The organism is Nonomuraea sp. KM90 (assembly GCF_052246675.1).
GTDB lineage: Bacteria > Actinomycetota > Actinomycetes > Streptosporangiales > Streptosporangiaceae > Nonomuraea.
On sequence record NZ_JBQQCB010000089.1, the window covers coordinates 1 to 45517 of the forward strand.

Here is a 45517-nt window from a genome sequence, read left to right on the forward strand (position 1 = left end):
GAGCGCAGCAGATCTTCGAGCACGGCGCCCGGCGGCCGGGCCCCGAGGGAGGCGTACAGGCGGCCGTCGGGGCGTTCGAGCGCGGTGGCGGCGTGCACGGCGAGGGCGGACTTCCCGCAGCCCGGCGGGCCGTGCAGGACCAGGTGTACGGGCGCGGAGGCGCGCTCACCGGCCATCCCGGCGATCCAGTCGAGCACCGGCCGCCGCCCGGCAAAGTCGGAAATGTCGGGCGGCAGCTCGTCAACCGGCGAAACCCGCCCGCCCGTCCCGTCCAACACCCGCTGGTGGGCGGCCGCCAGCTCGGCCCCCGGCTCCAGCCCGAGCTCCTCGACCAGCGTCCGCCGCGCCTCCTGATAGGCCCCGAGCGCCTCCGACCTGCGCCCGGCCTGGTGCAGGGCCTCGATGAGGCGTACCCAGGCACGTTCGCGCAGCGGGTGCGCCCCGACCAGCGCCCGCAGCTCGCCGACCACCTCCGCGCCCCGGCCCAGCTGCAGGTCGAGCTCCACCCGCTCCTCCTGCGCGGTCAGGCGCAGCTCCTCCAGCGGTACGCCGTGCGCCCGGAGCAGCGCCGACGACTCGACGTCGGCCAGCGCCCGCCCCCGCCACAACCCCAGCGCCGCCCTGAACCCGTCGGCCGCCTCCGCCACCCGGCCCGCCGCCCGCGCCCGCCGCGCCTCGGCGACCAGCCGCTCGAACCGGTGGCAGTCCACGTCTTCCCGCTCCACGTCGAGCAGGTAACCGCCGGGCACGGTACGGATCCCGTCCACGACCTTGCGCAACGCGCTGACGTACACCCTGAGCACCGACTCCGCCGACGCCGGCGGCCGGTCGTCCCACACCACGGACAGCAGCCGGTCGACCGGCACCTGCTCGCGGGCGGACAGCAGCAGCGCGGCCAGCAACGTACGGTGCTTGGCCGGGCCGGGTGCCTGCCCGCCGTCGATCCGCAGCGGTCCGAGGACGCCGAATCGCACGTTCACCGGCTCGCCGGCCTCACGCGCCGGTCGCCGGTCTGACGGCGAAGGACTCGAAGCGGACGCGGATGGGCTCACCCGTGCCCGAGGCCGCGTGCACCCCCGCCCGATCGGGTCCGTAGGGGGCGTCGGTGTCGGACACCTCGGCGACCAGGCGTTCGTTCAGCCACATGCGTAGGCGCACCCCCTGACCGCTCTGGCCGCACTCCGCGACGATGCGGTTGGCGGCCGTCCTCGGCGCGTCCGCCGGGCCGTACAGGGCCTTGCCCCCGGTGCCCGTACGGCGCTTGACGATCGAGACCTGGCCCGCGCCGCTCACCCCGAACTCGTAACGATCTCCGGAGCTCGCCGAGCCGTGGCACCACACACCGTACTCCCCGGCGCCCTCCTCCAGGGTGGCCTTCGCGCTGACGATCACGCCCTCCTCCGGCTCCCGCACCGGGGCCGACTTCCACAGCCGCCAGCCCTGCTTGACGGTGAGCTCGTAGCCGGAGCCGTCCAGGCGCGCGTCACCGCCGCCGGACGCGCCGACGGACCAGGAGTCGCCGAAACCCGCCTCGTACGGCCAGGTCTCCTGCGAGAGCACCGGCACCGTGACGGCCGCGACCACGGCGACCACCAGCACGGCACCCCCTACCACCCACGGCCACCGCCGCCCACGCCGCACCGCACCGGCTCCCGCCCCGGCCTCCTGCACACCCACACCCGGCGGTCCGTCCCCGGCCTCGCCAGGATGCCGGCTCGGAGCAGCGGCACCGGGCCGACCGGGACGCGGGTTCGAGGGGATGGCCCCGGGCTCGCCGGGACGCGGTTCCGGGGCGGCGCCGCCGGGACGCAGGTCGGCTGTGATGGTGCCCGTCCACGTGCGTTCCACCACCTCGGTGGCCGCCGCCAGGCGGGTGCCGCCCACCAGCTCCCCCAGCAGCTCGTGGGCCGTCGGCCGCGCCCGGGGATCCTTGGCCAGCGCCCGTTCCACCACTCCCCGGATCCCCTCGTCCAGCCCGTCCAGCCAGGGCGCCTCCTGCGCGATCCGGTACAGCACCTCGCCCGGCGCCCCGCCGCCGAAAGGCAGCCGCCCCGTCCCCGCGAAGGCGATCACGCCGCCCCACGCGAACACGTCGGCGGCGGGCGTGAGCGGCTCCCCGCGCACCTGCTCGGGCGCCATGAACGCGGGCGTCCCCAGGATCGCCTGGCTGGCCAGGCTGTCGTGGTCCACGAGCTGCGCGATGCCGAAGTCGATCACCCGGGGCCCGAGCGGCGAGAGCAGCACGTTGGAGGGTTTCAGGTCGCGGTGGATCACGCCGGCGCCGTGGATGGCGCTCAGCGCGGTCGCGATGCCCACCGCCAGCGCCTCCAGGTTCCCGCCCGACAGGGGCCCCTGCTCGCGTACGGCCTGGGCCAGGTCGGGCCCCTTGACGTACTCGGTGACCAGGTAGGCGACACCCCCGTCGATCCCGGCGTCGAGCACCGGCGCCGTGCAGAACCTGGCCACCCGCCGGGCCGCCGCCACCTCCCGCTCGAACCGCCGCCCGAACGCCGGATCCCGGGCCAGCGCCGGGTGGATGAGCTTGACCGCGGCCAGCCCGCCGGTGCGCGTGGTCGCGAGGTGCACCTCGCCCATGCCGCCCCGGCCGAGCAGGCGCCGCAGCGCGTACCCGCCAATGACCCGGTCACCGTTCATCGCAGACACATTAGCCAGATCGCGGCATGTCCCATCAGACCAACCGGTTCACCCGGCCGCCTGCGTGAGGCGGTAACGGGAGGGCGGGATGCCGTACCGGTCGATGAACGCCTGCCGCAGCGTCTCCGCCGTGCCGAACCCGCAGCGCACCGCCACCGCCGCCATCGGTAACGAGGTGGAGGCCAGCAGGTGGGCGGCGGCCTCGGTGCGGGCCTGCCGGACGTAGCGGCCGGGCGTCTGCCCCAGGTGCTTGAGGAACAGCCGGGTCAGGTGCCGCTCGCTGACGCCCGCCTCCGTGGCCAGCGCGGAGGTGCTCAGGTCGTCGCGCAGGTGGGCGCCGATGTATTCCAGGGTGCGCTTGACCAGGCTGTTCGCCGGCGAGGGCGCGCTGACGAACATGCTCATCTGCGCCTGGTTGCCGGGCCGCTGCAGGTAGGTGACCATGTTCCGGGCCACGGCCCTGGCCAGCTCGGTGCCGTTGTCCTCCTCGACGAAGGCCAGCGTGAGGTCGAGGGCCGCGGTGATCCCCGCGGACGTGGCGACGTTGCCGTCGCGGATGAAGATCGGGTCGGGGTCCACGACGACGTCGGGGTAGCGGGCGGCCATCGTCTGCGCCAGGTTCCAGTGCGTCGTGGCGCGCCGCCCGTCGAGCAGGCCGGCGGCGGCGAGCACGTACGATCCCGTGCAGACGGACGCCACCCGCCGGCTCTCCCGGGCCAGCCGGCGCACGTGGCCGACCACCAGCGGGTTGTCGGCGGCGTCCTCGTGGCCGATGCCGCCCGACACCAGCAGCGTGTCGAGCGGCCCGGTGACCCGCTCCAGGGCGAGCTGGGCCTCCAGGATCAGCGCGGTGCCCGTGGTGATGGGGTGGCCTCCGGGGGTCGCCACGCGGTATTCGTAGTACGGTTGCGCGCCGTGCCAGTTGGCGCTCTCCAGCGTCGTGGTGACGCAGGCGATGTCGAGCAGTTCCGCCGCCTCGTACGCCACCACCACGACCCGCCGCACATCCATGCCACCGACTGTAGGGTCGAAGGACGCAGAACCCAAGTTTCCGGACCTCCTCGGCCGACTCCCTTGGCTCCCCGCGGCCCGCCCCGACACAGTCGGAGCATGACAACGACAACCACGAACACCGGTCGCCGCTGGGGCAGGTTCGCCCTCCACTACGTCGAGATGATCATCGCGATGTTCGTCGGGATGTTCGCGCTCGGCGCGCTCCAGTCCGCCGTCGGCCTCGGCGTCTCCCACGCCGAGCAGCCGGAGCTCTGGTATCTCTCGATGGCCTTCAACATGTCCGTCGGCATGGCCGCGTGGATGCGCTTCCGCGGCCACGGCTGGGCCCCGACGCTGGAGATGTGCGCGGTCATGTTCGCGCCCGTCGTGCCGCTCTTCCCCCTGCTGTGGCTGGGGGTCATCGACGGCGGCGGGCTGATGATCGTCTCCCACGTGGCCATGTTCCCGCTCATGCTGGTGGCGATGCTGCGCCGTCTCGACGAGTACGCCGGGTGCGCTCACTGAGCGCCTTGCGGTAGCCGTCGAGCACGTCCTGCCGCAGCAGGTACCCGAACCCGGCCCGCTCCAGCCGCACCCCCAGCTGGGGCACGCTGGTCCGGAGAGCGGCGGCGGTGTCCGGCAGGCTCCAGCCGTTCGCGGCCAGCTCGCTCAGCAGGTGGCCACGCCGGCTTTGTGCCTCCGACAGCCGGAACGTCTTCAGGTACGCCAGCCGCCCGTCCCCGTCAGTGATCGTCTCCCCGATGTGGTTCTCGCTCTTCCGCTCGAACGACGGCAGGAAGCGGCTCAGCGTGTACCGACCCATCCGGTAGACCTCCTCCACCCGCGCGGGGGCGCGGAGGAGCCCGGCCGCCATCACCGAGTCGTGGAACCCGGCCCACTCCCGCTCCTGGCGCTCGGCCTGGGCCCGCAGGTCGGACAGCGAGGAGACCTCCGTCTCGTCGATCACTGCGGGGAAGTCCCTGGCGGGGTAGAAGAGGGCGTACTCGTGGACCAGCTCGCCGTACAGGTCGCGGATGAGCATCGGGTGCAGCGCCCGGTAGTCCTCCGGATGCGGCACCACGAAGGCGCTGGCCAGCGTGTCACCGGTGTAGAGAAGCAGCCCGCACTGCCCCGGGTAGATCTCGAACACCTTGAGCGCGTCGTCCAGCCCGCGCACCTCGGCACCCGTGTAGGCGTCCTCGGCCCACGGGGACAGGCCGTGCGCGATCGCCCGCCGCGACCATTCCTCCCACGCGATCTCGGGCCCGCCGAAGTGCAACGCGAGGAAGCCCTCCACGGCCAGGTGCAGCGGCAGGAACCGGAGCCGGTTCCGGTCCACCCGGCGGGCCATCCGGCGCCGCGTCCTGACGCACATGTGCCGCAGCGGTTCCCCGAGCTGGGTGCCGTACGCCGCCGTGGGGGTTCCGTCGCCGGTCCACGACGCGACGAAGGCGTGCGGCACGTACGCGATGTAGTACGTGCGGTCCGGCAGGGACACCACGGACACCTCGTCGCCGTACACCTTGGCGTGCAGCCGCAGGTCCTCGACGGGCTCGCGGCGCACGAGCGGCACCAGCCGCATCGCGCCCCAGGTCTGCGCGGGCCGCGTGTCCAGCCCGGCGAGGTCGATCATCATCCCACCACCCGATCCACCCCGTCCGCCCGATCCACCCGCGCCTCCACCTGATCCGGCCGAGCCTTCCCAGCCGCCCGAGCCGCCCGAGCCGCCTGATCAGCCGGGACCGCGCGGTCCGCCAGGTAGGCCCGCAACTCCCCGAGCCCGGTCCGCCCCTCCGCGAACCTGGCCAGCTCCACCAGCGCCGGCAGGTCCTCCGCGTCGCGGATGCCGGCCGTCGGCACCATCGGCGACAGCCGCCGCACGTCGAACTGCCCGGCGTCGTAGACCGGGTTCACGTGCACGATGCCGACCTCGCCCGCGGGGTCGAGCTTGCGCCGCCAGACGCGCAGCACCTCGGCCGCCAGCCCGGGCGGCGCGTTGTCCCAGCCGTCGGAGACGATGACCAGCAGGTCGGGGCGCTCGTCGAGGGCGTCGATGATCCGGCTCCCCAGCGGCGTGGGCCCGGTCGGCCGCGCCTGGAGCGGATCCGCGCCACGCGACAACCACAGCCCGCGATAGCGGCCGGCCAGCGCCTTCAGCAGGTAGTGGCAGGCCAGCGCGACCGCGAGCGGCCGCCGGCGTTTCACCGGCGAGCCGAACGAGGAGAAGCTGTCGTCCAGCACCGCCGCCACGTTCCCCCAGGTGCCGGTCCGCGCCCCGGCCGCCCGAGCCGCCGCGGCCCGCAGCGCCGCGTCCAGTTCGGCCCGCCGAAGCGCCCGCACCCCGGCAGCCAGCGACAGCACGTACGAAGCCACCCTGACCAGCGGCAGCGCGGCCAGGTCCGCCTCGGTGCGGACACCGTCGCGCTCCGCCGAGTCCGCCAGCCGCAGCCGCTCCAGCCGGGTCAGCCTGGGCGCGATGCCCTCGAGGAAGATCTCCCGGCTGATGCCGTGCCGGGCGGCGAAGCCCTCGGCGACCGTGTACGGCAGCTCGTAAAGGGCGCGCTTGTCGTAGTGCGCCCGCCGCCACGCCTCCAGGACGGGCGTGTCGTACCGGGCCCGGCTGAACGGCGCGAACAGGAAGTCCCCCAGTTCGCCCGCCGGGCGCAGGTGCGCGTGCCGCACCGCCGACTTCACCGCCGCCCGGTACTTCACCGCGTCGAAGGCCAGGTCGGGCCGCCCGGCGAGCCAGTCGCGGATCAGCGCCCGGGTGCGCCGGTTGTTGACGCCGTCACGCCGCAGCCGCTCGAAGAGCCGGTAGGCCCGGGGCGGGCTCATCCGCCCCAGCCGCCACGCGATCAGCCGCCCGTCGTCCGTGCCGCCCTTCTGCCTGAGCAGGTTGGCGATGATCAGGGCTGCGTTGTGGTCGTTGATGTCGAGCGCCAGCGTCGCGGCGTACAGGTCGGGGTAGTTGCCGTGGATGTAGCTGTGCAGGAAACCGAGGGAGAGCCGCTGCTCGCCGGCCGCGCTGTGGAACTCGCGCTGGCCGGTCGAGGTGATCGCCGCGTTCGCGAAGAGCAGCAGGTCCTCGCACTCGATCAGGTCCGCGTAGGTCTCCATCGGCTCCCCCGGGGGTCGGGGACTGGCCGGGGAATGGGGGCACGAGCTGCGAAGCATCGCTTTCAAGGCGGTTTCCGGAAGTCGTACCGGAGTCCCGCGGCCAGTCTGGTTCCGGACCTTACCGGGGCGTTCACCCCCACGCGACAAGATTTACGCGGCGGCGCGCCCGCGGTCGTTCGCCCGCAGGAACTGCTCCAGCCCCGCCAGGTCGTCGGTGTTGATGTGGTCGACGTCCGCCGCGACCAGCTCCCGCCACAGCGCGTCCCTGGCCGGCCCGGCCACGTCGGGGGTGGCCCAGAAGCGCACCCGCTGACCGTCACGGTGCGCGGTCGCCACGATCTGCCGCAGCTTGTCCCGCTCGGCGGCCGGCATCTCGCCCGTGCCGGTCCAGGTGAAGTGGTTCGTCCAGTTGTCGCTGATCAGCGGGATCAGGCCGGGGTTGCCCTGGCCCAGGTCGGCCATGCGGCCGTCGTAGAAGGCGTAGCGCCGCTCCTGGGCCGCCATGAGGTCGCGCGGCCGGTCGCCGCTGATCACCACGGTCACCGCCCCGGGCTTGACCTTGCCCTTGTGGTAGGTGGTGAGCAGCTTGCGGTAGGTCCGCAGCACCTTGTCCAGCTCGGTGTAGGTGGCGGCGCCGTTGTTCTTGATGTCGACCAGGAGCTGGAGCTGCTGACGGCTGCCGGGGAAGACGCTCCCATGCCGTACGAGCCGGGCCAGCGGGTCGAGGTAGAGCGACTGCAGCGTACGTCCGGGCCGCAGGTCCTCGGGGTCGTGCCCGACGCGCAGCTCGCCGTCCACGAGGTAGATGTCGGCCTCGACGCTGGTGAACCCGTGGTCTAGGGCGTCCAGGAGCGGGCGCTCGTGCTCGTAGTCGTTGTGCGCGTGGGCACGGGGAAGGGGCTGGACGGCCGCCGAGGCGGGAACGGCCGTCAGGAGCAGGGCTCCGGCGGCGACCAGCACACCCATGGCGCGACGCAACATCGCATCTCCTTAAGGGGGATATTCAGGACGCGTGCCACGCTATGGGGGAAAAGTGTGACAGGAGTGACGTTCCGCTGAACAGCCGACGTGCCCGGCTCGCCCGGCGGGTCACCGTTCCGGCACCGGAGGGCGTACGGACCGGGTCCTGATCCGGCCCAGCGCGGCCCGCCGGTCGCGGATGTCGGAGATCAGCACGTGCGCGACCAGCAGCAGCCCCAGGCAGAGGACGTCGGCGGCCCACCAGGGGATCTCGGCCAGCAGCAGGTAGCCCTGGCCGTCGCTCAGGGACCTGATCACCACCGTGACCACCGCCACCACCACCGTGACCATCAGCCAGCTGCGCAGCCGCGGCAGGCTGCCCTTGTTCCACAGCCGCACCCGCCAGTTCATGAACACGGCCAGCACGCCGAGCAGCGCGCAGAAGCCGATCAGCCACCAGGGCAGGGCGAACGCGGTCTGGTCGGCGATCTGCTCCCGCGTGGCACGCAGCTCGGCCTCGGCCTGCCGCTGCGCCCGTACGGCGGCGTCCAGCCGGCGCTCCAGCTGGGCCACGCTCTTCTGCCGCTGCGCGGGTGGCGCGGCGTCCTCGGTCGGCAACATCCGCGCCACCACCGTCAGCATGATCGCCACGAAGGACAGCGCCAGCACGATGGCCATGAACAGGTCGATGAAACGCAGGTCGAGCGGTGGCGCGAACGACCTGGGGGGCCGCCTCCTCACGACTCCCTCACCAGGGTGTACTTCTGCGGCCGGCTCTCGGCGGCGCTCAGCCGATCCATCGCCGTACGCAGCGCGTCCAGACCCTTGACCAGCTCCTCCGTCCGGTCCCTCGACAGCGCCAGCTCCTGCGTGAGCCCCTGCACGTGCGCCAGCTCCCGCGTGAGCCCCTGCGCGACGGGCCCCGCCTGCCGCGCGGGAAGGCGCGCGATGTAGATCAGGAACACCTCGTCGGCGGCCACCACGGCGGCCCGCTCCGCCCGCTCGACCAGGGCCATCGCGCCGAAGGCGAGCACGCTCAGGAACAGTGCGATCATGGTGACGCCGAACGCGGAGGCCAACTCGGGCAGCACGTGCTGCTTGAGCGCGGTGATCAGCACACCGGGGTCGCCCCGGCTGTCCAGCGCGTTCGAGAACGAGCCCACCATCGCGGCCATGGTCAGCGCGGTGCCGATGAACCCGAAGACCGGCAGGGCCCAGATGAGCGCGTGGTCGAGGTGGTGCCGGTTGGCCATCTCGCTCTCGTCCAGCGCCGAGCGGGCGCTCAGCACCGACTCGCAGTCGTTCCCGGCCTCGGCGGCCTCCTTGAACAGCTTGAGCCGCCGCGCCACCAGCGTGTCCCCGTCCGGGTCGACCCCGCCGACGTTCGCCACGGCCCGCGCCGTCGCGGCGCTCTCCCGCCGGATGTCAGGTACGGCCCTGACGATCCTGAGCACGGTGGTCAGGAACACCGCGATCACGAGCGTCACCACGAGCTCCGCGGCCACGGGCGCCGTCGTCGCGCCCACGAACTCGAGCACCGCCTCCACCGCCCCGGCCAGCAGCAGCACGGCGGACACCAGCAGCGCGACCACGGGCGCGAACACCGAGTGACGCCAGTCGTACCTTGACACCCTTCAACCCCACTCCGCCACAAGAAATGTCAAAGCAATACCTAAGCACATGTATGGCGCCTACGGTCACACTCTGGGCATGAAACCTCTCGCCGCGTAACGCCGGGGGCTCCTGACACAGGAACGTTGCGATCTCAGTGACGGTTGGTCAACTGTCCCTCATCCTCTGTTATGGTCCCTACTTGTCCAAAAATCAGGACAACCTTTAACCCCCTAGGAGGATCATGAGGCGCTCACAGAGGATGGTCGCCCTCACCACGGCACTCGCCGCGGCCACCGCTCCCCTGCTGGCCATCGCCTCCCCGGCGGTCGCAGAACCCGCCAAGACCACCGCAATCCACACCACCAACCACAACCTGCCGCTGGACTGGCTCAGCCTTGACGCGCTCAGTGGCACGCAGCTGCTGCAGAAGGTCAAGCAGCTTCTCGGCAAGGGCTACGTTCCCGCCGCGCTGAGCGTGACGAACGCGGCCAACCCGCAGTACTCGTCCGTGTGGGTCAAGGACACCACCCGCAAGGTGAACGTCCTTCAGGGCCTCTCGGCCACCAACCTGCAGAAGACCGTCGCCGAGCAGCTCAAGGCCGGCTTCCGGCCCGCGATGATCACCGGCACCGGGACGGGCGCGAACGCCGTCTTCGCCGTGGTCTTCGAGCAGGTCAAGGGGCTCGCCAAGTCGGAGCTCAGCCTGACCAAGGAGACCTTCACGAAGGTCAACGCCGAGCTCACCGCCGCCGGCTACAGCCTCGCGTCCCTCGACGTGTACGGCACGGTCGAGAAGCCGCTCTACGCGGCCGTCTGGATCGTGGGAGCCGCCACGGGCACCGTACAGGTGACCCTGGGGCAGACCGTGGAGCAGCGCGGGCAGGAGCTCCTCGCGAAGGCGAAGCAGGGCCTGCACCCGGTGCTCATGGCCGTCGAGCCCGGCAAGCTCTACACCACCGTGTGGAGCAGGACGGGCACGGCCGGCAAGGAATATCTGAACCTGTCGCGCCTGGCCTACGCGGCCAAGGCCACGCAGATGAAGGTGCTGGGCTATCGTCCGGCGATCCTGGACACCGAAGGCGGCGTCTTCGCGGCGATCTGGCGCAAGGGCTAGATCGGGCCATCGGGTGCTGAGTCCGGCACAGGATCAGTGTGCCGGACTCAGCACCACGATAGTGCAGGTCAGCGGGGACCGCGCACGCGCGCCGCAACGCAAAAACGGCGGTGTCCACATGGACACCGCCGCTGTTGGTGGAGGTGGCGGGAATCGAACCCGCGTCCTTCAACCCCAAGTCAGGGCTTCTCCGGGCGCAGCCTGCTGTGTTTTTCTCAGCCCCGGCGATCACGCAGGCGAGTCGCCGACGGGCTCAGCCACTGTTTAGTTTCCCGATCTTCCCCGTGGCCGGGTCGAACGGTTGAGCCTTCTAGCGATGCCAGACCCCGGGCCGAAGGCACTCCCGGGCTGACAGTGGTTTCGCTACTTAGGCAGCGAGGGCCAGGTCAGACCTGGCCGCCACAGTGCTCTTGGAATTGGCACTTGTTGTTTGCGGTCACAGGATTAACGAGGTTATGTCCGCAGTCCTCGGCCCGCTTCACCTGAAATGCAAGGTCAAAGTCGAAGCCAGTCACCCCCTGTGCAGTTGTCAACCCCTCCCCCCGAGAGGGGAAGAGCAACATGAATGTACACGGGACAACGCCCTCAACGCCAACTTAATTCCCCGTGGCCGGACGTGGCGAAACCCCCGGGAGCGCGGCACAGCAGCACGCGCTCCCGGGGGCCGACCGGCAGGGTCGAGCCGGTCCGGACGGCAGGACTTCCCCCGAGATGAAGTCCTGATCTCATCACGGCGACTGGAACCGCAACCCCCCGAGCGGGCCCAGTCATTGAGTAAGACGCAACCGGAGGTCCGGATGGTTGCTCAGCGTCGCGACAATTTCACGATGCGTTGCCCAGGCCCGCGAAGAAGCTCCCCGCCACGGCTCCGGCGTTGTAGTTCTTCGCCAGGACCGCGATCGCCACGTCGCCCTGCCAGCCGACGAACCAGCTCTGCTGGTTGCCCGCCGTCGCCGTGACGCCGTAGACGGTGCCCTTGCCCGCCTGGGCGGGCGTGCCGACGGCACCGGCCCGCATCATCGCCGTCAGCGCGGTGCGGACCTCCGGGCTCATGGCCACCGGGGCCGGCTGGGTGGCCGGCGTGGACTGGGCCGCCGGGTCGGGCGACTTGGGGTCGGTCACCAGCACGGGCGGGCGCCAGGTGCCCGAGGCGACCGTCGCGGCCACCAGCGCCATGCTGAGCGGGCTCACCTCGACGTTCTGGCCCGCGATGGCCTTGGCCTTGTCGGCGTCGCTGGCCAGCTGCGGGAGCGAGCCGCTGAACGACTTGAGCGGCAGCCGCCACGGCTGCCCCACGCCGAACGCCTTGGCGCTCTTGGCCAGGTCGTCGGCCGTGACGCGGCGGGCCAGCGAGGCCAGCGCGGTCACGCAGCCCTTGGCGAAGTTGTCCTGGAACGTGGCCGACGTCGTGGCGGTGGACTGGCTGGTGTGCACGAACTTGGCCCCGCCAACCGTCCGCTCCTGCGGGCAGGCCAGCCGCTGCTTGGTGCTCACGCCCTCCCTGAGCAGCGCGTCCGCGGCCACGATCGAGAACGCCGTCCCGGCCGGGAACTTGCCGGCCAGCGCGTCGCGCTCCTGGTGCAGGCCCTTGGCGCCGACCGCGAGGATCTCGCCGGTGTCGCGCTGCACCGCCACCAGCGCGCTCGTCTCCGTGTCGGCCACCGCCTGCTCGGCCGCCGCCTGGGCGCCCCGGTCGATCGTGGTCTTCACCGAGACGTTCTGCCGGCCCGGCCACTCCTTGAGCTTGGTGACCTCCTGGCCGGTCTTGAGGTCGAGCGTGATGACCTTGGTCGCCGTGGAGCCGGTCAGATAGTCCTGGTAGGCCTGCTGCAGCCCGCTCTTGCCCACCGAGTCACCGGCCCGCTGCGGCCCGCCGAGCTTCTGCTCGGTCTCCGGGGTCAGCGCGCTGACGCTGCCCACGATCTGCCGGGGCGCGTCGGGATTGACCGGCTGGTTCTGCGGGTTGACCTCGATGCCGTCGATGGCGTCGAGCTTCGCCCGCATCGACTGGTAGCGCGACCGCCCGAACGTCACCAGCTGCACGAACGTGTCGGGCGGCGACGACCTGACGCGGCTCAGCAGCCGGTCCTGGGCGTAGCCGGTGACCTCGGACAGCTGCGCGACCACCTCTTCGGCCTGGTCGCCCAGCCTGCCGGGGACGACGCCGGCGACGTAGAGGACGGTGTCGGTCTGCAGCGCGTCGCCGGTCCTGTCGACCACCGGCATGCGCGGCTTGGGGTCGGTGGCGACCGCGAAGCGCTGCCCCTCCTTGAGCTGCGGATGCAGCACGGACGGCGACCAGCGGACCTTCCACACCCCGTCGACCAGGTGCAGTGGCAGCACCCCGTCGTATTCCCACAGGGGGTTGTTCTCCCCCAGGTCCACCTCGGCGTGGAAGTTGGCCTTGGACTCGTCGCCGGTCACGCCCACGCTAGTGATCTTGAAGCGGAACGAGGCCGCGTCGAGCTCGAGCTTGGCGTCGGCCAGGGCCTTGCGCACCGTCGCCAGGTCGCCGTCGGTGCGGCCGGCGGCCAGGTCGTAGTCCTCCGACTGCCAGCCCACGAGGAAGTCGCGCACCGCGTCGTGCGGCGAGGGCTCCTCGAAGCAGCCGGTCAGCGTGGTGCTCGCGACCGCCAGGGTGGCGGTCGCGGCCAGAATGCGGCGGGCGCGTCTCATCGGTCAGGGTGCCGCCGCTCTCATCGGTTGCGCTGGCGCAGAGCCCGGGCCATCTCACGCTTGGCCTGCTGCTCCGCCAGCGACTGCCGCTTGTCCCAGTCTTTCTTGCCTCGGGCCAGGCCGATCTCGACCTTGGCCCTGCCGTCCTTGAAGTAGAGGACCAGCGGCACGATCGTGAGCCCGCCCTCCTTCGTCTTGGCGGCGAGCTTCTCGATCTCCTTGCGGTGCAGCAGCAGCTTGCGCTTGCGCCGCGCCGCGTGGTTGGTCCACGTCCCCTGCGAGTATTCGGGGATGTGGACGTTGAGCAGCCACGCTTCGTTCCCGTCGATGCTGGCGTAGCCGTCGACGAGCGAGGCGCGGCCCTCGCGTAGCGACTTCACCTCGGTGCCCTGCAGCACGAGACCCGCCTCGAAAGTGTCCTCGACGTGGTAGTCGTGCCGAGCACGTTTGTTCTGGGCGATGACCTTCCGCCCGGTCTCACGTGGCATGCTTCTGACTTTACCGGCGACAGGGACGATGACGACCCATGCGCACGGCTAGACCCTGAGGTAGCGGCGCAGCGTCACGAACGAGGCCAGAATACAGATCACGACACCGATGATCATGGTGAGCGTGATCGTCTGGGCCAGGTCGTTCCAGCCGAGCGCGGCGGTGGCGTCGCCGAAGAAGCTGACGACCTCGTCGAACAGGAAGACCTTCGCCATGATCAGGATGACCGCGGCGAACACGCCGCCGACGAGACCGGCGATGACGCCTTCCATCACGAAGGGCAGCTGGATGTAGAGGTTGGACGCGCCGACCAGCCGCATGATGCCCGTTTCCCGGCGCCGGTTGAACGCCGACAGCCGGACCGTGTTACCGATCAGCAGGGCCGCGGCCAGGACCAGGACGATGGCCACGGTGAGGGCGGCGATCGCGAGCGTGTCCAGCAGGCTGAAGAACGGGGCGATGAGCTGCTTCTGGTCCATCACCTGGGCGACGCCGGGCTGACCCGTGACGGCCTGGATAACGGGCTGGTAGTTGTCCGGATCTTCGAGCTTGATCCGGAACGACTGCGGCAGGTCCTCGACCTTGGTGGCGTCCACGAGGGCCTTGTTGGAGGAGAAGGACTGCTTGAAGTTCTCGTAGGCAGTCGTCTCGTCCTCGAAGAACACTTCCTTGACACCCTGGGTGTTGGTGATGTGCTCCTGGAGCGCCTTGGTCTGCGCGGGCGTGATCGCCTTGCCGTTGCAGGCCGGCATGGCCGTCCCCTTTTTACAGAGGAAGACCGAGATCTCGACCTTGTCGTCCCAGTAGCCCTTCATCAGCCCGACCTGGCTGTTGATCATCAGGCCGACGCCCAGCATCGCCATGCCGACCGCCACGGTGATGATCACGGCGATGGTCATGGTCAGGTTGCGACGGAGGCCGATCCAGACCTCGGAGAAGATGAAATTCGCCCGCATGTTGTGTCTGCAGCTCCCTGTCAGTACGCCTGGCCGTACACGCCACGCGACTGGTCACGGACGATCTTGCCGTCCTCCAGCTCCACCACACGCTTGCGCATGGAGTCGACGATGGCCGCGTCGTGCGTGGCCATGACGACCGTGGTGCCAGTCCTGTTGATGCGGTCGAGCACCTTCATGATGCCGATGCTCGTCGCGGGGTCGATGTTGCCCGTGGGCTCGTCGGCCAGCAGGATCATCGGCCGGTTGACGAACGCGCGGGCCATGGCGACGCGCTGCTGCTCGCCGCCGGACAGCTCGTCGGGCATGCGGTGGGCCTTGCCTTCCAGGCCGACCAGCTCGATGACCTCGGGCACCACCTTGCGGATGAACCGCCGGGGCTTACCGATGACCTCGAGGGCGAACGCCACGTTCTCGTAGACGTTCTTGTTCGGGAGCAGCCTGAAGTCCTGGAACACGCAGCCGATGCGGCGGCGCAGGTGCGGCACCTTGAAGTTGGAGAGGCGGGCCAGGTCCTTGCCGGCGACGTGGATGGCGCCGGAGTTGGGCCGCTCCTCTTTCAGGATCAGGCGCAGGAACGTGGACTTGCCTGATCCCGAGGGACCGACGAGGAACACGAACTCACCCTTGTCCACGTCAACGGATACGTGGTCGAGGGCTGGCCGGTTCTGGTTCGCGTAGACCTTGGTGACATTATCGAAATGGATCACGAGAGCATCACGGCATGCCAGTCTAGGGGTCAGGACGGAAGCGAGGGTGGCACATGCCCACTTCCCGCCACCGGCCGATCGGGGGCGTCGTCTTTACTGATGATCGACGTTCCGATTGGCCAGACGACAGTCTAGGGGGAAGACTGGCATGGAACGTCCATAACGGAAACAAAACGATTGTGCGGCTAGACTTGGGGCTGACATGAGTTGTGAACACCTCGTATGCGCGCAGTGCGCCCACCCCGTGATCGAGGGCCGCTGTGCCCTGTGCCGCGCCAACAGAGAGCGGATGCACAACCACGGCTTCGCCGGGCTGTCACCCGCCCTCATCATCCTGCTCCTGCTGGCCCTGCTCTTCCTGACACTGGCGGTCAAGCACCTGGGCGGCCTCTGAGCCTAGGCGGACTAGGCCGACTCAGACTCCTGCCGCCGCATCCAGCGGATCTCCGACTCGATGAACCCGTCGATGTCGCCGTCGAGCACGGCTGACGGATTGCCCGCCTCGGTGCCGGTGCGCAGGTCCTTCACGATCTGGTAGGGGTGGAGCACGTAGTTGCGGATCTGCGTGCCCCACGACGTGGTGGTCGCGCCCCGCAGCTCCGACATCTTCTCCGCCTCCTCCTGCCGCTTGCGCTCGAGCAGCTTGGCCTGGAGGACGTTCATGGCCGTGGCGCGGTTCTGCAGCTGCGAGCGCTCGTTCTGGCAGGAGACCACGATGCCGGACGGGAGGTGCGTGATGCGCACCGCCGAGTCGGTCGTGTTGACGCCCTGGCCGCCGGGGCCGCTGGAGCGATAGACGTCGACGCGGATCTCGTCCTCGTTGATGTCGATGTGGTCGGTCTGCTCGACGACCGGCACGATGTCCACCCCGGCGAACGAGGTCTGCCGCCGCCCCTGGTTGTCGAACGGGCTGATGCGGACCAGCCGGTGGGTGCCGTGCTCGCCCCGGAGCGTGCCGTAGGCGTAGGGCGTCTTGACGGTGAAGGTGGCCGACTTGATGCCGGCCTCCTCGGCGTAGGAGGTGTCGTAGACCTCTGTGGAGTAGCCCTTGCGCTCGGCCCACCGCAGATACATCCGCAGCAGCATCTCCGCCCAGTCGGCCGCGTCGACGCCGCCCGCCTGGGAGTTGATCGTGATGAGCGCCTCGCGGGCGTCGTATTCGCCCGACAGCAGCGTGCGCACCTCCAGCGCGCCGATGTCGGACTTGAGGGACTCGAGCTCCTTGTCGGCCTCGGCGCGCGTATCGTCGTCGCCTTCCTCGGCCGCGAGCTGGTAGAGGACCGTCAGGTCGTCGAGACGGCGCGCGACGCCGTCGACACGGTTGAGCTCGCCCTGGAGGTGGGAGAGCTTGCTGGTGACCTTCTGGGCCTGCTCAGGGTCGTCCCACAGGTCTGGGGCGGCAACCTGCTGCTCCAGCTCCTCGATCTGCTTACGCATAGCGTCGAGGTCGAGAACGTCCTGGATGCTGCGGAGCGTGCCCGCGAGCTCGTTGATCTCTTCTGCCGGATCGATGCCTGCCACGTCTCCCAAGGGTACGCGACCCTCGCGGGCCCGAATAACATGGCCAGGTGCGTGCATACGGTCGGCGAGGGGTGCTGGCGCTCGCCGCCGGCCTGCTCGCCGCGGTGACCGCCTGCACCGGCAATGCCCAACCGGCGCCGACCAGGTCGGCCGCGGCGGCCTCCGCGACCGCGTCGCCCTCCCCCGCGCCGCCCGCCGTCACGCGGGCCGAGGCGGCCGAGGAGTTCTCGGCGATCATCGCGACCGACGACGCGCTGCGGGTGAAGGGCCCCCTGGAGGGCCGGCTCGACATGGTCAAGAACGACGTCACCACCGGCGGGCAGTCGCAGATCGCCGTGGCCGCCTTCCTGGCGACCGGCTACGCGCCGCCGCGCTTCCGATGGGGCGCGCCGACGCTCTACGTGCCCAGGTTCGCCCAGGGAGAGCAGGCGCCCTGGTTCAGCGCGCTGGTGACGCGCGACGGGCGGCCGGCGCTGCTGACGTTCACCAAGTCCGATCGCTGGCGGCTCAGCTCCGCGGCCGAGCTCCTGCCGGGGCAGGAGCTGCCGAAGATCAAGCTCGACGCCGAGGGCTACGCCTCGGTCGTGGCGCCCGACGACAAGACCGTCACGATCAGCCCGCAGTTCATCGGCCCCGTGCACGCCAGCGTGGCCGAGACGGGCACGGCCGGGGTCACGGCCGGCCTGCTCGCGACGGGGCCCTACACCACCGACGTGGCCGAGCAGATCGCCTCGCAGCGGGAGAAGGCCAAGAACGACGGGTTCAGCTACGACTCGATCTTCAGCGCCGACAACTACCCGGTCTACGCGCTGCGCACCGAGGACGGCGGGGCGCTGATCCAATACTCGCTGACCCGCACGACGACCACGACGACCAAGACGGCCGAGGACGACTACATCCCGGTGCCGGAGCAGGCCAGCTGGGCCATCACCACGCCGGTGCTGCGCCGCACGCTCAAGCTGATCGAGACGCACCAGTACGCCACCGCGGTCCCCCCGCTCACCACCCCCGCCGCCGCCCCGGTCATCGCCCACGACGGCGCCCTGACCCGCGCCTCCGGCCAGTGACCGACCCCTGTCGCCTTTGGTGGGGAATCGCCGGGCTCCATGTGCCACGGAACCCGGCCGGCGATGCGCTCCGTAACGGCGGCGCGCCACTGACCGGTCAGCGGGCGTTCCCCTGGACAGACGCGAGCCGGGGTCGGCGGGTGGCCGGCCCCGGCAGCGCGTAAAGGAAGGCCGCCCGCAGGGGCCGGCGGGTGGCCGGCCCTTGCGGCGCGTGACTATGCCTCCGTGTGGGGGAGGTTGCTGGCGGCGACCAGCGTGCGGATGGCGCGCAACGCGACCGACAGCGTGGCGAGGTCGAAGTTGTCGCTCTCCCAGATCTCCGACAGCGTCTGCCGGGCCCGGGACACCGCCGCCGAGTTGGTCTCCGACCACCGCGCCAGCCGCTCCTCCGGCGGCAGCCCCGGCTTGCTGTGCGCCAGCACATCGCGCGTCAGCGAGGCGTGTGCGGCGTACAGGTCGTCGCGCAGGGCCGAACGCGCGATGGAGTTCCACCGGTTGTCCCTCGGCAGCGCGATGACCCGCTCCCGCAGCCGGGACAGCTGCAGCCGGTCGGCCAGGTCGAAGTACACCTCCGCCACCTCGTTGACCGGCCGCCCCGTCAGGGACGAGATCTCCACCAGGTCCAGCGTCGAGTACGCCGGCACCATCGCGGCCACCCGCTCGGCCAGCTCCATCGGCACCCCGCGGGCCGCGAACGAGTCCCGGCGCTCCTCGTAGGCCGCGATGTCGGGCCCGGTCAGCAGCTTCGGGATGTGGGCGACGAGGCCGTTGACCCCCTTGACGAAGAAGCTGACGGACCCGGCCAGGTCCAGCGGCGGCCGGCGGTTGACCAGGAGCCAGCGGGCGCCGCGCTCGGCCAGCTTGCGTGCCTCCAGCAGCATGGCGATCTGGACGTCCGTGCTGACCTTGTTGTCCAGCGACTCCACGGCCCGGTAGAAGCTCGGCAGGTCGAAGACCTCCCGAGCCACCAGGTACGCCCGCACGATGTCGGGCGTCGAGGCCCCGGTCTCCTCCCCGAAGCGGAACATGAACGTGGTGCCCGCCGAGTTGACCAGCTCGTTCACCACGCAGGTGGTGATGATCTCGCGGCGCAGCGGGTGCTCGTCCATGTACGTGCGGAACCGCTCCCGCAGCGCCGACGGGAAGTAGGAGACCAGCCACGAGGCGAGGTACGGGTCGTCGGGCAGGTCGGAGCCCAGCAGTTCGGCGTCGGCCACCAGCTTGGTGTAGGCCAGCAGCACCGAGAACTCCGGCGCGGTCAGCCCCAGCCGGGCCTGCCGCCGCTCGGCCAGCGTCTTGTCCGAGGGCAGGAACTCCAGCTCCCGGTTGACCAGCCCGTCCCGCTCCAGCTTGCGCAGGTAGCGGGCGTGGATGTGGAGCATCTCGACGGCCTGCGTACGGGCCGCGGCCAGCACCACGTTCTGGGCGTAGTTGTCACGCAGCACCAGGTCGGCGACCTCGTCGGTCATCGAGGTGAAGGTCTGGTTGCGCTGCTTGTCGGTCAGCTCCCCGTCGCGTACGACCTGGTCGAGCAGGATCTTGATGTTCACCTCGTGGTCGGAGGTGTCCACCCCGGCCGAGTTGTCGATGAAGTCGGTGTTGACCAGCCCGCCGTTGAGCGCGAACTCGATCCGGGCCAGCTGCGTGAAGCCCAGGTTGCCGCCCTCGCCGATGACCTTGCAGCGCAGCTCGGAGGCGTTGACCCGGAGCCCGTCGTTGGCCTTGTCGCCCACGTCGGAGTTGGACTCGGCGCCGGCCTTGACGTAGGTGCCGATGCCGCCGTTCCACAGCAGGTCGACCGGGGCCCGCAGGATGGCGCTGATCAGGTCGTTCGGCGCCATCGAGGCGACGCCCGACGGGATGCCCAGCGCCTCGCGCATCTGGGGCGTGATCTGGATGGACTTGGCGGTCCGCGGGAAGACGCCGCCGCCGGCCGAGATCAGCTTGGCGTCGTAGTCCTCCCACGAGCTGCGCGGCAGCTCGAACAGCCGCTGCCGCTCGGCGAACGAGCGGGCGGCGTCGGGCGACGGGTCCACGAAGATGTGCCGGTGGTCGAACGCGGCGACCAGCCGGATGTGCTGCGACAGCAGCATGCCGTTGCCGAACACGTCACCTGACATGTCACCGATCCCGGCCACGGTGAAGTCGGTGTTCTGCACGTCGACGCCGGTGGTGCGGAAGTGGTACCTGACCGACTCCCAGGCGCCCCGGGCGGTGATGCCCATGGCCTTGTGGTCGTAGCCGATCGAGCCGCCGGAGGCGAAGGCGTCGCCCAGCCAGAAGCCGTACTCCTTGGCCACGCTGTTGGCGATGTCGGAGAAGGTGGCGGTGCCCTTGTCGGCGGCGACCACGAGGTAGGTGTCGTCGCCGTCGTGCCGCACGACGTCCGGCGGGGGCACGACCTTGCCGTCCACGAGGTTGTCGGTGATGTCGAGCAGCCCGGAGATGAACATCCGGTAGCACGCCACGCCCTCGGCGAGCTGATCCTCGCGGGAGCCGGACTTGGGCGGACGCTTAACGACAAATCCACCTTTAGACCCAGTCGGCACAATAACGGTATTTTTCACCATCTGTGCCTTCACCAGGCCGAGAATCTCCGTACGGAAGTCCTCCATCCGGTCCGACCACCGCAACCCGCCCCGCGCCACTTTCCCGAACCGGAGATGCACGCCTTCGACCCGGGGCGAGTAAACGAATATCTCGAACTTCGGCCGCGGCAACGGCAGCACGCTGATGGCCTGAGGGTCGAACTTGAGCGAAATGTACGGTTTGCGGCGTCCATCCACAGTTTGGAAGTAATTAGTGCGCAATGTCGCCTGAATCATCTCCAGGTACGCCCGCAGGATCCGGTCCTCGTCCAGCGAGGCCACCTCGTCCAGCGCCCCGAGGATCTCCTCGGTGAGCGCCTCCACGAGGTCCACCCGCACGTCCTCGCCCCGCCGCGGGTCGAGCTTGGCCTCGAACAGCCGCACCAGCAGCCGCGCCAGCCGCACGTTGTCCTTGAGCACCTGCTCCATGTACGGCTGCGAGAACGTGCTCCCGGCCTGCCGCAGGTATTTGGCGTAGACCCGCAGGATCTCGACCTGCTCCCAGGTCAGCCCGGCCGCCAGGATGAGCGCGTTGAAGTCGTCGGCCTGCACCCGGCCCTGCCACAGCGCGGTGAGCCCGTCCTGGAAGAGCCGCTTGAAGTCGTTCCTGTCGACGTCGTCGGAGGGGGTGTAGCGCAGCCCGAAGTCGTAGATCCAGGCGTTCTTCGTGCCGGGGTCGTTGTCCCGGTCGACCTCGTACGGCCGCTCGTCCACGACCTCCACGCCGAGCCGCTGGATCAGCGGCAGCGCCTGGGACAGCGAGATGGGCGAGCCGACCTTGTAGATCTTGAGCCGCCGCTCCCCCTCGGCCGCGTCGTACGGCTCGTAGAGGTTGATCCCGACCTCCTCGCCGTCGCCCCGCTCGACGAGCTGCTCCAGCCGCCGGAGGTCGACCACGGCCACCTTGGGCGGGAAGTCCGCCTTGTAGCCCTCGGGGAAGGCGGAGGCGTACCGCCTGATGAGCGTCGGCGCCTCCTCCTCCGAGGTCATCTCCCCCAGAGCGGTGGCCAGGTCGTCCTCCCAGGAGCGGGTGATGGCGGCCAGGCGCGCCTCCAGCTCCTCCACGTCCACGCTCGGCGGCGGGAGCGGCCTGCCCCGCTCGCCCCGCACGACCACGTGCAGCCGGGCCAGCACCGACTCGCCGATCATCGCGCTGTAGTCGAGCGACCGGCCGCCCAGGGCCTTGAGCAGCACTTCCTGCATCTTCAGCCGCACCTTGGTGGTGTAGCGGTCGCGCGGCAGGTAGATCAGGCAGGAGATGTAACGGCCGTAGTCGTCGCGCCGCAGGAACAGCTTGACCTGCTTGCGCTCGCGCAGCCGCAGCACGCCCATCGCGATCGGCAGGAGCTGGTCGACCGAGGTCTGGAACAGCTCGTCACGCGGGAACGTCTCCAGGATCTCGATGAGGTCCTTGCCGTCGTGGCTGTCGGGCGCCAGCCCGGCCTGGTCGAGCACGTCGGCCAGCTTGCGCCGCAGCACGGGGATCCGGGAGATCGACTCGTTGTAGGCCACGTGCGTGAGCAGGCCCAGGAAGCGCCGCTCCCCGATCACCTCGCCCTCGGGCGAGAACAGCTTGACCCCGATGTAGTCCAGGTAGGTGGCCCGGTGCACGGTGGCGCGGGAGTTGGCCTTCGTGATGATCATGAGCTGCTTCTCGCGCGCCTTGGCACGCACCTCGGCGGGCAGCGCCGCGAAGCTCTCGGAGCTCACCTTGTCGTCGCGCAGGATGCCCAGGGCCGCCCCGGGCAGCGCGCGCAGCGCCTCGCCCTCGTCGGTGTCCTCCAGGCGGTATTCCCGGTAGCCCAGGAACGTGAAATGCCCGTCGGCGAGCCAGCGCAGCAGGTCGAGGCTGTCCTCGACCTCCGCGGGCTCCAGCGGCGGCGGGTTCATGCTCAGGTCTTCCGCGGTCTGTACGGCCAGCGCCCGCATCTTCCTGAAGTCCTCGACCGCGTGGCGCACGTCGGAGAGCACCCGCTGCAGGTCGGCCTCGATGGCCTTGAGCGCCGCCGAGTCGGCCTGGCGGTCGATCTCGATGTGGATCCAGGACTCGACCAGCATCTGGCCGGTGACGTCCTCCTGGCCGCGGCCCAGCATCCGGCCCGTCATGTCGCGGCGCACCCGCATCTGCGGGTGGACCAGCAGGTGGATGCCCAGGTCGTGCCGGTCGAGCTCCATCGTGACCGAGTCGACCAGGAACGGCATGTCGTCGGTGACCACCTCGACCACGGAGTGGCCGGGGTCCCAGCCGTTCTCCTCCAGCGTCGGGGTGTAGGCCCGGACCACCGCCCTGCCCTGCGGGCGGACCTCGGCGAGCTGCCTCTGGGACATCGCGGGGCCGTAGACGTCAACGGGGTTGCGGTCGAGCAGGTCCTCCGGCGCGACATGTCGATAGTAGAAGCGCAGGAAGGACAGAGCCTCCTCGGTGCTCACGTGCTCGCTGCTCACCGCGCAACTTTCGGCGGCTCGCTGGAGCAGCTCATCCTTGGCCTCGTCGAGCGGCATTTCGCTCTCACTCCTTTGTGAGGGTTCGCCATGGCTGTTCATAGCCAGGCCCTAAGTTCCCACAGCAGCGGGAAGTAGTGCAGGCGTGTCCTACCGCGCAGGTAGGGAGCACCTGTCGAGCCGCCTGTGCCCGACTTGGTGCCGATCTGGCGTTCGACCATCTGGACATGACGCATCCGCCACAGCGCGGCGGTCTCGTCGTGCGTCAGCAGGTCCTCGGCCAGTTGCCACAGGTCGTCGTAAGACCCGCGGTCCCTCGCCACGGCCAGCAGCGAGCCCATGATCTCGTCGTCCGAGACCGGCAGGCCACGCTGGGAGAGGGCGGTGAGATAAGCATCCCACAGCGTGGGCTCCGCGAGCCTGCGACGCAGCCGGGCGAGCTCCTCCTCGCCGGCATGCCTGAAGGTGCCGAGATAGCGCTCGTCCTTCAGCCCCGACAGGAACTCCAGCTCCCGGAACTGCACGGACTGGAACCCGCTGGCGGGCGACAGCTTGGCGCGGAACTCCAGGAAGTCCTGGGGCGTCATCGTCTCCAGGACCTCGACCTGCTCGATCAGCACGCGCTCGACCGAGTGCACCCGCCGGAACAGGTGCCTGGCACGCCAGAGCTCGCCGGCGAACAGCGCCTCGCGGGCACCCTCCAGCTCGTGGAGCAGCAGCTTGAACCACAGCTCGTAGACCTGGTGGATGGTGATGAAGAGCAGTTCGTCAGGAGCCTGCGACTGCGGCTGCTGCTGGGCGAGGAGCTCGGGCAGGCGAAGATAGCCGCCGTACGACAGCCGGCCGCCTTCCTCGCCGAACTGCCGACGCGGGGGCCCGGGCGCATCACCGTCGATGCCCACCGAACACCTCCCCCTGACCGCCCGGCCACGCATGACCGGGCGCAACGCCTCGCCGTACCGATATCACCCGAAAAGGGCACAGACGTCAACGTGACATCGACATCGGGGGATCGTCGCCGGAAGTCGAGGAGGGGTCGTGTTTGAGCTCGTCGAGCTGATCCGGCAGCTCGGCAAGCTCAATCAGCTCCGCCTGGCATCGCTCGCATGTGTCGAGGTGGCGCTCGAAGGCCTCGTGCTCCTCTTCATCGAGGACGCCGAGGACGTAGGCGGCCACCCCGTCATGCATCAGCCGGCTACCCCCTTGTCCCGCAGCAGCTCGCGGAGAGCCCGGATCCCGTAGTAGAGCCGGGACTTCACCGTGCCCGGCGGGATCCCCAGAATCTCCGCCGCTTCACTTATCGTACGGTCTCGGAGGTAGGTCTGCTCAATGACTTCGCGGTGTTCTTCGGACAGGGATCGGAGAGCGTCCGCGACGACCATCGCCGACAACGCTCGCTCCGACCCATCTGGCACCGACATCATGTCGACTTCGGGCGGCTCGACCTCCTGCGGCCGGACGCTCTTCCGCCGACGACCATCAATGACAATGCGGCGGGCCACTGTCAGTAGCCACGCCCATATGAGGCTTGGTTCCCATTGCAGTCTTGCCGAGTTCCGCCAGGCCCGGACGAGCGTCTCCTGCACTACGTCTTCGGCCCACTGAAGGTCATTACCTGTGGATTTGCGGACGTGTCGCAGCAGAGGGCCGCCGAACTCCTGGTAAAGCACCGCGATGCGATGCTCCGCCTCGGCATCCGCACTCTCGAACCTGCCGTCGAGGTGACCTAGCACGGGGCACATCTTTACACCTTCGTTATCCAAGCGGTAGCCACTCCGATAACTCCAGTCATTTCTAACTATCTCCGGCCATACGTGAACCCCAGCCGGTAGGCCCGCGTACCTCCGACCATGCACAGGCTTTTGCGCGGCGAGCTGTTCATGCTCGGCGGCTTCGTCGTAGCCGCCGCCGTGACGATCGTGCTGGTCATGCCGCCGGCGATCGACCCCGCGGCCGCCCAGTGGACACAGACGTCGTCGGGGCCGCTCACGGCCGCCGACCGCGACCTGCTGGTCAAGGTACGCCAGGCCGGGCTGTGGGAGATGCCCGTCGGCGAGTACGCCAAGACCCGCGCCGAGTCCCAACGCGTGAAGGAAGTCGGCCAGCTCATCATGAAGGAGCACATGGAGCTCGACCTGCTGACCCGGCAGGTCGCCAAGAGGCTCGGTGTGGCCCTGCCGGATGAGCCCAATCCCGACCAGCAACGCTGGATGGCCCAGCTGGCGTCGGAGAGCGGACCGGCCTTCGACAAGGACTTCGCGAACCTGTTGCGTGCCGCGCACGGCAAGGTCTTCACCGTCGTGGCGGGCGTACGGTCCGGGACGCGTAACTCGGAGATCAGGAAGTTCGCCCAGGAAGGCATCAACTACGTGATGCGCCACATGGCGTACCTGGAGTCCACCGGACTGGTCGACCACAGCCAGTTGCCCGAACCCCCGACGCCCTCACCCGCTCCACCCGTCGCAATGGCGGTCGAAAAGAGGAGACACACATGAGGAGATCCAGACGCATGGCCGCGGCCGTGTCCGCCCTGGCCGTGGCGGCCGGCGGCCTGGTGTCCGCGGCTGTCATAGGCGTGGGCACCCCGGCCCTCGCCGACCACTGCGACCCCGCCGAGGCGACACAGACGCCCCAGGCGCGACAGTCCCAGCAGCAGGACCAGAACCAGGAACAGAACCAGGAACAGGACCAGGGCCAGGGCCAGCAGCAGGACGAGCAGGGCCAGGACCAGCAGGGTCAGCAGCAGGACCAGCAGCAGCAGGCGCCCGAGCAGAACACCGATCAGCAGGAGGGCGACCAGCAGGCGCCCCAGGGCGGCGGCATCGCGCTGGACCCCGCGCAGTCCCCCGAGGCCCAGTCCCCTGACGGCCAGTCGCCGGAGGCGGAGGCCCCCGAGGCCGCGCCGGAGGAGAGCCCCACGGCCCAGTCCCGCCGTCGCGGCGGCAACAACGGCAACCAGTCCCCGAGCCCGAGCCCGAGCCAGAACCCCGATGACGGGGGCACGGCGTCGCCTTCGCAGAGCCCCACGGGATCCCCCTCGCCCTCCCCCACCGGGACCGGCGGCGCCGAGGAAGAGTGCGCCGACCTGGGCCCGTTCCCCGAGGACTTCGTGGACATCCGCCAGGTGCAGGGCAACGGCGGCCTGCTCAACCCGCGGATCGGCAGGAACGGCTCGCGCGGCACGTTCGTCTCCCAGTGCGGTACGAACCGCAACGGCCACAACAACCCGGACAACTTCATCGTCGCCCCCGGCGTGAGCAACGGGGCGCACCACCTGCACGACTACGTGGGCAACCTGTCGACGGACGCGTTCTCCACCGACGAGAGCCTGGCGGCGGCGGGCACGACCTGCCGGCTGGGCGACAAGTCCACGTACTTCTGGCCGGTGCTCAGGGACCGCAAGTCGGACGCGAACGCCAATGACCCGGACGGCAACGTCGGCCAGGTGCTGCGTGCCCGCGCCGTGACGCTGCAGTTCCGCGGCAACGCCACCTCCAGGGTCGTCGCCATGCCGAGGTTCCTCAGGCTGATCATGGGTGACGCCAAGGCCGCGACGAACGGCGGCGCGAACGCCCGCGCGGCGTGGAGCTGCACGGGATTCCAAAACCGCATAACTCCCGACAAATACCCGCTTTGCCCGCGCGGCAGCCAGGTGCTCCGTATTCTGGACTTCCCTAGCTGCTGGGACGGCCAGAACACCGACAGCGCCAATCACCGCACGCACGTGGTCTTCCCCGACCAGAGTGGTGCCTGCCCGCAGGGCACCAGGGCGATTCCGCAACTTCGCATGACCCTCACGTACTCCGTGCCTCAGGGTCCGTCGTACGCCCTGGACGCCTTCCCGGAACAGAAGCACAACCCGGTCACCGACCACGCGGACTTCGCCAATGTGATGCCCGACCGGCTGATGCAGTTCGTCGTCTCATGCATCAACCGGGGTCGCCGTTGCTGATCTGAACACCTGCCCGCACGGGCACCCAGCCTTCCGAGTCGCACCCTCACTCGACCTTGGAGGGAAATACATGCTCCACAGACGAAGCCCTCGGCACGCCCCCACCAAGCTGGACACCAGGAATGTCCGGCTGGGGGCGAGTGCCTCGATCGCCGCGATCGTGCTGTCGGTGTTCGCACTGACCAGGACGGAGCGCGGGATCGGGCTGCTCGGCCAAGGCATCGGCTTCCTCGAGTTCTACGCCGGCGTGTTCGCCCTGGTGCTGCTGACCGCGACCGTCGCGCTCGGCCTGCTGACCACCGAACGCGTCTTCCTGACACCGGCCAACCGGGTCAGGGCCCAGCTCGCTCACCGGGCCACCGCGCTCATCGGGCTGGCGTACCTGGTCACGCACATCACGCTCATGATCAGCCTGGGGCACGTACCGCTGGGGGCTGCGGTCGTGCCGGTCGCCGGAATCTACGTGGGGCTCGGCGCGCTGGCCTTCGACCTGATGGTCGTGGCCGTGGCGACGGGAATGGTCAGAGGCCGGTTCGCGGTGCGGAGCAGGCCGTGGATGTGGCGGATCTTGCACTCCGCCGCGTACGTGGCCTGGCCCGTCGCCATCATGCACGGATTGACGGCCGGCCGCCCGCCGGCCGGATGGGTGGCCTGGTCCTACGTGGCCTGCCTGGCGGCGGTCGGCGGCGCGCTGATCGTCCGCGTGCTGGCGACCGTGCGCCGGCCACCCGTCATACCCGAGAAGGTCGCAGGACCCGCGGTGACCGCCGCCGCCGCCGTGGGAGTCCCGTCAGAACGTCCTCAGAAGGCCCGGCCTGTCCCGGCCGGCGCCGCGGCGGCGACGGCGACGGCCGCCAACGCACCCGTGAGCCTCGCCGAGGCCCGGCGCAGATATCGGGAGGCCGGATGAGCCCGCTCGCAGTCCCCCTGCTCACGATCCCAAGGGAGAGGCCGTGATTCCGGCTCGAGTGCCACGGGTCTTACGCATGGGTCCCGCCCGGCTCACCGCCGGGCTCGACCACTGCCGCCGGCTCGACCTGCCCGCCCACCGCACACTCCACGGCGTCGTGGAGCCGCGGGAGCTGGGCGAGCTCATGTCGTACGCCAACGAGGTGGACATGCGTGGCCGGGGCGGCGCGGCGTTCCCGTTCGCCCGCAAACTGAAGGCCGTGGCCGACGCGGCCGGCTCGGGAGAGAGCGTCGTGCTGGTCAACGGCGCCGAGGGCGAGCCGGCCAGCTCCAAGGACGCCATGCTCCTCACCCGCAACCCGCACCTGGTGCTGGACGGGGCGGTGCTGGCGGCCGAGGCGCTGGGCGCCCGCGAGGTGGTCGTCGCCACGGCCGGTGGCGAGGTCGCCGAGGCGTCCGTCGCGGCCGCCGTGGCCGAGCGCCGCGCGGCCAACATCTCCGGCGGCGCGGAGAGCCGCGTCCCGATCCGGGTGGTCGGGATCAAGGAGCGGTTCATCTCCGGCGAGGGCGGCGCGCTCGTGCGCGCGGTCAACGGGGAGGAGGGCATCCCGCCGGGTAGGAAGAAGCGGGCCGCGACGAGCGGCGTGGACGGGCTGCCGACGCTGCTGTCCAACACGGAGACGTACGCGCAGTTCGCGCTGCTGGCCGAGTACGGGCCGGAGAAGTACGCCGAGGTGGGCACCAGCAAGGAGCCGGGCACGATCCTGCTCACCGTCAGCGGCGGCGCGGCCCACGGCGCGGTCATCGAGACGCCCACGGGCACCCTGCTGGCCGACGTGCTCGCGCTGTGCGAGGCGGAGGTCGGCGACGGCGTGCTCGTCGGCGGCTACCACGGCGCGTGGCTGTCGGCGGAGGTCGCCGAGACGGCGGTGATCTCGCGCGAGGGCATGAAGATGGCCGGCGCCACTCTGGGGGCCGGCATCATCGTCCCGCTCGGCGAGTCCACGTGCCCGCTGGGCGAGGCCGCCAGGGTGGCCTCGTACCTGGCGGCCGAGTCGGCCGGCCAGTGCGGCCCCTGCCGGCTCGGGCTGCCCGACGTGGCCCGGGCCATCTGCGCCCTGGCCGAGGGCACGGGCTCGGTGGACGCGGTACGCCGCTCCGTACGCGTCGTCGAGCGCCGCGGCGCCTGCTTCCACCCCGACGGGACGGCCAAGTTCGTGCTGTCGGCGCTGGACGCGTTCGAGACCGAGATCGCCACCCACCTGGAGCACGGCTCCTGCGGCCGGCCGGTACGCGGCGTGCTGCCGATGCCGGAGCGCGAGGCCGAGGCCGAGTTCCGGCTGGAGGTCGACTGGTCCCGCTGCCAGGGGCACGGGCTGTGCGCGCACCTGCTGCCCGAGTTCGTGGACCTGGACGACTACGGGTTCCCCTCGTTCAGGAAGATCCCCGGGTTCATGGCCAGGGAGGCGCGGCGGGCGGTCGACATGTGCCCAGCGCTGGCCCTGCGGCTGGCGCAGACCACCGGCGACGGCCCCCAGCCCGCCGGATCGCCGCTGCGGCTGGTCAAGGACGGGGTGCTCAAGAAGGCCGGGGAGAGCGCGCCACGGCTCAGCCGGGTGGGCGGCGTCACACGGATCACGAGAGTCGGAGGGACGGCCGGGTGATCCCGAAGTGATGCATATGTGACCAACCCGGCGGATCTCCGGCGCGTCTCACCCATGGTTCACACGTTCTACGGGAAGACAGCCCATGAACCGCCGGGATTTCCTGCACGCCACCGCGCTCACCCCGCTGGCACTCTCCGCACCGGCACCTGCTCTCGCCGGGCCACCGCCCGACTGGGCCAGGTTGCGGAGGCGGCTGGCGGGCACGCTCGTGCTGCCGGGGGATGCCGGATACGCCGCCGCCCGCCGCCTGTACAACCCGGCCTACGACGGGATCAGGCCGCAGGCGGTCGCCTACTGCGCGAACCCGGCGGACGTCTCGGCGTGCCTGGCGTTCGCGCGGGCCGCCGGCGTGCGGGTCACCAGCCGCTCGGGCGGCCACTCGTACGCGGGCTGGTCCACCGGTACCGGACTGGTGATCGACGTGTCCAGGATGAGCTCGGTCGCCTACGCCGGCGGCCGGGCCACGATCGGCGCGGGCGCCAAGCTCATCGACGTCTACGACCGCCTCGCCCGCCGTGGCGTGAGCATCCCCGCGGGCTCCTGCCCCACCGTCGGGATCGCGGGGCTCGCGCTGGGCGGGGGCATCGGCGTGGTCTCCAGGAAGTACGGGCTCACGTGCGACGTCCTCGAGTCGGTACGCGTGGTCACGGCCGACGGCCGGCTGCTGACCTGCGACGCCGGGCACCACGCCGGGCTCTACTGGGCCTGCCGGGGCGGTGGCGGCGGCAACTTCGGCGTGGCGGTGTCCTTCACGTTCAGCACGCACCCGGCCGGCGACCTCACCGTGTTCTTCCTGCACTGGCCGTGGGCGAAGGCGGCCCGGGCGGTGCGGGCGTGGCAGTCGTGGGGGCCGTCCGCCCCGGACGAGCTGTGGTCGTCGCTGCACCTGACGCGCTCGGCGGGCGGGCTGGACGTGCGGATCGGCGGCGTCCACCTCGGGCCCAGGTCCGCGCTGGACCGGCTGCTGGCCCCGCTCGTCGCCGGGATCGGCCGGCCGTCGTCCCGCTCGGTGCGCACGACCTCCTACCTGGACGCCATGAAGATCATGGCGGGCTGCTCGTCGATGTCGGTGGCCGAGTGCCGGCGGATGCCGCGGGCGGCGTTCTCGGCCAGGTCGCACCTGGCCTACCGGAGGTTGCCGGCGGACGGGGTGCGGGCGCTGGTGAACGGAGTGGCACGCGGCGGGCGGCACTCGGTGCTGATGGACGCCATGGGCGGGGCGATCGGCCGGGTCAGCCCGTCGGCCACGGCGTTTCCCCATCGGGCGGCGCTTTTCAGCGTGCAGTATTACGCGGAAGGGATGGGTCGAAGCTGGTTGCGTGGTTTGCATGGCGACATGTCCCGATATTTCGGGGATCACGCCTATGTGAATTACATTGACCCGGATTTAGGAAATTGGCGGAGCGCGTACTACGGGTCGAACGCCGCGCGGCTGGCGGAGGTGAAGGCTACCTACGATCCCGATCGCGTGTTCCGCCTGCCGCACGGTCTTTAGACCAGTCGAACCCGCCCCGGACGTACACGGGTTCGCCGATCTTCACGATCTCGTACAGGCGCTTGGAGGTCTCGATCGGCAGGCGTACGCACCCGTGGGAGGCCGGGCGCAGCGGCACCCTGGTCGAGCCGTGCATGGCGATGCCACCGGTGAAGTACAGCGAGTTGAACATCGACCCCAGCCGCCCCGTCGTCCAGCCCGGCGCCCGCCGCGACACGCGGAAGTTCCCCACCGGCGTGATCGCGTTCCCGCAGCGCCCGTCCTTGCAGTAACGCACCTCCGCGCCGGAGGAGATGTGCGAGAAGAGCACGGGCCTGCGGTCACGGTAGACGGTGAGGAGCTGGTCACGCAGGTCGATCTCGACCCGGTCCGGCCCGCCCTCCGGCACCAGGGGGCGCCAGCGGAACGGCCGGTCGAGCGCCCTCCACACCTGCGGCCCGATCTCTCCCTGGGGCATCATCCGCCGGCTCTTCTGCAGCGCCCACACCGCGAGCTTGGTCTGCTCGTCGTACACGCCGTGGATCCGCCCGTAGTAGTAGCGCCCGGTGTGCAGCCGCCGCTGCAGCAGCCTGACGGCCTCCCCGCGGTCCCCGGGCCGCAGCACGACCCCTTTCACCGCTTCCGTGTCCGTTGTGTCCGGCGTGTCCGCCGCGGCGGCGACCGGCAGGCCGCAACTGATGCCGGCAACGACGCCGAGGGCGACAATTCCCCGAAGTTTTGTCCTCATAAATCGACGCGTACCCAGGTTCGCCGAGAATTCATCTCATACAGAGGTTTTGGCAAGCAAAGTCCCGGCCTAATAAGCGAATCACGTTAAATATGGGCATTTCCCTTTTATGGCTGCACAATTACGCGTCACGCGTCACGCGTCACGCGTCGCGCGAGCGGAGCAGCAGGCCGCCGCCCACCAGCGCCGCGGCGGCCCAGGCGGCGACCACGCCGAGGCCGGCCCACGGGCCGATGAGCATGCTCGGCAGGCTCGTGGTGGCCTGGACGGCCAGCCCGGCGTTCATCGGCGAGAGCCGCCACAGCCACAGCTGCAGATCCTGGTTCCTGACCATGAGGACGACGAGCGGGAAGAGGTAGAGCAGCCCCAGCACGGCTCCGGTGGCCACCGCCGAGTCGCGTACGGCCGTCGCCACCCCCAGGCTGATCAGCGCGACCAGCACGAGATAGAGCACGGAGCCGGCCGCCGCGCGCAGCGTGGGCCCGTCGAGCAGCGACAGCGGCGGATGGCCGTGCTCGGGGGTGAAGCCGTTGCCGGGCAGCAGCAGCCGCCCCGCCAGCACGGACCCGAGCACGGCCACGGTTCCGGCGGCCGCCGTCAGCCCGGCGAGCAGGCCCGCCCTGGCCGCCAGCCCGGCGATCCGGCGCGGCATCGCGGTGAGGCTCGTCCGGATCATCCCCGTGCCGTACTCCCCGCAGACCGCCACCACGGCCAGCAGCGCGACCAGCCCCTGGCCGAGCTGGACCCCGAAGAGGCCGATCCGGGCCGCGTCCTGCCCGCAGCCCGCCGACGGACATGTCATGACGGCGGCCGCGACCGCGCTCCCGGCCACGGTCAGCACGACCGCCCCGAGCAGCAGCAGGCCGGGGGCCGCCACCGTGCGCAGCTTCGTCCACTCCGCGTGCAGTTCCCGCCTCACGCGTCCCTCCTGTTCAGCCGGTGGACGGCCAGTCCGAGGGCGAGGGCCGCGTACGCGCACAGCACCGCGAACCCGCCCCACGGCGGCAGCGGGTAGTAGCCGGACGCCGGCGCGTAGTGCGAGATCACCTGCGCGTACTCCGGGATGCTCTGCTGGATCGCGAAGCCGGCGGCGGGGGTGAGCCGCAGCAGCCACCGCGACGCCTCGTCCGGCAGGATGGACGCGGTCGCCAGCACGTACGGGACGACCAGCGCCAGGATCGCCACGATGACCGCCATCGAGCTGCGCCGGAAGAGCGCGCCGAGGGCGAGGGCGAGGATGGCGGCCACGGCGAGCAGGGCCGCGACGCCCGCGATCACCCGCACCTCGGTCAGCGTGCTCACCGGAAGGGTGAAGATGCCGTTGCCGCGCAGGATCCCGCGGGCGACCGGGAGCGTGACGGCGGTGGCCGCCAGCCCGGCCACGAACGTGGCCGCCCCCACCACGGCCGCCTTGGCCACCAGCACCCGGCCGCGCCGCGGGCTGGCCAGCAGCGTGGTGCGGATCAGCCCCCGCCGGTACTCCGCCGTGACGAACAGCACCGCCACCACGATCACCACGATGAGCGCGACCAGCGTGCCGGTCAGCGTGCGCTCGATGGTGCCCTCGTGTGTGTTCGGGGCGATGTCGCCGGTCCCCGTGACGGCGAACGTGCCGCCGTGCCGGATGTGCGTGCCGGGGTGGTGCACGTTCCCGTCCGGGTTCACGTCGGCGCCGATGTCGTCCCCGCGCCACGTGCCGCCGGGCGCCGCGCCACGCACGCCGACCTGGTCCATGATCGCGGTGACCTCGGCGAAGCGCGAGGCCGCCGCCGACCCTCCGAGCGGGTTCCGCGTCACCCGGACGTCGCCCGGGGAGGCCGCGAACACGCCGATGCGCACCTTGGCCGGCAGCCCTTCCAGGCGGGCGGTGCCGATCCTGGTCCACGTCCTGCCGTCGCGCGACTCCTCGCCGATGATCGTGTCGGCGGCGCGGGTCAGCCGCAACCAGCGCGGGGCTCCGGCGGACACGCCCTCGGGGCCGCCGGCGACGTCCTCGGTGAAGTCGTGCTGCATGCGCACGCCGTGCGCGCCCGTGACCATCACCGCGGCGTACGCGGCCCCCGGCTCGGCGCTCTCCTTGACCATCACCCCGGCCTTCGCCCACGGCACGACGCCGGAGACGACGTTCCGCACGCCCGGGGTCTCGTCGGGCAGGCGGATCTGGCCGCTCATGGAGGTCACGCGGGCGGTGATGAACCCGTTCCCGTTCAGCTCCTGGCTGACGAAGTAGAACCGGTCGTCGACGGCCACGCCGTTCGGGCCCAGCGTGGGCCAGGGACAGGGCACCTCGATCGGGCCCTGGCTGCACGAGGAGTTGCTGCCGGTGGCGAAGAGCAGGCCGAGCCCCACGATGAGCAGCGAGGAGGCCACCAGGCCGGCCACCCAGCCGCGTACCGTCCTGAGCTTGGTCCACTCGGCGCGCAGCAGGCGGGTCATCGCGCCGCTCCCCGGAACTCCACGGCGTCCCTGGTGAGATCCAGGTACGCCTCCTCCAGCGTCGCCCGATGGGCGCTCACCTCGGAGAAGGGCACCGACTCCGCCCCGAGCAGCCGGACGATCTCCCCCGCGGGCAGGCCGGAGACGACCAGCGCGTCCCGCTCGCCGGCCGCCACCGTGGCCCCGGCCCGGGCCAGGGCCGACATGGCCGCCGAGCGTGCCCCCGTACGCAGTGTCACCCGGTCGCGGGACGCCGAGGTGATCAGCTCGTCCACCCCGACGTCCGCGACGACCCGGCCGCGGCCCACCACCACGAGATGGCCGGCGGTGTCCTGCAGCTCGCTCATCAGGTGACTGGAGACGAGTACGGCGCGGCCCTCGGCGGCCAGCGACCGCAGGAAGCCGCGGATCCACACGATGCCCTCGGGGTCGAGCCCGTTGAACGGCTCGTCCAGCATGAGCACCGGCGGGTCGCCGAGCAGCGCGGCGGCGATCCCCAGCCGCTGGCGCATGCCCAGCGAGTAGCCGCCGGCCCGGCGCCGCGCGGCCGTGGCCAGCCCCACCTGCTCCAGTACCTCGTCCACGCGCCGGACCCCCAGGCCCTGGGAGTGGGCCAGCCACAGCAGGTGGTTACGCGCGGTACGGCTCGGCTGCAGCGCGGCCGCGTCGAGCAGCGCGCCGACGTGGCTCAGCGGACGGCGCAGGCTCCGGTACGGCCGCCCGCCCACCAGTGCCCGGCCCTCGTCGGGCGCGTCCAGTCCGAGCACCACCCGCATCGTCGTGGACTTGCCCGCGCCGTTCGGCCCGACGAACCCGGTCACCTGCCCCGGCAGCACGCTGAACGTCATCCCGTCCAGCGCCGTCGTCCCTCCGAACCGCTTGCGCAGCCCGCTGACTTCGATGGTCGCTTCCATGCCAGGCAGACTAGGCAGCGGTGGCGGGCACGATCGTCACGCCGGGGAGCGATCCTCGCCGTCGCTCGTGCCAGCGAGAACCCGTCCCTCGTACGAGGGATGCCAGACGGGGGGACGGCGGGAAACAATGATGGCCGTGGAGTACGACCGGCGTGGCAGGTGGGCGGGCCCGGTGGGGTGGATCGTCCCCTACCTGCCGATCGTGATCGTCGCGCTGCTGACACTGCTCGCCGTGGCCGAGTCGATCGCACAGTCCGGGCACGCGGCGAGCCTGTCGTTCTCGGAGACGGTCGCGGCGCCGGCCGGCGATCAGACCTCGCAACCCGGCGGCGTCCCGGCCGCACGGCCCGGCGACGCCCCGGCCGCGCAGGCCGGCGGCGACGGTGCGATTCCGCAGGTCGTGATCTTCCCGCTGCTCGCGCTGGCCACCACGCTGCCCCTCGTCCTGCTGTGGAACCAGCCGGCCGTGGCCGGGCTCCTGGTCACGGCGGCGAGCCTGCTGTCGATCGGCGCCTTCCACACCTTCACCGCGGCCGGTCTGGTGGCGCAGCTCGTCGCGGCCTACCGGCTCGGCGGGGCGGCGTGGCGGGCCGTGCTCATCACCGTCCCCTACCCGCTGCTGGCGGTGGCGCTCGAACGCGCCGGCCTGCCGGGAGGCACGACCCGCCTGCTCATGCTGCTGCTGGCCTGCCTGGTCCCGGCGGCGGCGCTGGCCGGGATCGCCCGCCGCGCCCGCGGCCAGGCCAGGACCGACACGGCCGCCCGGCAGGTCATCGCCGACAGCCTGCTGGAGCACGCCGCCCGAGGCGAGCGCGCCCGTATCGCCAGGGAGCTGCACGACGTCGTGGCGCACCACATCTCCATGGTCGCCGTGCAGGCCGAGACGGCCAGGCTGGCGGTCCCCGGCATGCCCGCGGCCGGGGCGGAGCGGCTGTCCGCGATCGGCGACACCGCCAGGGCCGCGCTGACGGAGATGCGGCGGCTGCTCGGCGTGCTGCGCGAGGACGCCGAGGCGGAGCCGACCTGGCGCCCGCAGCCCGGCCTGCGGCTCGACGAGCTCAACGAGCTGCTCGACGAGGCGCGGGAGGCGTCGGGGAGCGGGGTGCGGCTGATCCTGCGCGGCGCGCCGGTCGAGCTCGATCCGGGGGTGGAGCTGGCGGCGTACCGGATCGTCCAGGAGGCGCTCACCAACGCCCGGCGGCACGCGCCGGGCGCCGCCGTGGACGTGGAGCTGGACTACACCGGCGACACCCTGCACCTGGCCGTCCGGGACAACGGCCCGGGACCACGCGCCACGGGGGCGGGCGGCGCGGAGGTGGGGGGTGGGCACGGGTTGTCCGGGATGCGGGAGCGGGCGACGGCGGTCGGGGGCGAGCTGCGCACCGGCCCCGCACCGGGCGGCGGTTTCCTGGTCGAGGCCCGGCTGCCCGGGAAGAGCGCCGCATGACGGCGGCGATCAGGGTGGTGATCGCCGACGATCACCTGGTCGTGCGCACCGGGTTCGCCGAGCTGCTCGACACCCAGCCGGACTTCGAGGTGGCCGGCACCGCCGCCGACGGGGCCGAGGCGGTCCGGGTCTGCCGCGAGGTGTCACCGGACGTCGTGCTCATGGACGTACGCATGCCCGGCATGGGCGGCATCGAGGCCACCCGGCTGCTGGCGGGTCCAGAGGGGCCGCGGGTGCTCATCCTGACCACGTTCGACCTCGACGAGTACGTCTACGACGCCCTCCGGGCCGGCGCCAGCGGCTTCCTGCTCAAGGACGTCACCGCCGAGCGCCTCTTCGACGCCGTACGCGTGATCGCCGCCGGGGAGGCGCTGCTGGCCCCGGCCGTGACCCGGCGCCTCATCAGCGAGTTCGCCCGGCTGAGCCCCCGCCCGCCGGCCAGGACGCTGTCCACGCTCACCCCGCGCGAGACGCAGGTCCTGCGCCTGGTCGCGGAGGGCCTGTCCAACCCCGAGATCGCCGCCCGGCTGATCGTCACGGAGGAGACGGTCAAGACCCACGTGAGCCGCGTGCTGAACAAGCTCGGCCTGCGCGACAGGACCCAGGCCGTCGTCACGGCATACGAGACCGGCCTGGTCGTACCGGGCGAACGAGGCTGACCCGGGTCCGGACGCGCGAGCCGGCCGTCAGGCCGCCGGTGCCGGGCAGCCGTCGCGCCGGTAGCGGCCGGGCGCCATGCCGTATTCCCGCTTGAACGCGTTGGCGAAGGCGAACTCCGACCCGTAGCCCACCTGGGCGGCGATCTCGCTCAGCGGCGCGTCCGTCTCTTTCAGCAGCCGGGCGCCGGAGGCCAGCCGCCACCACGTGAGGTACGCCAGCGGCGGCTGCCCCACCAGCGTGGCGAACCGGCGGGCGAACGCCGCCCGCGACAGCCCCGCCCGCGACCCGAGCTCGGCCACGGTCCACGGGTGGGCCGGGTCGCGGTGCATGGCGTCGAGCGCCGTGCTGATCTCCGCGTCGGCCAGCGCCGCCGACCAGCCGGAGACCTCGCAGTGCCCGTGCTCGGCCGTGAACCAGGCCCGCAGGATGTACAGCAGCAGGGTGTCGAGCAGGGACGAGACGATCGTGTCGGCGCCCAGCCGGGGATGGTGGATCTCGGCGCCCAGCAGGTCGACGGCGGCGCGCACCTCGGGGTGCAGCCCGGGGCCGGCCGGCAGGTGGATCATCTCGGGCAGGTCCCGCAGCAGCGGGTGCGCCCGGCTCGGGTCGAGCCGGTAGCCGCCGCACAGCAGCACCGTGGCCGGGCCCTGCCCGCCGATCGACGCGGAGGCGAACAGCTCGGCGTCCTCGGCCGGGTCGCACTCCGGCTCGGCCACCGGCGTGCCGGGGCTGTCGGCCATCGCGTAGCCGTGCCCGTACGGGAAGAAGACCACGTCGCCGGCGGACAGCATGACCGGCGGGCCCCCCGGTGGCAGCAGCCAGCCCGACCCCTGCAGGACCACCTGGAACGCGGCCGACCCGGGCGAGGAGGGGAATCGCTGGCCCCAGGGGGCACGCCACTCGACGCGCGCCGAGCGGGGCCGCCCGGTGCGCATGATGGCGATCACGTCGCTGAGCACATCCACACGAGGACTCTAACCCGAAAGACGCTGGCGTATGAATGGAAGACATCAACGCATTGGCCATCTCTCATCGCTCCCCTACGGTTCCAGGAGAGGAAAGGAGAGCGACTATGGGACGGATTCTGGTGACCGGGGCGACCGGCACGGTCGGACGGCACGCGGTGGCGCTGTTGCGGCAGGAGGGGGCCGAGGTCGTGGCCCTGAGCAGCGGCACGGGCGATCTGCGGGACCCGGGTTCGCTGCCGCTGGACGGGGTGGGCGCGGTGCTGCTGGTGTGGCCGTTCGCCACGGCCGAGGGCGCGCGGGAGGTGGTGGCGGCCATCGCCGGGCAGGCGCGGCGGGTGGTCTACCTGTCCTCCGCCGCCCGGCGCGATCATGAGCGCGAGATCGAGCGGCTGATCGAGGCGTCGGCCCGGGAGTGGACGTTCCTGCGCCCGCACGCCTTCGCGGCCAACGCGCTGCGGTGGGCGCGGCAGGTCAGGGCCGGAGTGGTACGCGGTGCGTACGGGGCGGCCGCCATGCCGCCGGTGCACGAGCGGGACGTCGCGGCCGTGGCCGTACGGGCGCTGCTGGACGAGGGGCACCACGGCGCGGCCCTGCACCTGACGGGGCCCGAGACGATCACGCAGGCCGATCAGGTGCGGATCATCTCCGAGGTCACCGGGATCCCGGCCCGCTGGGAGGAGCTCCCGCCGGAGCGGGCCCGCGCCGGCCTGCCGGCCGAGGGCCTGCCGGCCGGCGTGGTGGACGAGGTGCTGCGGGCCCAGGCCGGGCTGGTGACCGAGCCGGCCCCGGTCACCTCGACGGTCGAGGAGGTCACGAAGGTCCCGGCGAGCAGGTTCCGCGAGTGGGTGGCGGAGCACGCCGGCGCCTTCCGCGACGTGCCCCCCGCGCCGCCCACGATGCGGGCGGCCCGCATCCACGCGTTCGGCGACGCCTCGCAGATCCGCGAGGAGGAGGTGGACACGCCCCGGCCGGGGCCCGGGGAGGTGCTCGTCGAGGTGGCCGCCACGTCGTTCAACCCCGCCGAGGTCGGCCTGCGGTCGGGGCTGCTGCCCGAGGTGTTCGGCACGGACCTGCCGCGGACACTCGGGTGGGACGTCTCCGGCACGGTCGTCGAGACCGGCGCGGGCGTCACCGGCCTGGCGCCGGGCGACCGGGTGTTCGGGGTGGTGAGCGGCGCGGCGGCCGGATACGTGGTGGCCGCCGCGGACCTCCTGGCCCGGGCACCGCGCAGCATCCCGCTCGCCGACGCCGCAGCCGTCCCCGTGGCCGGGCTCACCGCCTGGCAGGCCATCCCCGAGCACGCCCGCATCACCCCGGGGCACCGGGTCCTGATCAACGGCGCGGGCGGCGGCATCGGCCTGTTCGCCGTACGGCTGGTCAAGCTGATCGGCGCGCACGTCACCGCCACGGCGAGCCCGCGCAGCGCCGATGCGGTACGCCGGCTCGGCGCCGACGTGCTGGTCGACTACACCGCCGAGCCGCTGCCCCGCGACATGGACGTGCTGCTCAACCTGGCCGCGATCCCCGGTGACACGGCCGCCGAGTTGGCCGGGCTGGCGCCGGCGGCCGTCACGGTCGCCACCCCGATCGAGGGCGCCACGCACTTCGTGACGCGCGACGACCCGGAGCAGCTGGCCCACCTCGCGACCCTGATCGACGAGGGCGGCCTGGTGGTCGAGGTCGCGGAGTCGCATCCGCTGTCCGAGCTCCCCGAGATCCACCGGCGCGCCGAGGCCGGCGACACCCGCGGGAAGATCACGATCCACCCCTGAGCCGGCTCAGGGCGTGAAGTGGCGCAGCACCTCCGGGTTGGCCATGGCGTCGGGGTTGGCCGCCTGCTCGACGGGGGTGCCGAGGAGGATCTTGCGTACGGGGACCTCGAGCTTCTTGCCCGACAGCGTGCGCGGGATGCCGGGCACCACGCGGATCTCGTTGGGCACGTGGCGCGGCGACAACTCCGTGCGCAGGGCGGCGCAGAGCTCCCGCTCCAGCGGCTCGGTCAGCTCGGCGCCCTCGGCGAGCGTCACGTACAGGAGCAGCCGCCCCTCCTGCCCGAGCTGGCCGGTGTCGATCACCAGGCTGTCGGCGATCTCGTCGAACCGCTCGACCACCCGGTAGAACTCGCTGGTGCCCATCCGCACGCCGCCCCGGTTGAGCGTCGAGTCGGAGCGGCCGTAGATCACGCAGCTGCCGTCCTCGTTGATCTTGATCCAGTCGCCGTGCCGCCACACGCCGGGGTAGACGTCGAAATAGCTCTCGGTGTAGCGCTCGCCGCCGGGGTCGTTCCAGAACATCACCGGCATGGACGGCATCGGCCGGGTCAGCACCAGCTCGCCCACCTCGCCCACGACCGCCTCGCCCAGGGGGTCGAACGACTCCACCCGCGCCCCCAGCGACCGGCACGGGATGATCCCGGCCCTGATCGGGTGCAGCACGGTGGCCCCGACGAACCCGGTGCACACGTCGGTGCCGCCGGAGAACGACCCCAGCGGGACCCCCGGCAGCGCGGCCGCCACCCAGGCGAACCCCTCGGGCGGCAGCGGCGACCCGGTCGAACCGACCCCGCGCAGCCTGTCGAGCCCCTCGGGGCGGATGCCGGCCTTGAGCGAGGCCATGATGTACGGCGCCCCGACCCCGAAGTAGGTCACCCTCTCCGAGGCGGCGATCCTCCAGAGCGCGGCCGGCGAGGGGTGGGTGGCCGCGCCGTCGTACAGCACGGGCGTGGCTCCCACCAGGAGGGCGCCGATGAGGTAGTTCCACATCATCCAGCCCGTGGTGGTGTACCAGAAGAACACATCGCCCTCGCCCAGGTTCTGGTGGAAGGCGAGCGACTTGAGGTGTTCGAGCACCACGCCGCCGTGGCCGTGCACGATCGGCTTGGGCAGCCCGGTCGTGCCGCTGGAGTAGAGGATCCACAGCGGGTGGTCGAACGGCACCCGCTCGAACTCCAGCGGCCCCTCCTCGGCCCGCAGCCCCTCCCAGCCGATCACCTCGCCGTGCGGCATCTCCTGGGTGCGCGCCGGGGCGGGCTCGGCCTGCTGCGGCGGGCGGCCCTCCTCGGCCGCCGTCAGGTAGGGGATCCACACCGTCGCGCGCAGCGAGGGCAGCTCGGCGGCGATCTCGTTGACGGCGGCCGAGCGGTCGTAGCTCTTGCCGTTGTAGTGGTAGCCGTCGACGGCGATGAGCACCTTGGGCTCGATCTGCTTGAACCGGTCGACGATGCTCGGCACCCCGAAGTCGGGCGAGCCGGCCGACCAGATGGCGCCCAGCGAGGCCGTGGCCAGGCAGGCGATCAGGGCCTGTGGGATGTTGGGCAGGTAGGCGGCCACCCGGTCGCCGCGCCCGACGCCGAGGCGGACGAGCCCGGCCCTGACGCGGGCGACCTCATCGCGCAGCTCGGACCGGCTCAGCTCCTGCCGGGCGCCGTCCTCGGAGACGAACACCAGGGCGGTGCCCTCGGTGTGGCGCAGCGCGTTCTCGGCGTAGTTGAGCGAGGCGCCGGGGAACCAGGTCGCGCCCGGCATCGTCCCCGAGAGCGCGGGCCCGTCGCCCCGGTCCCCGATCACCTCGAAGTAGTCCCAGATCGACGTCCAGAACTCCCCGGGCCGGTCGACCGACCACCGCCACGCGTCCTCGTAGTCGCCGGACCTGCCCAGCGACCTCAGGTAATGGGTCAGCCTCGCCGACTCGACGACCTCTTCGCTCGGCTCCCAGAGAAGCTCGCCCTCAGCAACCATGTGCCCATCCTGTCGCCCGTCCGGGGGAAAGTCATACCCGGCCTTCCCCATAACTTGCTACCTCCGTAGGTGGTCCACCGCCATACGTGCGGCCGTGCCGATCACCGCGTCGGCGCGCGGCTGGTTGAGCGCGGTGCTGAAGGAGCGGGTGAAGACCGACACCGCGTAGCGGCCGCCGTCGGGGTATTCGACGACGCCCGACTCGCAGCGCAGGGTCGGGATCGTGCCGGTCTTGCCGCTGACGGCCACGTCGTCGTACGGGAAGCCGGAGGCCAGCCGGTGCGGCCACACCTGCCTGTTGAGCACCGACCGCATCCAGGCGCACGACGGCTCCGAGGCCGCCTCGTCCCGCCAGATCAGCCCGAAGAGCCGGGCCATCTCCCGGGGGGTGCTGCGGTTGGCGCGGGCGGGGTCCAGTGCGCTCAGGCGGGCTATGTCGTCGGGATCCACGTACGGCCACCCGTGCCCGGTGTCGCGGCTCATGCTCTCGTTGATCTCCCCCGCGCCCTGCACCACACGCGTCCCCGTCAGCCCGAACGCGTCCATCGTGGCGTTGACCGCGTCGAACCCCACCCGCTCCAGCAGCACGTCGGCCGAGGTGTTGTCGCTCAGCGCGATCATCAGGTACGCCATGTCGCGCAGCGAGATCGTCACGTCGTCGAGCATCGCCGAGATCCCCGTCGGCCCCGTCGACCGCACGCCGGCCGGCACGGTGACCCGGCCGGTGAGGTCGAGCAGCCCCGCGTCCGCCTGCCGGCAGAGCGCCACCAGCAGCGGCACCTTGAACATCGAGGCCGTGGGCAGCGGCTCGTCGGGGCCGTGGCCCACCTCGTGGCCGGTGTCGATGTCGGCCGCGTACATCCAGCCCGTCACGCCGGCCGCCCGGAACAGGCTCTCGAAGTCGGGCGCGCCCCGGCCCGTGATCGCGACGCTCATGCCAGCATCCCCGGCCTGCCCCGGACCCGCCGGGCGGGCCCGATCTCCGGCAGGGCGCCCTCGTCGGTCATCCCGGCGCTCTCCTTCAACGTCCGTACGGCCACGGCCGCGAAGTCGGTGAGCGGGTGATCCGTGGCGGCCGCCACCGCGCGCCAGGCGGTGGAGACCCGGCTCGTGATCGGCGAGCCTAGCAGCGGCCGCCACGCCAGTCCCGGCAGCTCCATCCTCGGCCCGAACGCCACCGCCGCCCCCGCCAGCACCAGCCCGAGCCCGGCGCCCTCGTGCACCTGCGCCGGTACGAACCCGTGGCGGCGGCACTCCGCCAGCACCTCGCCGTGCCAGCCGGGCTCGCCCTCCTTGGGCGGCATCAGCAGCTCGCGCCCCGCCAGGTCGGCCAGATGCACCTCGCCGACGCCGGTGAGCGGGTCACCCGAGGCCAGCAGCACGCCCTGCGCCTGCACCAGGACCTGGCCGAAGCGCAGGCCGGGCGCGGTGACCGGATGGCGTACGAGGCCGACGTCGATCGCGCCCTCGGCCAGGGCCGTCACCTGGTCGGCGGTCCAGATCTCGGCGGGCGCGAGACGTACGTCCGGGTTGCTCTCGCGGAAGGCGGCGACCAGGGCGGCGAGCACGGCGGCGGCGAGGTCGGGCGGCACGCCCACCTTCAGCACCGCGCCCTGGCCCTGCCTGGCCAGCTCGTGCAGCCGGTCCACCCGGGCCACGATCTCGCGGGCCTCGCCCAGCAGCAGCCGGCCCGCCTCGGTGAGCCGGACCTGGCGGGCGGAGCGGTCGAAGAGCCGCACGCCGAGCTCCTCCTCCAGGCGCTTGATGCGCTGGCTGAGCGGCGGCTGGGCCATGCCGAGCCGGATCGCCGCGTTGCCGAAGTGGAGTTCCTCCGCCACCACGGTGAAGTAGCGGAGGTGCCGGACCAGGTCCATGAGCAGCCACTATATCCAGATTTATATCTAGGTTGGGCTCATATCAATATTGGACACGAGCATCCGGGCTCTGGTGTCATCCCGACATGGCACCACAAACGGGGAGAATTTATGGCAGGCGTCGCCGCAGACGGTGGCCCTGGATCGTGGCGGCACTCCTGGTCCCGGCGCTCGTGGCGGGCGGCGTCATCTGGGTCCTGCGGACGGAGGGGTCGCCGGAGGAGACGGCCGACCACTACCTTGCGGCCTGGTCCGCCCAGAATTACGCGGCGATGCGGGCGCTCGTCGCGGACCCGCCCGCCGATTTCGAGAGCCGGCACCGGCGTTTCCTCGCCGATCTGAAGGTCACCCAGGCCACCTTCCACCGTCCGACCTCGACGGGGGTCTTCGCCGACCAGGGCGCGGACGACGACGACGGCGTCTCCTTCCAGGCCAAGCTGACGGGGCGGCGGGACTGGGACTACGGCGGGCGGCTGCGGCTCGTGGAGCGCGGCGGCGCGTGGAAGGTGGCCTGGACGCCCGCCACCATCCACCCCCTGCTGAAGAAGGACCTGTCGCTCCGGGCGGTCACGCAGCAGGGCGACCCCGTACGCGTCCTCACCGCCGACGGCACCGAGGTCAACAACCCCGGTGCGCCGGGCTCGGTGCAGCAGCTCGTCGAGGGCATGAAGCAGACCTTCCCCGACCGCTTCGAGGCGCCCGGCCGTACCAGGATCGACCTCTACCGCGGCGACCAGCCCGTCAAGACCGTCGTGCCGGCCGGCGGCACCCGGCCGATCCAGACCACGATCGACCTGAAGGTGCACCGGGCGGGGGCCAGTGCACTGGAGGGCGTGGACAAGCCGGCCTCCCTGGTGGCGCTGCGGGCCTCGACCGGGGAGATCCTGGCCGCGCTCAACGCGCCGGGCGGGTTCAACCGGGCGCTGATGGGCAAGTACCCGCCGGGCTCGACGTTCAAGGTCGTGACCGCCTCCGCCCTGGTCGCCGGCGGCGTCGAGCCGGGCCGGCAGGTGACGTGCCCGGCCGAGAAGAACATCGGCGGCTTCCCGTTCCACAACGCGGGCTTCGAGGACTTCGGCACGCTGTCGTTCCGGGACGCGTTCGCGCACTCCTGCAACACCACGTTCGGGGAGATGAGCGTGGCCCAGCTCAACGACGGCCGGCTCGCCGAGGTGGCCAGGAGCTTCGGCTTCGACACCCCGATCACGCCCGGGGTGCCCGCCGTACGCGCCGAGTTCCCCGACCCCAAGGACGACACCGACCTGGCCTCCGCCTCGATCGGTCAGGGCCGGGTGCTGGCGAGCCCCCTGAACATGGCCTCGGTCGCCGCCGCGATCGCCTCCGGCGCCTGGATCCCGCCCAGGCTGGTCACCGGCGAGCACTTCCCCGGGCAGCAGCCGGACAACCCGCGCCCGCTGGAGGAGGGGGTGGTGAAGGCCCTGCGCAAACTCATGCCCGCCGTCGTCACCGACGGCACGGCGCACGGGGTGAGCTTCCCGGCCGGTACGGCGGGCAAGACCGGGACGGCGGAGTACGGCTCGGGCAAGGAACCGCCGGCGCACTCGTGGTTCATCGGCTACAAGGGGGACCTGGCGTTCTCGGTCATCGTCGAGGGCGGCGGTGCCGGCTCCGCCGTAGCGGCCCCCATCGCGGCCCGCTTCCTCCGCGCCCTCGCCTGACCCTGCGCCCCGACCGGGGACCGGCCCCCACCGCACTTCGCCCGAGGTCCTCCGGGGAGGAGGAAGGCGAGTGGGCTGAGCGGGGCCGGGCGAGCGGTGGGGTCAGGTGGGTCGACGGGTCGCGCCGAGCGCCACGGCGGGTCGGGGAAG

General features: G+C 71.4%; 38 protein-coding genes and 1 other RNA gene. 13 read left to right on the forward strand and 26 right to left on the reverse strand.

What is annotated here, in order from left to right:
- From ACTWPW_RS46345 to ACTWPW_RS46355, 3 genes are all read right to left on the reverse strand, one after another.
- The coding region (locus ACTWPW_RS46345) for a BTAD domain-containing putative transcriptional regulator (RefSeq protein WP_443172507.1) at window positions 1–980 on the reverse strand (980 nt) is incomplete at its 3' end.
- A gap of 13 nt (window positions 981–993) precedes the next feature.
- Window positions 994–2655 carry a protein kinase domain-containing protein gene (locus tag ACTWPW_RS46350; RefSeq protein ID WP_443172508.1) on the reverse strand — a complete coding sequence of 554 codons (1662 nt, stop codon included), beginning with the start codon at window positions 2653–2655 and terminating at the stop codon, window positions 994–996.
- 48 nt (window positions 2656–2703) lie between these two features.
- A complete protein-coding gene (locus tag ACTWPW_RS46355) occupies window positions 2704–3666 on the reverse strand; it encodes a GlxA family transcriptional regulator (protein WP_443172509.1) in 963 nt (320 codons plus the stop codon).
- Between the two features lie 99 nt (window positions 3667–3765).
- On the opposite strand from ACTWPW_RS46355, the gene ACTWPW_RS46360 reads away from it, so the two are divergent.
- Window positions 3766–4173 carry a hypothetical protein gene (locus ACTWPW_RS46360; protein WP_364119299.1) on the forward strand — a complete coding sequence of 136 codons (408 nt, stop codon included), beginning with the start codon at window positions 3766–3768 and terminating at the stop codon, window positions 4171–4173.
- On the opposite strand, the gene ACTWPW_RS46365 is transcribed toward ACTWPW_RS46360, so the two are convergent.
- The 5 genes from ACTWPW_RS46365 to ACTWPW_RS46385 form a co-directional block, all read right to left on the reverse strand.
- Entirely contained in the window at window positions 4118–5284 is a 1167-nt protein-coding gene (locus ACTWPW_RS46365; RefSeq protein ID WP_443172510.1) for an ARPP-2 domain-containing protein, read from the reverse strand. The two genes, ACTWPW_RS46360 and ACTWPW_RS46365, sit on opposite strands and share 56 nt — an antisense overlap.
- Entirely contained in the window at window positions 5281–6765 is a 1485-nt protein-coding gene (locus tag ACTWPW_RS46370; protein ID WP_443172511.1) for a hypothetical protein, read from the reverse strand. The genes ACTWPW_RS46365 and ACTWPW_RS46370 overlap by 4 nt, the downstream gene beginning before the upstream one ends.
- 150 nt (window positions 6766–6915) lie before the next feature.
- On the reverse strand, window positions 6916–7746 hold the full coding sequence (locus ACTWPW_RS46375; protein WP_364119307.1) for a phosphatidylinositol-specific phospholipase C/glycerophosphodiester phosphodiesterase family protein: 831 nt from the start codon (window positions 7744–7746) through the stop codon (window positions 6916–6918).
- A 108-nt stretch (window positions 7747–7854) separates the two neighbouring features.
- On the reverse strand, window positions 7855–8466 hold the full coding sequence (locus ACTWPW_RS46380; protein WP_375112861.1) for a hypothetical protein: 612 nt from the start codon (window positions 8464–8466) through the stop codon (window positions 7855–7857).
- The gene (locus tag ACTWPW_RS46385) at window positions 8463–9356 is read right to left on the reverse strand and encodes a hypothetical protein (RefSeq protein WP_375112860.1); all 894 of its coding nucleotides are present in this window, start codon (window positions 9354–9356) and stop codon (window positions 8463–8465) included. Before ACTWPW_RS46385 ends, ACTWPW_RS46380 begins: the two co-directional genes overlap by 4 nt.
- A 224-nt stretch (window positions 9357–9580) precedes the next feature.
- Between ACTWPW_RS46385 and ACTWPW_RS46390 the strand changes: the two genes are divergently transcribed.
- Window positions 9581–10453 (forward strand): hypothetical protein, encoded by an 873-nt coding sequence (locus ACTWPW_RS46390; protein ID WP_375112859.1) that lies wholly within the window; start codon window positions 9581–9583, stop codon window positions 10451–10453.
- Between the two features lie 135 nt (window positions 10454–10588).
- On the opposite strand, the gene ssrA is transcribed toward ACTWPW_RS46390, so the two are convergent.
- The 5 genes from ssrA to ftsE form a co-directional block, all read right to left on the reverse strand.
- Window positions 10589–10972, reverse strand: a transfer-messenger RNA (tmRNA) gene (ssrA, locus tag ACTWPW_RS46395).
- A gap of 303 nt (window positions 10973–11275) precedes the next feature.
- Window positions 11276–13129, reverse strand: a complete 1854-nt coding sequence (locus ACTWPW_RS46400; RefSeq protein ID WP_375112858.1) for a penicillin-binding transpeptidase domain-containing protein — start codon at window positions 13127–13129, stop codon at window positions 11276–11278.
- A gap of 20 nt (window positions 13130–13149) precedes the next feature.
- On the reverse strand, window positions 13150–13617 hold the full coding sequence (gene smpB, locus ACTWPW_RS46405; RefSeq protein WP_364119320.1) for an SsrA-binding protein SmpB: 468 nt from the start codon (window positions 13615–13617) through the stop codon (window positions 13150–13152).
- 48 nt (window positions 13618–13665) lie between these two features.
- Window positions 13666–14574, reverse strand: coding sequence for a permease-like cell division protein FtsX (ftsX, locus tag ACTWPW_RS46410; protein WP_364119323.1), 909 nt, complete (start codon window positions 14572–14574; stop codon window positions 13666–13668).
- A 20-nt stretch (window positions 14575–14594) separates the two neighbouring features.
- Complete coding sequence (ftsE, locus tag ACTWPW_RS46415; RefSeq protein ID WP_091079803.1) at window positions 14595–15284, reverse strand: cell division ATP-binding protein FtsE; 690 nt, start codon at window positions 15282–15284, stop codon at window positions 14595–14597.
- A gap of 202 nt (window positions 15285–15486) precedes the next feature.
- Between ftsE and ACTWPW_RS46420 the strand changes: the two genes are divergently transcribed.
- Complete coding sequence (locus ACTWPW_RS46420; RefSeq protein ID WP_375112857.1) at window positions 15487–15678, forward strand: hypothetical protein; 192 nt, start codon at window positions 15487–15489, stop codon at window positions 15676–15678.
- An 11-nt stretch (window positions 15679–15689) separates the two neighbouring features.
- Here ACTWPW_RS46420 and prfB read toward each other — a convergent pair whose 3' ends face one another.
- Window positions 15690–16805 (reverse strand): peptide chain release factor 2, encoded by a 1116-nt coding sequence (gene prfB, locus ACTWPW_RS46425; protein WP_375112856.1) that lies wholly within the window; start codon window positions 16803–16805, stop codon window positions 15690–15692.
- 47 nt (window positions 16806–16852) lie between these two features.
- Between prfB and ACTWPW_RS46430 the strand changes: the two genes are divergently transcribed.
- Window positions 16853–17872, forward strand: a complete 1020-nt coding sequence (locus ACTWPW_RS46430) for a hypothetical protein (protein WP_443172512.1) — start codon at window positions 16853–16855, stop codon at window positions 17870–17872.
- Between the two features lie 215 nt (window positions 17873–18087).
- On the opposite strand, the gene ACTWPW_RS46435 is transcribed toward ACTWPW_RS46430, so the two are convergent.
- From ACTWPW_RS46435 to ACTWPW_RS46450, 4 genes are all read right to left on the reverse strand, one after another.
- A complete protein-coding gene (locus ACTWPW_RS46435; protein WP_375112854.1) occupies window positions 18088–22962 on the reverse strand; it encodes an NAD-glutamate dehydrogenase in 4875 nt (1624 codons plus the stop codon).
- 38 nt (window positions 22963–23000) lie between these two features.
- Window positions 23001–23804, reverse strand: a complete 804-nt coding sequence (locus ACTWPW_RS46440) for a tryptophan 2,3-dioxygenase (protein WP_364119335.1) — start codon at window positions 23802–23804, stop codon at window positions 23001–23003.
- A gap of 85 nt (window positions 23805–23889) precedes the next feature.
- Window positions 23890–24090 carry a zf-HC2 domain-containing protein gene (locus tag ACTWPW_RS46445; protein ID WP_375112853.1) on the reverse strand — a complete coding sequence of 67 codons (201 nt, stop codon included), beginning with the start codon at window positions 24088–24090 and terminating at the stop codon, window positions 23890–23892.
- Window positions 24090–24635 carry a sigma-70 family RNA polymerase sigma factor gene (locus ACTWPW_RS46450; RefSeq protein WP_185109925.1) on the reverse strand — a complete coding sequence of 182 codons (546 nt, stop codon included), beginning with the start codon at window positions 24633–24635 and terminating at the stop codon, window positions 24090–24092. The genes ACTWPW_RS46445 and ACTWPW_RS46450 overlap by 1 nt, the downstream gene beginning before the upstream one ends.
- 117 nt (window positions 24636–24752) lie before the next feature.
- Between ACTWPW_RS46450 and ACTWPW_RS46455 the strand changes: the two genes are divergently transcribed.
- The 5 genes from ACTWPW_RS46455 (at window position 24753) to ACTWPW_RS46475 (ending at window position 30925) form a co-directional block, all read left to right on the forward strand.
- On the forward strand, window positions 24753–25397 hold the full coding sequence (locus ACTWPW_RS46455) for a DUF4142 domain-containing protein (RefSeq protein WP_375112851.1): 645 nt from the start codon (window positions 24753–24755) through the stop codon (window positions 25395–25397).
- Window positions 25394–26854: a DUF1996 domain-containing protein gene (locus ACTWPW_RS46460; protein ID WP_443172513.1), complete on the forward strand. Its 1461-nt coding sequence runs from the start codon at window positions 25394–25396 to the stop codon at window positions 26852–26854. The genes ACTWPW_RS46455 and ACTWPW_RS46460 overlap by 4 nt, the downstream gene beginning before the upstream one ends.
- 70 nt (window positions 26855–26924) lie before the next feature.
- Window positions 26925–27764 carry a ferric reductase-like transmembrane domain-containing protein gene (locus tag ACTWPW_RS46465; protein WP_364119345.1) on the forward strand — a complete coding sequence of 280 codons (840 nt, stop codon included), beginning with the start codon at window positions 26925–26927 and terminating at the stop codon, window positions 27762–27764.
- 76 nt (window positions 27765–27840) lie between these two features.
- Window positions 27841–29427 (forward strand): NADH-ubiquinone oxidoreductase-F iron-sulfur binding region domain-containing protein, encoded by a 1587-nt coding sequence (locus ACTWPW_RS46470; RefSeq protein ID WP_375112849.1) that lies wholly within the window; start codon window positions 27841–27843, stop codon window positions 29425–29427.
- An 85-nt stretch (window positions 29428–29512) separates the two neighbouring features.
- The gene (locus tag ACTWPW_RS46475) at window positions 29513–30925 is read left to right on the forward strand and encodes an FAD-binding oxidoreductase (protein WP_375112848.1); all 1413 of its coding nucleotides are present in this window, start codon (window positions 29513–29515) and stop codon (window positions 30923–30925) included.
- Here the strand turns inward: ACTWPW_RS46475 and ACTWPW_RS46480 are convergent.
- The 4 genes from ACTWPW_RS46480 to ACTWPW_RS46495 form a co-directional block, all read right to left on the reverse strand.
- Window positions 30879–31652, reverse strand: coding sequence for a L,D-transpeptidase family protein (locus ACTWPW_RS46480; protein ID WP_375112847.1), 774 nt, complete (start codon window positions 31650–31652; stop codon window positions 30879–30881). The two genes, ACTWPW_RS46475 and ACTWPW_RS46480, sit on opposite strands and share 47 nt — an antisense overlap.
- A gap of 142 nt (window positions 31653–31794) precedes the next feature.
- A complete protein-coding gene (locus ACTWPW_RS46485) occupies window positions 31795–32571 on the reverse strand; it encodes an ABC transporter permease (protein ID WP_375112846.1) in 777 nt (258 codons plus the stop codon).
- Window positions 32568–34088 (reverse strand): ABC transporter permease subunit, encoded by a 1521-nt coding sequence (locus ACTWPW_RS46490; RefSeq protein ID WP_443172514.1) that lies wholly within the window; start codon window positions 34086–34088, stop codon window positions 32568–32570. Before ACTWPW_RS46490 ends, ACTWPW_RS46485 begins: the two co-directional genes overlap by 4 nt.
- Entirely contained in the window at window positions 34085–35002 is a 918-nt protein-coding gene (locus ACTWPW_RS46495) for an ATP-binding cassette domain-containing protein (protein WP_375112844.1), read from the reverse strand. Before ACTWPW_RS46495 ends, ACTWPW_RS46490 begins: the two co-directional genes overlap by 4 nt.
- A 136-nt stretch (window positions 35003–35138) precedes the next feature.
- Between ACTWPW_RS46495 and ACTWPW_RS46500 the strand changes: the two genes are divergently transcribed.
- A complete protein-coding gene (locus ACTWPW_RS46500) occupies window positions 35139–36449 on the forward strand; it encodes a sensor histidine kinase (protein ID WP_443172515.1) in 1311 nt (436 codons plus the stop codon).
- Window positions 36446–37108: a response regulator gene (locus ACTWPW_RS46505; RefSeq protein ID WP_375112842.1), complete on the forward strand. Its 663-nt coding sequence runs from the start codon at window positions 36446–36448 to the stop codon at window positions 37106–37108. The genes ACTWPW_RS46500 and ACTWPW_RS46505 overlap by 4 nt, the downstream gene beginning before the upstream one ends.
- Before the next feature lie 27 nt (window positions 37109–37135).
- Here the strand turns inward: ACTWPW_RS46505 and ACTWPW_RS46510 are convergent, their stop codons facing one another.
- Window positions 37136–38074, reverse strand: coding sequence for an AraC family transcriptional regulator (locus ACTWPW_RS46510; protein ID WP_375112841.1), 939 nt, complete (start codon window positions 38072–38074; stop codon window positions 37136–37138).
- A 107-nt stretch (window positions 38075–38181) separates the two neighbouring features.
- Between ACTWPW_RS46510 and ACTWPW_RS46515 the strand changes: the two genes are divergently transcribed.
- Complete coding sequence (locus ACTWPW_RS46515) at window positions 38182–39849, forward strand: alcohol dehydrogenase catalytic domain-containing protein (RefSeq protein WP_443172516.1); 1668 nt, start codon at window positions 38182–38184, stop codon at window positions 39847–39849.
- Between the two features lie 6 nt (window positions 39850–39855).
- Here the strand turns inward: ACTWPW_RS46515 and ACTWPW_RS46520 are convergent, their stop codons facing one another.
- Genes ACTWPW_RS46520 through ACTWPW_RS46530 form a run of 3 tightly spaced genes read right to left on the reverse strand, consistent with a single transcriptional unit; the run spans window position 39856 to window position 43688 of the window.
- The gene (locus ACTWPW_RS46520; protein WP_443172517.1) at window positions 39856–41814 is read right to left on the reverse strand and encodes an acetoacetate--CoA ligase; all 1959 of its coding nucleotides are present in this window, start codon (window positions 41812–41814) and stop codon (window positions 39856–39858) included.
- A 57-nt stretch (window positions 41815–41871) separates the two neighbouring features.
- Complete coding sequence (locus ACTWPW_RS46525; RefSeq protein ID WP_443172518.1) at window positions 41872–42750, reverse strand: serine hydrolase; 879 nt, start codon at window positions 42748–42750, stop codon at window positions 41872–41874.
- Entirely contained in the window at window positions 42747–43688 is a 942-nt protein-coding gene (locus ACTWPW_RS46530) for a LysR family transcriptional regulator (protein WP_375112837.1), read from the reverse strand. Before ACTWPW_RS46530 ends, ACTWPW_RS46525 begins: the two co-directional genes overlap by 4 nt.
- 146 nt (window positions 43689–43834) lie before the next feature.
- Here ACTWPW_RS46530 and ACTWPW_RS46535 point away from each other — a divergent pair, with 146 nt between their 5' ends.
- Window positions 43835–45367 carry a penicillin-binding transpeptidase domain-containing protein gene (locus ACTWPW_RS46535; RefSeq protein WP_375112836.1) on the forward strand — a complete coding sequence of 511 codons (1533 nt, stop codon included), beginning with the start codon at window positions 43835–43837 and terminating at the stop codon, window positions 45365–45367.
- The last annotated feature ends 150 nt before the right edge of the window (window positions 45368–45517 follow it).

Excerpts from the sequence above, each read along its gene's own strand:
- ACTWPW_RS46350 (WP_443172508.1), bottom strand. The coding sequence starts at position 2,655 with ATGAACGGTGACCGGGTCATTGGCGGGTACGCGCTGCGGCGCCTGCTC.
- ACTWPW_RS46355 (WP_443172509.1), bottom strand. The coding sequence starts at position 3,666 with ATGGATGTGCGGCGGGTCGTGGTGGTGGCGTACGAGGCGGCGGAACTG.
- ACTWPW_RS46360 (WP_364119299.1), top strand. The coding sequence starts at position 3,766 with ATGACAACGACAACCACGAACACCGGTCGCCGCTGGGGCAGGTTCGCC.
- ACTWPW_RS46365 (WP_443172510.1), bottom strand. The coding sequence starts at position 5,284 with ATGATGATCGACCTCGCCGGGCTGGACACGCGGCCCGCGCAGACCTGG.
- ACTWPW_RS46370 (WP_443172511.1), bottom strand. The coding sequence starts at position 6,765 with ATGGAGACCTACGCGGACCTGATCGAGTGCGAGGACCTGCTGCTCTTC.
- ACTWPW_RS46375 (WP_364119307.1), bottom strand. The coding sequence starts at position 7,746 with ATGTTGCGTCGCGCCATGGGTGTGCTGGTCGCCGCCGGAGCCCTGCTC.
- ACTWPW_RS46390 (WP_375112859.1), top strand. The coding sequence starts at position 9,581 with ATGAGGCGCTCACAGAGGATGGTCGCCCTCACCACGGCACTCGCCGCG.
- ACTWPW_RS46400 (WP_375112858.1), bottom strand. The coding sequence starts at position 13,129 with ATGAGACGCGCCCGCCGCATTCTGGCCGCGACCGCCACCCTGGCGGTC.
- smpB (WP_364119320.1), bottom strand. The coding sequence starts at position 13,617 with ATGCCACGTGAGACCGGGCGGAAGGTCATCGCCCAGAACAAACGTGCT.
- ftsX (WP_364119323.1), bottom strand. The coding sequence starts at position 14,574 with ATGCGGGCGAATTTCATCTTCTCCGAGGTCTGGATCGGCCTCCGTCGC.
- ACTWPW_RS46420 (WP_375112857.1), top strand. The coding sequence starts at position 15,487 with ATGAGTTGTGAACACCTCGTATGCGCGCAGTGCGCCCACCCCGTGATC.
- ACTWPW_RS46435 (WP_375112854.1), bottom strand. The coding sequence starts at position 22,962 with ATGCCGCTCGACGAGGCCAAGGATGAGCTGCTCCAGCGAGCCGCCGAA.
- ACTWPW_RS46445 (WP_375112853.1), bottom strand. The coding sequence starts at position 24,090 with ATGCATGACGGGGTGGCCGCCTACGTCCTCGGCGTCCTCGATGAAGAG.
- ACTWPW_RS46455 (WP_375112851.1), top strand. The coding sequence starts at position 24,753 with ATGCACAGGCTTTTGCGCGGCGAGCTGTTCATGCTCGGCGGCTTCGTC.
- ACTWPW_RS46460 (WP_443172513.1), top strand. The coding sequence starts at position 25,394 with ATGAGGAGATCCAGACGCATGGCCGCGGCCGTGTCCGCCCTGGCCGTG.
- ACTWPW_RS46465 (WP_364119345.1), top strand. The coding sequence starts at position 26,925 with ATGCTCCACAGACGAAGCCCTCGGCACGCCCCCACCAAGCTGGACACC.
- ACTWPW_RS46470 (WP_375112849.1), top strand. The coding sequence starts at position 27,841 with ATGGGTCCCGCCCGGCTCACCGCCGGGCTCGACCACTGCCGCCGGCTC.
- ACTWPW_RS46475 (WP_375112848.1), top strand. The coding sequence starts at position 29,513 with ATGAACCGCCGGGATTTCCTGCACGCCACCGCGCTCACCCCGCTGGCA.
- ACTWPW_RS46480 (WP_375112847.1), bottom strand. The coding sequence starts at position 31,652 with ATGAGGACAAAACTTCGGGGAATTGTCGCCCTCGGCGTCGTTGCCGGC.
- ACTWPW_RS46490 (WP_443172514.1), bottom strand. The coding sequence starts at position 34,088 with ATGACCCGCCTGCTGCGCGCCGAGTGGACCAAGCTCAGGACGGTACGC.
- ACTWPW_RS46495 (WP_375112844.1), bottom strand. The coding sequence starts at position 35,002 with ATGGAAGCGACCATCGAAGTCAGCGGGCTGCGCAAGCGGTTCGGAGGG.
- ACTWPW_RS46505 (WP_375112842.1), top strand. The coding sequence starts at position 36,446 with ATGACGGCGGCGATCAGGGTGGTGATCGCCGACGATCACCTGGTCGTG.
- ACTWPW_RS46515 (WP_443172516.1), top strand. The coding sequence starts at position 38,182 with ATGGGACGGATTCTGGTGACCGGGGCGACCGGCACGGTCGGACGGCAC.
- ACTWPW_RS46520 (WP_443172517.1), bottom strand. The coding sequence starts at position 41,814 with ATGGTTGCTGAGGGCGAGCTTCTCTGGGAGCCGAGCGAAGAGGTCGTC.
- ACTWPW_RS46525 (WP_443172518.1), bottom strand. The coding sequence starts at position 42,750 with ATGAGCGTCGCGATCACGGGCCGGGGCGCGCCCGACTTCGAGAGCCTG.
- ACTWPW_RS46530 (WP_375112837.1), bottom strand. The coding sequence starts at position 43,688 with ATGGACCTGGTCCGGCACCTCCGCTACTTCACCGTGGTGGCGGAGGAA.